The organism is Agrococcus jejuensis (genome assembly GCF_007679035.1).
Taxonomy (GTDB): domain Bacteria; phylum Actinomycetota; class Actinomycetes; order Actinomycetales; family Microbacteriaceae; genus Agrococcus; species Agrococcus jejuensis_A.
Map to the genome: position 1 here is coordinate 228020 of NZ_VEFR01000001.1, position 56954 is coordinate 284973.

The 56954-nt window shown below is 72.8% G+C and carries 52 protein-coding genes, 1 tRNA gene and 1 other RNA gene (2 of these 54 running past the window's edge); 32 read left to right on the forward strand and 22 right to left on the reverse strand.

The window, feature by feature from the left end; all coding sequences use genetic code 11:
• The 7 genes from FS793_RS01025 to FS793_RS01055 form a co-directional block, all read left to right on the forward strand.
• On the forward strand, positions 1–403 hold the final stretch of the coding sequence (locus tag FS793_RS01025) for a M24 family metallopeptidase (RefSeq protein ID WP_144717689.1). 764 nt of this gene lie to the left of the window's left edge; the window shows 403 of its 1167 coding nt (coding positions 765–1167); the start codon falls outside the window, past its left edge; its stop codon occupies positions 401–403.
• On the forward strand, positions 400–1584 hold the full coding sequence (locus tag FS793_RS01030; protein ID WP_144717691.1) for a M20 family metallopeptidase: 1185 nt from the start codon (positions 400–402) through the stop codon (positions 1582–1584). The genes FS793_RS01025 and FS793_RS01030 overlap by 4 nt, the downstream gene beginning before the upstream one ends.
• Before the next feature lie 84 nt (positions 1585–1668).
• Positions 1669–2922 carry an NAD(P)/FAD-dependent oxidoreductase gene (locus FS793_RS01035; protein WP_144717692.1) on the forward strand — a complete coding sequence of 418 codons (1254 nt, stop codon included), beginning with the start codon at positions 1669–1671 and terminating at the stop codon, positions 2920–2922.
• An 85-nt stretch (positions 2923–3007) separates the two neighbouring features.
• Positions 3008–4441, forward strand: a complete 1434-nt coding sequence (locus FS793_RS01040; protein ID WP_440130433.1) for an MFS transporter — start codon at positions 3008–3010, stop codon at positions 4439–4441.
• Positions 4442–4569: 128 nt separating this feature from the next.
• Positions 4570–5721 (forward strand): SLC13 family permease, encoded by a 1152-nt coding sequence (locus tag FS793_RS01045; protein ID WP_260980062.1) that lies wholly within the window; start codon positions 4570–4572, stop codon positions 5719–5721.
• 51 nt (positions 5722–5772) lie between these two features.
• Positions 5773–6561: a DUF1684 domain-containing protein gene (locus FS793_RS01050; protein WP_144717696.1), complete on the forward strand. Its 789-nt coding sequence runs from the start codon at positions 5773–5775 to the stop codon at positions 6559–6561.
• A 259-nt stretch (positions 6562–6820) separates the two neighbouring features.
• Complete coding sequence (locus tag FS793_RS01055; RefSeq protein WP_144717698.1) at positions 6821–7294, forward strand: DUF3145 domain-containing protein; 474 nt, start codon at positions 6821–6823, stop codon at positions 7292–7294.
• A 126-nt stretch (positions 7295–7420) separates the two neighbouring features.
• Here FS793_RS01055 and FS793_RS01060 read toward each other — a convergent pair whose 3' ends face one another.
• The 6 genes from FS793_RS01060 to aceE form a co-directional block, all read right to left on the reverse strand.
• Positions 7421–8656, reverse strand: coding sequence for a beta-ketoacyl-[acyl-carrier-protein] synthase family protein (locus FS793_RS01060; RefSeq protein WP_144717700.1), 1236 nt, complete (start codon positions 8654–8656; stop codon positions 7421–7423).
• An 80-nt stretch (positions 8657–8736) separates the two neighbouring features.
• The gene (locus tag FS793_RS01065; RefSeq protein WP_092501620.1) at positions 8737–8985 is read right to left on the reverse strand and encodes an acyl carrier protein; all 249 of its coding nucleotides are present in this window, start codon (positions 8983–8985) and stop codon (positions 8737–8739) included.
• A 35-nt stretch (positions 8986–9020) separates the two neighbouring features.
• Complete coding sequence (locus FS793_RS01070; RefSeq protein ID WP_144717702.1) at positions 9021–10016, reverse strand: beta-ketoacyl-ACP synthase III; 996 nt, start codon at positions 10014–10016, stop codon at positions 9021–9023.
• Positions 10013–10933 carry an ACP S-malonyltransferase gene (locus FS793_RS01075; protein WP_144717704.1) on the reverse strand — a complete coding sequence of 307 codons (921 nt, stop codon included), beginning with the start codon at positions 10931–10933 and terminating at the stop codon, positions 10013–10015. Before FS793_RS01075 ends, FS793_RS01070 begins: the two co-directional genes overlap by 4 nt.
• Before the next feature lie 79 nt (positions 10934–11012).
• Entirely contained in the window at positions 11013–12173 is a 1161-nt protein-coding gene (locus tag FS793_RS01080) for a PucR family transcriptional regulator (protein WP_222123682.1), read from the reverse strand.
• 3 nt (positions 12174–12176) lie between these two features.
• Positions 12177–14897 (reverse strand): pyruvate dehydrogenase (acetyl-transferring), homodimeric type, encoded by a 2721-nt coding sequence (gene aceE / locus FS793_RS01085; RefSeq protein ID WP_144717706.1) that lies wholly within the window; start codon positions 14895–14897, stop codon positions 12177–12179.
• 362 nt (positions 14898–15259) lie between these two features.
• On the opposite strand from aceE, the gene FS793_RS01090 reads away from it, so the two are divergent.
• The 4 genes from FS793_RS01090 (at position 15260) to FS793_RS01105 (ending at position 18036) form a co-directional block, all read left to right on the forward strand.
• Positions 15260–15718: a peroxiredoxin gene (locus FS793_RS01090; RefSeq protein ID WP_144717708.1), complete on the forward strand. Its 459-nt coding sequence runs from the start codon at positions 15260–15262 to the stop codon at positions 15716–15718.
• The gene (locus FS793_RS01095; protein WP_186329265.1) at positions 15711–16925 is read left to right on the forward strand and encodes an MFS transporter; all 1215 of its coding nucleotides are present in this window, start codon (positions 15711–15713) and stop codon (positions 16923–16925) included. The genes FS793_RS01090 and FS793_RS01095 overlap by 8 nt, the downstream gene beginning before the upstream one ends.
• Positions 16916–16989 (forward strand) — tRNA-Val (locus tag FS793_RS01100). Before FS793_RS01095 ends, FS793_RS01100 begins: the two co-directional genes overlap by 10 nt.
• A gap of 129 nt (positions 16990–17118) precedes the next feature.
• A complete protein-coding gene (locus FS793_RS01105) occupies positions 17119–18036 on the forward strand; it encodes a homocysteine S-methyltransferase family protein (RefSeq protein ID WP_144717712.1) in 918 nt (305 codons plus the stop codon).
• A 3-nt stretch (positions 18037–18039) separates the two neighbouring features.
• On the opposite strand, the gene FS793_RS01110 is transcribed toward FS793_RS01105, so the two are convergent.
• Both FS793_RS01110 and FS793_RS01115 read right to left on the reverse strand, forming a co-directional pair.
• Entirely contained in the window at positions 18040–19386 is a 1347-nt protein-coding gene (locus FS793_RS01110) for an MFS transporter (protein ID WP_260979965.1), read from the reverse strand.
• A 77-nt stretch (positions 19387–19463) separates the two neighbouring features.
• Positions 19464–20129 (reverse strand): SDR family oxidoreductase, encoded by a 666-nt coding sequence (locus FS793_RS01115; RefSeq protein ID WP_144717713.1) that lies wholly within the window; start codon positions 20127–20129, stop codon positions 19464–19466.
• Positions 20130–20214: 85 nt separating this feature from the next.
• Here FS793_RS01115 and FS793_RS01120 point away from each other — a divergent pair, with 85 nt between their 5' ends.
• Positions 20215–20418: a hypothetical protein gene (locus FS793_RS01120; RefSeq protein ID WP_144717715.1), complete on the forward strand. Its 204-nt coding sequence runs from the start codon at positions 20215–20217 to the stop codon at positions 20416–20418.
• A gap of 3 nt (positions 20419–20421) precedes the next feature.
• On the opposite strand, the gene FS793_RS01125 is transcribed toward FS793_RS01120, so the two are convergent.
• Together FS793_RS01125 and FS793_RS01130 are read right to left on the reverse strand one after the other, a co-directional pair.
• The gene (locus tag FS793_RS01125; protein WP_186329266.1) at positions 20422–21300 is read right to left on the reverse strand and encodes an ion transporter; all 879 of its coding nucleotides are present in this window, start codon (positions 21298–21300) and stop codon (positions 20422–20424) included.
• Between the two features lie 69 nt (positions 21301–21369).
• Positions 21370–23139 carry a hypothetical protein gene (locus FS793_RS01130; protein WP_144717719.1) on the reverse strand — a complete coding sequence of 590 codons (1770 nt, stop codon included), beginning with the start codon at positions 23137–23139 and terminating at the stop codon, positions 21370–21372.
• Positions 23140–23240: 101 nt separating this feature from the next.
• On the opposite strand from FS793_RS01130, the gene FS793_RS01135 reads away from it, so the two are divergent.
• From FS793_RS01135 to rnpB, 13 genes are all read left to right on the forward strand, one after another.
• Positions 23241–24299, forward strand: coding sequence for a response regulator (locus FS793_RS01135; RefSeq protein WP_144717721.1), 1059 nt, complete (start codon positions 23241–23243; stop codon positions 24297–24299).
• The gene (locus tag FS793_RS01140; RefSeq protein ID WP_144717723.1) at positions 24296–25264 is read left to right on the forward strand and encodes an ATP-grasp domain-containing protein; all 969 of its coding nucleotides are present in this window, start codon (positions 24296–24298) and stop codon (positions 25262–25264) included. Before FS793_RS01135 ends, FS793_RS01140 begins: the two co-directional genes overlap by 4 nt.
• Positions 25257–25979 carry a PHP domain-containing protein gene (locus FS793_RS01145; protein WP_144717725.1) on the forward strand — a complete coding sequence of 241 codons (723 nt, stop codon included), beginning with the start codon at positions 25257–25259 and terminating at the stop codon, positions 25977–25979. The genes FS793_RS01140 and FS793_RS01145 overlap by 8 nt, the downstream gene beginning before the upstream one ends.
• A complete protein-coding gene (locus tag FS793_RS01150; RefSeq protein WP_144717727.1) occupies positions 25976–27460 on the forward strand; it encodes a glycosyltransferase in 1485 nt (494 codons plus the stop codon). The genes FS793_RS01145 and FS793_RS01150 overlap by 4 nt, the downstream gene beginning before the upstream one ends.
• A complete protein-coding gene (locus tag FS793_RS16515; protein WP_260979966.1) occupies positions 27457–27591 on the forward strand; it encodes a hypothetical protein in 135 nt (44 codons plus the stop codon). Before FS793_RS01150 ends, FS793_RS16515 begins: the two co-directional genes overlap by 4 nt.
• Positions 27588–27944 carry a response regulator gene (locus tag FS793_RS01155; protein ID WP_186329267.1) on the forward strand — a complete coding sequence of 119 codons (357 nt, stop codon included), beginning with the start codon at positions 27588–27590 and terminating at the stop codon, positions 27942–27944. The genes FS793_RS16515 and FS793_RS01155 overlap by 4 nt, the downstream gene beginning before the upstream one ends.
• On the forward strand, positions 27941–28309 hold the full coding sequence (locus tag FS793_RS01160; RefSeq protein WP_144717731.1) for a response regulator: 369 nt from the start codon (positions 27941–27943) through the stop codon (positions 28307–28309). The genes FS793_RS01155 and FS793_RS01160 overlap by 4 nt, the downstream gene beginning before the upstream one ends.
• Complete coding sequence (locus FS793_RS01165; protein WP_144717743.1) at positions 28306–29940, forward strand: sensor histidine kinase; 1635 nt, start codon at positions 28306–28308, stop codon at positions 29938–29940. The genes FS793_RS01160 and FS793_RS01165 overlap by 4 nt, the downstream gene beginning before the upstream one ends.
• A gap of 67 nt (positions 29941–30007) precedes the next feature.
• Positions 30008–31024, forward strand: a complete 1017-nt coding sequence (locus FS793_RS16050; RefSeq protein WP_186329268.1) for a hypothetical protein — start codon at positions 30008–30010, stop codon at positions 31022–31024.
• Positions 31025–31114: 90 nt separating this feature from the next.
• Positions 31115–31933, forward strand: a complete 819-nt coding sequence (locus FS793_RS01175) for a Nif3-like dinuclear metal center hexameric protein (protein ID WP_144717745.1) — start codon at positions 31115–31117, stop codon at positions 31931–31933.
• A 58-nt stretch (positions 31934–31991) separates the two neighbouring features.
• On the forward strand, positions 31992–32732 hold the full coding sequence (locus FS793_RS01180; protein WP_144717747.1) for a zinc ribbon domain-containing protein: 741 nt from the start codon (positions 31992–31994) through the stop codon (positions 32730–32732).
• Positions 32729–33157, forward strand: a complete 429-nt coding sequence (locus tag FS793_RS01185; protein WP_144717749.1) for a reverse transcriptase-like protein — start codon at positions 32729–32731, stop codon at positions 33155–33157. Before FS793_RS01180 ends, FS793_RS01185 begins: the two co-directional genes overlap by 4 nt.
• Positions 33158–33201: 44 nt before the next feature.
• An RNA gene (rnpB, locus tag FS793_RS01190) (RNase P RNA component class A) lies at positions 33202–33543 on the forward strand.
• Between the two features lie 56 nt (positions 33544–33599).
• Here rnpB and FS793_RS01195 read toward each other — a convergent pair.
• The 3 genes from FS793_RS01195 to FS793_RS01205 are packed head-to-tail and all read right to left on the reverse strand — an operon-like array spanning position 33600 to position 37336.
• Entirely contained in the window at positions 33600–35594 is a 1995-nt protein-coding gene (locus tag FS793_RS01195) for a PTS fructose transporter subunit IIABC (protein ID WP_144717750.1), read from the reverse strand.
• 9 nt (positions 35595–35603) lie between these two features.
• Complete coding sequence (locus tag FS793_RS01200; RefSeq protein WP_144717753.1) at positions 35604–36554, reverse strand: 1-phosphofructokinase family hexose kinase; 951 nt, start codon at positions 36552–36554, stop codon at positions 35604–35606.
• Positions 36551–37336 (reverse strand): DeoR/GlpR family DNA-binding transcription regulator, encoded by a 786-nt coding sequence (locus tag FS793_RS01205; RefSeq protein ID WP_144717755.1) that lies wholly within the window; start codon positions 37334–37336, stop codon positions 36551–36553. Before FS793_RS01205 ends, FS793_RS01200 begins: the two co-directional genes overlap by 4 nt.
• Positions 37337–37529: 193 nt before the next feature.
• Between FS793_RS01205 and FS793_RS01210 the strand changes: the two genes are divergently transcribed.
• Complete coding sequence (locus FS793_RS01210) at positions 37530–38915, forward strand: NAD(P)/FAD-dependent oxidoreductase (protein ID WP_144717757.1); 1386 nt, start codon at positions 37530–37532, stop codon at positions 38913–38915.
• 21 nt (positions 38916–38936) lie between these two features.
• Here FS793_RS01210 and ppgK read toward each other — a convergent pair whose 3' ends face one another.
• Together ppgK and map are read right to left on the reverse strand one after the other, a co-directional pair.
• On the reverse strand, positions 38937–39731 hold the full coding sequence (gene ppgK / locus FS793_RS01215) for a polyphosphate--glucose phosphotransferase (RefSeq protein ID WP_144717759.1): 795 nt from the start codon (positions 39729–39731) through the stop codon (positions 38937–38939).
• A 13-nt stretch (positions 39732–39744) separates the two neighbouring features.
• A complete protein-coding gene (gene map / locus FS793_RS01220; RefSeq protein ID WP_144717761.1) occupies positions 39745–40620 on the reverse strand; it encodes a type I methionyl aminopeptidase in 876 nt (291 codons plus the stop codon).
• A 28-nt stretch (positions 40621–40648) separates the two neighbouring features.
• On the opposite strand from map, the gene FS793_RS01225 reads away from it, so the two are divergent.
• The gene (locus FS793_RS01225) at positions 40649–40822 is read left to right on the forward strand and encodes an SPOR domain-containing protein (RefSeq protein WP_144717763.1); all 174 of its coding nucleotides are present in this window, start codon (positions 40649–40651) and stop codon (positions 40820–40822) included.
• 461 nt (positions 40823–41283) lie between these two features.
• Positions 41284–42612: an HNH endonuclease signature motif containing protein gene (locus FS793_RS01230; RefSeq protein WP_186329270.1), complete on the forward strand. Its 1329-nt coding sequence runs from the start codon at positions 41284–41286 to the stop codon at positions 42610–42612.
• Between the two features lie 17 nt (positions 42613–42629).
• On the opposite strand, the gene FS793_RS01235 is transcribed toward FS793_RS01230, so the two are convergent.
• Together FS793_RS01235 and panB are read right to left on the reverse strand one after the other, a co-directional pair.
• On the reverse strand, positions 42630–43136 hold the full coding sequence (locus FS793_RS01235; RefSeq protein WP_144717767.1) for a DUF1697 domain-containing protein: 507 nt from the start codon (positions 43134–43136) through the stop codon (positions 42630–42632).
• 4 nt (positions 43137–43140) lie between these two features.
• Complete coding sequence (panB, locus tag FS793_RS01240; protein WP_144717769.1) at positions 43141–43998, reverse strand: 3-methyl-2-oxobutanoate hydroxymethyltransferase; 858 nt, start codon at positions 43996–43998, stop codon at positions 43141–43143.
• Positions 43999–44065: 67 nt separating this feature from the next.
• Between panB and FS793_RS01245 the strand changes: the two genes are divergently transcribed.
• From FS793_RS01245 to FS793_RS01255, 3 genes are read left to right on the forward strand one after another with little or no spacing between them, the layout of a single operon-like run.
• Positions 44066–46156 (forward strand): NAD(+) synthase, encoded by a 2091-nt coding sequence (locus FS793_RS01245; protein ID WP_144717771.1) that lies wholly within the window; start codon positions 44066–44068, stop codon positions 46154–46156.
• A 28-nt stretch (positions 46157–46184) separates the two neighbouring features.
• Complete coding sequence (locus tag FS793_RS01250) at positions 46185–47510, forward strand: glutamine synthetase family protein (protein ID WP_144717773.1); 1326 nt, start codon at positions 46185–46187, stop codon at positions 47508–47510.
• Between the two features lie 29 nt (positions 47511–47539).
• Positions 47540–50431 (forward strand): bifunctional [glutamine synthetase] adenylyltransferase/[glutamine synthetase]-adenylyl-L-tyrosine phosphorylase, encoded by a 2892-nt coding sequence (locus FS793_RS01255; protein WP_144717775.1) that lies wholly within the window; start codon positions 47540–47542, stop codon positions 50429–50431.
• On the opposite strand, the gene FS793_RS01260 is transcribed toward FS793_RS01255, so the two are convergent.
• The 4 genes from FS793_RS01260 to FS793_RS01275 form a co-directional block, all read right to left on the reverse strand.
• On the reverse strand, positions 50428–51627 hold the full coding sequence (locus FS793_RS01260) for an RNA polymerase sigma factor (protein ID WP_144717777.1): 1200 nt from the start codon (positions 51625–51627) through the stop codon (positions 50428–50430). The genes FS793_RS01255 and FS793_RS01260 overlap by 4 nt on opposite strands.
• A complete protein-coding gene (locus tag FS793_RS01265) occupies positions 51624–51998 on the reverse strand; it encodes a YciI family protein (protein ID WP_144717779.1) in 375 nt (124 codons plus the stop codon). Before FS793_RS01265 ends, FS793_RS01260 begins: the two co-directional genes overlap by 4 nt.
• A gap of 200 nt (positions 51999–52198) precedes the next feature.
• Positions 52199–53623, reverse strand: a complete 1425-nt coding sequence (gene glnA, locus FS793_RS01270; protein ID WP_144717781.1) for a type I glutamate--ammonia ligase — start codon at positions 53621–53623, stop codon at positions 52199–52201.
• A 357-nt stretch (positions 53624–53980) separates the two neighbouring features.
• Positions 53981–54676, reverse strand: coding sequence for a DUF4191 domain-containing protein (locus FS793_RS01275; protein ID WP_144717783.1), 696 nt, complete (start codon positions 54674–54676; stop codon positions 53981–53983).
• Between the two features lie 135 nt (positions 54677–54811).
• Between FS793_RS01275 and FS793_RS01280 the strand changes: the two genes are divergently transcribed.
• Positions 54812–56014, forward strand: coding sequence for a hypothetical protein (locus tag FS793_RS01280; RefSeq protein WP_144717785.1), 1203 nt, complete (start codon positions 54812–54814; stop codon positions 56012–56014).
• Here FS793_RS01280 and sucB read toward each other — a convergent pair whose 3' ends face one another.
• Positions 56015–56954 carry the 3' portion of a 2-oxoglutarate dehydrogenase, E2 component, dihydrolipoamide succinyltransferase gene (gene sucB / locus FS793_RS01285; protein WP_144717787.1) on the reverse strand. 869 nt of this gene lie beyond the right edge of the window, so 940 of the gene's 1809 nt are visible here — the last part of the coding sequence; the start codon falls outside the window, past its right edge — the gene reads right to left on this strand; the stop codon is at positions 56015–56017.

The window sequence follows — 56954 nt, forward strand, 5'->3', positions numbered from 1 at the left end:
GCCGCTCGCCCGCACGGTGTCGCTCGGCCCGCCGTCGCCCGAGCTGCGCTCGCTGGCCTCGGTGACGGCCGACGGCCTCGACCTCGTGGTCGACGCCATGCGCCCCGGGCGCACGGTCGCCGAGGTGCACGGTGCATGGCAGGCGCATCTCGCCCGCGCCGGCTACGAGAAGGCGTCGCGGCTCGGCTACTCGATCGGCATCGGCTACCCGCCCGACTGGGGCGAGCACACGGTCTCGGTGCGCGGCGACGATGCCACGGTGCTCGAGCCCGGCATGACGCTGCACGTCATCGCCGGCATGTGGATGACGGGCTTCGGCTGCGAGCTGTCGGAGTCGGTCGCCGTGACGGATGCCGGCGTCGAGCTGCTCACGCACGTGCCGCGCGAGCTGGTGGTGCGATGAGCACGGACGGCGACGTCGAGCGCGCGATCGCGCTCGTCGACGAGGCGACGATCGTCGCCGACGCGTCGAGCCTCATCCTCGCCGCCTCCGAGAACCCCGGCGGCACCGAGGCCCGCGCCGCACGCGCGCTCGTCGCGATCGCGTCGAGGCTCGGCGGGCGCGTGATGGTGGAGGACGCCGCGCCCGATCGGCCGAACGTCGCGGTGCGATTCGGACCCGACGACGACGGCGCCGGCGGCGCCGGCCTGCTGTTCCTCGGGCACAGCGACGTCGTGCCCGCCGGACCCGGCTGGACGCACGATCCGTTCTCGCCGACGGTCGTCGACGGCGCCCTCGTCGGTCGTGGCTCCACCGACATGAAGGGCGGGCTCGCCGCGGTGCTGCAGGCGCTCGCCGCCGTGCACCACGTCCGCCCCGACCTGCCCCTCGAGCTGCTCGTCACGGCCGACGAGGAGGACCTCGCCATCGGCATGGCCGCGCACCTGCGACACGCGCCGCGGCCGTACCGGGCCTGCATCGTCGCCGAGCCGACCGACCTCGCGACCGTGGTCGCGTGCCGCGGCGCGTCGAACCACGAGATCGTCGTGTCGGGACGCGCGGCGCACGCGGGGCGGCCGGAGGACGGTGCGTCGGCGATCACGGGTGCAGCGGTCGTCGTCGAGGCGATCCTCGCCGACCACGCCAGGCTCCGTGCGGAGGACTCGGGGCTGCTGGGCTCGGCGTCGTGGAGCGTCGGCCGCATCGACGGCGGCCACGCGACGTCGATCGTGCCCGATCGCTGCACGCTGCTCGTCGATCGGCGGCTCATGCCCGGCGAGGACGCGGCAGCGGTGCTGCGGGCGCTCCTCGACGTCGCGCGTCCAGGGGTGGAGGCGGTCGGCTGCACCGTCGAGGGGCGCACGCTCATGGCGATGCCGGGGTTCACGACGGATGCGGCGCATCCGCTCGTCGACGCCGCGGTCGCGGCGCTCGCCGACGAGGGCCACGCGAGCCGGGTCGAGGCATGGACCGCGGCGTGCGAGGGCGGGTTCGTGGCCGAGCACCACGGCTGCCCGACGATCATCCTCGGTCCGGGCGACATCACGGGCCAGGCGCATCAGCCCGACGAGCACGTGCGCATCGCCGACCTCGGCACCGCATCCCGCGCCTACGTGCGGCTGGCGCTCGCGCTCGCCGGCTGACGCGGCGGGCGGCGCGGACCCGTCTCCCAGCCGGTCGAGGATCGCGCGAGCGCAGCGTCCCGCCCGATCCCGTAGCGTCGACCCATGGACCGCCATGACGTCATCGTGCTCGGCGCCGGTCTCGCGGGACTTCGTGCGGCGACGCGGCTCGCGACGTCGGGCCTCGACGTCGTCGTGCTCGAGGCGTCGGATGCGGTCGGCGGGCGCCAGCGCACCGACGCGGTCGACGGCTTCCTGCTCGACCGCGGCTTCCAGGTGCTGAACCCCGCGTACCCGGCCGTCCGGCGCTGGGTCGACGTCGACGCCCTCGGCCTGCGGTCCTTCCCGATCGGCGTGCGCGTGCGCCGCGCCGACGGGCTCGCCGAGCTCGCGCATCCCGCGCGGCATCCCTCGCGCCTTCGGGCGACGCTCGCGAGCGGTCTCCTCGACCCGCGCGAGCTCGCCGCCCTCGCCGCGTGGGCCGGGCCCGCCATCGCGGCGCCGCGCCATGCGATCCGCGCCGCTCGCACGGGCGACGACGCACGGCTCGCCGAGGAGTGGGATCGCCTCGGCGTCGACGGACCGCTGCGGCACGAGGTGCTCGAGCCCTTCCTCGCGGGCGTGCTCGCCGAGGGAACGGGCGCGACGTCGGATGCGTTCGTGCGCCTGCTCGTGCGCATGTTCGCGCTCGGACACCCCGGGCTGCCCGCCGGCGGCATCCAGGCCCTGCCCGAGCAGCTCGCCGCGACGGCGCGCGACGCGGGCGCAGAGATCCGCCTCGACCGCACTGCCGCGGGGATCGCGCTCGACGGCGACGCCGCACGCGTCGACGTCGTCGACGGCGATGCCGTGCACGCCGACGCCGTGATCGTGGCGGTCGGCGCCGAGCACGTCGCGGCCCTCGCCGACGTGCGCCCGCCCGCGACGCGCGGCCTGCAGACGTGGTGGCTCGACGCGGCCGCATCGCCGACGCGCTCGCGCATGCTGCACCTCGACGGCACCCGCTCGGGGCCCGTGCTGCACACGTCCGTCGTCTCGGGCACCGCGCCGACCCTCGCGCCGCGCGGCCGGTTCCTCATCGAGGCGACGTGCCTGCTCGGCGACGCGACCGAGGCCGACGTGCAGGCGCAGCTGCGCCACGTGTGGGGCGTCGAGGTGTCTGCGTGGCGGCTGCTGCGGCGCGACGACGTGCGCCACGCGCTGCCGGCGCAGGCGCCGCCGCTGCGCACGACGACGCGCGCACGCGTCGGGGAGCGCACGTACGTGGCGGGCGACCATCGCGACACGGCCTCGATCCAGGGCGCCCTCGCGTCGGGCGACCGCGTCGCGCGCACGGTGCTCGCCGACCTCGACGCCTGACCCCGCGCGCCCGGCCCCGCACGCGCGACGCCGCGCGCGGCGCATCCGTCCCCCGCATGTCGCAGGCGCCGCCTATGCTTCCGGCATGAGCGAGCCCAGCCCCGGCGACGCCGCCCCGCAGCCGACCGCCGGCAACCCCGACGTCCCCGCCGCCGGCATGCGCCGCTTCGGCCACGTGCTCGTCAACACGCTCGTCGCCAACGTCACGACGAGCTTCCTCTGGTTCGCGCTCACGTTCTGGGTCTACCTCGAGACGCGCTCGGTGCTCGCGACCGGCATCATCGGCGGCGCGTACATGCTGCTCGTCGCGGTCTTCGCGATGCTGTTCGGCACGATCGTCGACCGCCACCGCAAGCACGCGGTCATGGTGCTCTCGAGCGTCGTGACGCTCGCCTCGTTCTCGATCGCGGGCGTGCTGTACCTGCTCTTCCCCGAGTCGTCGCTGCTCGACCTCGGCGGCCCGTGGTTCTGGCTCTTCTCGGGCATCATCCTGTTCGGCGCCGTCGTCGAGAACATGCGCAACATCGCGCTGTCGACCACGGTGACGCTGCTCGTGCCCGAGCACCGTCGCGCGAACGCCAACGGCCTCGTCGGCACGGTGCAGGGGGTGGCGTTCATGATCACGAGCGTCTTCTCTGGCCTCGCGATCGGCTTCCTCGGCATGGGCGTCACGCTCGGCATCGCGGTCGTCGCGACGGGCGTCGCGCTCGCGCATCTGCTGTTCGTGCGCATCCCCGAGGCGCAGCCGGAGGCCGATGGCGAGGGCCGTCCGGCCGTCGACCTGCGCGGTGCCATCACGGCGGTGCGCGCCGCGCCGGGACTGTTCGCGCTCATCCTGTTCTCGACGTTCAACAACCTCTTCGGCGGCGTCTACATGGCGCTCATGGACCCGTACGGCCTCGAGCTCTTCCCCGTCGAGCTGTGGGGCGTCGTGCTGGGCGTCGCGTCGACGGGCTTCATCGTCGGCGGCGCGATCATCGCCAAGACGGGCCTCGGGCGCAATCCCATCCGCACGATGCTGCTCATCGTCGTCGGCATGGGCCTGCTCGGCGCGCTCTTCACGATCCGCGAGTGGTGGCTGCTCTTCGCGATCGGCATCTGGGCCTGGATGGCGATGGTCCCGGCCGTCGAGGCCGCCGAGCAGACCGTCATCCAGAAGGTCGTGCCGTTCCAGCGCCAGGGCCGCGTGTTCGGGTTCGCGCAGGCCTTCGAGGCCGCGGCGGCACCGGTCACGTCGTTCCTCATCGCGCCCATCGCGGAGTTCGCGATCATCCCCTACGTGGCGAGCGACGACGGGCGATCGACGTTCGGCTGGCTGCTCGGCGACGGCGACGCGCGCGGCATCGCGCTCGTCTTCCTCGTCGCAGGACTCCTCACGATGCTCCTGGGTGCCGGCGCGTTCCTCACACGCTCGTACCGCACGCTCTCGGCGCAGTACGAGGGGCAGACGGAGTCGGTGGCGGTCGCCGAGGGAGCGGGCACCGAGCCCGCCGCCGAGCAGGTCGACCCCCGGCGCTGACCGTCGCTCGCGCCGGCACGCGTGCTGCGCATGCCGGCGGGCGTACGATGCGTCTCGTGCATGACGACGTCGAGCACGTCGGCTCGGCACGACGGCCCCTGCGGCAGCGTCTGCACGACCTGCCGTGGATCGGCCTCGCCGGGGCGATCCTCGTGCTCGCCGGCGTGGTGCTGCTCGCGACCGGCGTGCTGCCGATGGAGGCGGCCTTCGCGATCGGGGAGCGCACGTGGCCCGTGCTGCTCTTCGTCGTCGCGGCGACGATCGTCGCCGAGCTCGCGGCGGTCGCGGGCGTCTTCCACGCGATCGCCGAGCGGCTCGGGCTCATCGGCCTCGGGCGGGCGTGGGTGCTGTGGCTGCTCGTGGTCGCCCTCGCGGCCGTCGCGACCATCATGCTGTCCCTCGACACGACGGCCGTGCTGCTGACGCCGGTCGTCGTGCTGCTCGCGAGGCATCTGCGGCTCGACCCGCTGCCGTTCGCGCTCACGACGGTGTGGCTCGCGAACACCGGCTCGCTGCTGCTGCCCGTGTCCAACCTCACGAACCTGCTCGCCGAGCACGAGCTCGGGCTCGGTCCGGCGCAGTTCGCCATGCTCATGGCACCGGCGGCGGTCGTCGGCATCGTCGTACCCGCCGCCGCCGTCGCACTCACGCATCGCCGCAGCCTCGCCGCGCGATTCGAGCGGCAGACCGTGGAGTCGGAGCCCGACCGCGTGCTCACGATCGGCGCGAGCGTCGTCGTGGCGCTGCTCGTGCCCGCGCTCGTCAGCGGCATCGAGGTGTGGATCCCGGCCTCCATCGCGGCGCTGCTGCTGCTCGTGCTCGTCGCGGTGCGTCGACGCACGGCGCTGCGCTGGTCGCTCGTGCCGTGGCAGATCGTGGCTCTGGCCGTCGGCCTCTTCCTCGTCGTCGAGACGCTGCATGCGCGCGGACTCGCCGACGTGCTCGCGCCCATCGTCGGCACGAGCGACGGCCTGGGCGACCTGCTGCGCCTCGCCGGCTCCGGCGCGCTGCTCGCGAACGGCGTCGACAACCTGCCCGCCTACCTCGCGCTCGAGCCCCTCGCGACCGGTCCGCTGCGCATGGCCGCCTTGCTCGTCGGCGTCAACGCCGGGGCGCTCGTGACGCCGTGGGCGTCGCTCGCGATCCTGCTGTGGCACGACCGTCTCGTCGCGATGGGCGTGCGCCTGTCGTGGGGCCGCTACATGCTGCTGAGCGTCGTCGTGGCGCCCGTGACGGTCGTGCTCGCGGTGGTCGCGCTCTGGGTGGCGAACGGCGCCTGACCCGCGCTGGACGTGCGTCGTCGACGTCGTCGATGTGCATAGGCTGGTCGCATGAGCTCCGAGCAGGACCACGCCGCCTTCCGCCGCCGGCGCGAGCAGAGCGTGCAGGCGGCGCAGGGCGCGCTCGCCCTCGTCACGACCGCGTGGATCACCGAGCCCACGACGATCGAGGGAGTGCCCGGCACGTGGGCGCCGACGCCCGCGGGCGACGGCGTCGCCCTCACCGCGACCGAGGCCGACGACGTGACGGTCGACGGCCGCGTCGTCGACGGCACCGTGGTCGTGCACCCGCACGACGGCATGACGCCGAGCCGCGTGCGCTTCGACGACACCCGCACGGGCTACGTCCTCACCCGCTCCGACGGGGTGGGCGTGCGCATCTGGGATGCCGAGTCCGACGCCATCGCGCGCTTCGAGGGCTTCGCCGCCTACGACTACGACCCCGCATGGGTGGTCGAGGGCGCGTTCGAGGCCGAGGGCGTCGAGACCCGGGTCGGCCGCAGCCAGGGCGGCGAGCGCGTCGAGCGCATGGCAGGCACGGTGCGCGCGACGATCGAGGGTCACGAGGTGGCGCTGCTGGCGCTGCCCGACGGCGACGCGCTGCAGATCGTGTTCGCGGACGCGACGACGGGCGACGAGACGTACGGCGTCGGCCGGTTCCTGTTCGTGCGTCCGCGCCGCGACGGGTCGGTCGAGCTCGACTTCAACCGCGCGGTCGTGCCGCCGTGCTCGATGAGCGACCAGTTCAACTGCCCGCTGCCGCCGGCGCAGAACCGCCTGCCGTTCGCGGTGCGCGCGGGGGAGCAGCGTCCGCTGCTCGCCGAGTCGCCCGTCGACTGACGTCCGCGGCTTCCGCATTCCGGTTGCGTTCTGCAGGTGATTCGGCGAGCCGAGGGGAATGCTCCCTTGGCTCGCCGAATCGCCTGCGATGCGCAGCTGGACGAGCGTCCACGCCGCCATCGCCGGCGCACAGCCGCATGACAGGGTTGTGATTCGCAGGGTTCGAGGCGCATACTGATGCCGTCGACGCGTTCGGTCGGAGGGGAAGCCGCATCGAACGGAGGTCGACATGAGTGCGCTTGCAGAAGCCGTCCGCGGCATGGTGTTCATCCATGCTGCGCCCAAGGCGCTGTGCCCCCACATCGAGTGGGCGATCGGGCGCGCCCTCGGCGACCCCGCCGCCATCCGCTGGGAGGATCAGCCGGTGCTGCCAGGCGCCCGTCGCGCCGAGGTGCCGTGGGAGGGCCGCGAGGGCTCGGGCGCCGCCATCGCCAGCGCGCTGCGCGGCTGGCCCGACGTGCGCTTCGAGGTCACGGAGGAGGGCGGCGTCGAGGGATCGCGGTGGATGCACACGCCGAGCCTCGGCATGACGCGCACGACCGTCGACGCGCTCGGCACCGTGCTCGTCTCCGAGCACCGCGTGCGCGCGGCGATGGAGCTCGCGGGCCGCGACCTCGCTGCGCTGCACCGCGAGCTGCGCGGCGCGCTCGGCACCGACTGGGACGACGAGCTCGAGGTCTTCCGGCACGCGAGCGACGCGAGCCCCGTCATCTGGCTGCACAAGGCCGGCTGACCCACTCCCGGCGACGGCTCCGCGCATGACCGCTCCGTGAGGTGCGAGCGCAGCGAGCCTCGAAGGGAGCCCCACGGACACCGAGGGCCCCGCCGAACACGGCGGGGCCCTCGTGCACGTCTCGGGTCAGATCGAGCGGAACGCCGCCACGGCGTTGTGCCCGCCGAAGCCGAACGAGTTCGAGATCGCCAGGTGCGCGCCAGAGCCGAGCTCGACGGGCGTCGACGAGATCGACAGCGGCGCCTCCGGGTCCTGCTCCTCGACGTTGATCGTCGGGGGAGCGAGCCGGTGGTGCAGCGCCAGCACCGTGAAGGCGGCCTCGAGCGCGCCCGTGCCGCCGAGCAGGTGGCCGTGGGCGCCCTTGGTGGCGGAGACGGGGATCTCGAGGGACCGCTCGCCGAACACGCGGCGCAGCGCCTTCACCTCGGCGACGTCGCCGACGGGCGTCGACGTGGCGTGGGCGTTGATGTGCGTGACGTCGTCGACCGACGCGCCCGCCTGCTCGAGCGCGGCGAGCACGGCGCGGCTGGCACCGAGGCCCTCGGGCTCGGGGGCGGTGATGTGGTACGAGTCGGCCGTGACGCCGCCGCCGGCGAGCTCCGCGTAGATGCGGGCGCCGCGCGCGAGGGCGTGCTCCTCGGTCTCGAGCACGAGGGCGGCGCCGCCCTCGCCCATGACGAAGCCGTCGCGGTTGACGTCGTACGGACGCGACGCGTGCGCCGGGTCGTCGTTGCGACGCGAGAGCGCCTGCATCGACGCGAACGACGCGATCGTGATGGGGTGGATGGCCGACTCCGAGCCGCCGGCGATGACGACGTCCGCGACGCCCGCCTGCAGGTGCTCGTAGGCCATGGCGATCGACTCGGTCGACGACGCGCAGGCGGAGGCGACGGTACGGGCGTAGGCGCGGGCCTCGAAGTGCATCGAGACGGCAGCCGACGGCGCGTTGGGCATGAGCATGGGCACGGTCATGGGGAGGACCCGACGCGGGCCCTTCTCGCGCAGCGTGTCCCACGCGTCGAGCAGCGTCCAGACGCCGCCGATGCCGGTCGCCCAGTCGACGCCGAGGCGCTCGGGTGCGACGTCGGGCGAGCCCGCGTCCTCCCAGGCCTCCTTGGCCGCGACGAGCGCGAGCTGGCTCGAGGGGTCGAGGCGCTTGGCGACGGGGCGCTCGAGCACGGTGTCGGGGCGCACGGCCGCCTCGGCGGCGAACGTGACGGGCAGCTCGAGCTCGGCGACCCAGGGGTGCTCGAGCGAGCGTGCGCCGGATGCGCCGGCGAGCAGCGCATCCCAGGTCTCGTGGATGGTCCCGGCGAGCGGCGTCGTCGCGCCGATGCCGGTGACGACGATCTTCTTCGTCATGCAGGGGCTCTCTCGTGTCTTGGGGCGCGTCATCGCGCCTGCATGGCTGTGGGGCGACCTCGCGGCCGCCCCACGCGTGCTCAGGACTGCGCGTTCGTGATGAACGTGACAGCGTCGCCGACGGTCTTGAGGTTCTTCACCTCGTCGTCGGGGATCTTCACGTCGAACTTCTCCTCGGCGTTGACGACGATCGTCATCATCGAGATGGAGTCGATGTCCAGGTCGTCCGTGAACGACTTCTCGAGCTGGACGTTCTCGACCGAGATGCCGGTCTCGTCGTTCACGAGCTCTGCGAGCCCTGCGAGGACCTCATCGTTGGTCAGTGCCATCGTTCTTCTCCTTCAGTGCGGTAGCGGCTACGAGCCTATGGGAGGACGACGACCTGCGCGCCATACACGAGACCGGCACCGAAGCCGATCTGCAGGGCGAGGCCGCCGGAGAGCTCGGGGTGCTCCTCGAGCAGTCGGTGGGTGGCGAGCGGGATCGAGGCCGCCGACGTGTTGCCGGTCGTCTCGATGTCGCGCGCGATCGCGACGGTGTCGGGAAGCTTGAGCTGCTTCGCGAACTCGTCGACGATGCGCATGTTCGCCTGGTGGGGGATGAACGCGGCGAGGTCGTCGGCGGTGACGCCGGCCTCCTCGAGGGCGCGCTTGGCGACCTTCGCCATCTCCCACACGGCCCAGCGGAAGACGGTCTGGCCGTCCTGCCGCAGCGTGGGCCACGGTGCCCCCGACGCGATGTCGGTGTAGGGCGAGGTCATGCGGATGGTGTCCCACTTCGACCCGTCGGAGCCCCAGATCGACTTCGAGATGCCGGGCGTGTCGGACGGGCCCACGATGACGGCGCCAGCGCCGTCGCCGAGCAGGAACGAGATCGAGCGGTCGGTGGGGTCGACGACCTCCGACAGCTTCTCGGCGCCGATGACGAGCACGTACTCGCTCGTGCCGGCGCGCACGAGGGCGTCGGCCTGCGCGATGCCGTACGCGTATCCGGCGCAGGCGGCCGAGATGTCGTACGCGGCGGCGGGGGTCGCGCCGATGCGGTCGGCGATGAGCGAGGCGAGCGACGGGGTCGCGACGTGGTGCGAGATCGTCGACAGCAGCACGGCACCGATCTGCGACGGCTCGATGCCCGACCTCGCGATGGCCTCGTTCGCGGCCGTGAGGCAGAGGTCGAGCAGCGTGACGTCGGCGGAGGCGCGCTTGCGCGAGACGATGCCGGTGCGCTGGCGGATCCACTCGTCGGAGGAGTCGATGGGCCCGACGAGGTCGTCGTTCACGACGTTCAGGTCGCCGCGCGCGGCGCCGACCGAGAGGATGCGCGAACCGGGGCGGGTGGCGGGGATGTGCAGGGTGGTCATGCGGTCTCCAGCAGCTCGATGGCGGCGGCGAGGTCGTCGGGCGTCTTCACGGCGACCGAGGGCACGCCCTTCATGCCGCGCTTGGCGAGGCCCACGAGCGCGCCGGCGGGGGCGAGCTCGATGACGCCCGTGACGCCGGCGGCGAGGAACGCCTCCATGCACAGGTCCCAGCGCACGGGGTTCGCGACCTGGCCGACGATGAGGTCGAGGTAGGCGCGGCCGTCGACGACCTCGGAGCCGTCGGCGTTGGTCCAGAGCCGCAGCGTCGGCACGGAGGCCGCCGTCTCGGCGGCCTTCGCGCGCAGGTGCTCGACGGCGGGCGCCATGTACGTCGTGTGGAACGCGCCGGCGGTCTGCAGCGGGATGACGCGGGCGCCGGCGGGCGGCTCGGCCTTGAGCGCCTCGATGCCCTCGACGGGGCCGGCGACGACGATCTGGCCGCCGCCGTTGTAGTTCGCGGGGGAGAGGCCGGTCTCGGCGAGCCGCGCCTCGAGGGCGTCGGCGTCGCCGCCGAGCACGGCGGCCATGCCGGAGGAGACCTGCGCCGCGGCGTCGGCCATCGCGCGACCGCGCTCGCCGACGAGCGCCATGGCGTCGAGCGGCTCGAGCACGCCCGCGCCGACCGCTGCCGTGATCTCGCCGACGGAGTGGCCGGCGATGCCGCCCACCGCCTCGCGGCGACCGACCTCGCCCAGCAGGGCGTCGAGCGTGAGGATGCCGGCGGCCACGATGAGCGGCTGCGCGACCTGCGTGTCCTTGATCGTCTCGGCATCCGACTCGGTGCCGTGCGTCACGAGATCGACGCCTGCCGCCTCGCCCAGCTGCTCGAGCCGGGTGCGGGCAGCGGGGTCCTCGATCCACGGGGCGAGGAACCCCGGGGTCTGCGAGCCTTGTCCTGGAGCCACGACGACGATCACGGCATCCACCCTTGCACAGGGCGCGACCCGTCGCAGGCATGGCGAGGGCTTCGCATCCTGCCTGCGGCATGCATGCGCGTCATCGGCGCGGCTCGCCGCCCTGGATGGCGCCGAGGATGAGGGCGGCGTGCAGCATGAACGACTCGCGGGCACCGGTGGCATCCCAGCCGATGAGCTCGGAGATGCGCTTGAGGCGGTACCGCACGGTGTTGGGATGCACGAAGAGCTCGCGCGCCGTCGCCTCGAGAGAGCGGCCGTTGTCGAGGTACGCCCAGAGGGTCGTGAGCAGGTCGCTCGAGTGGTCGAGCAGCGGCCGGTAGATGGTGCGCACGAGCTGCTGGCGGGCGATGGGGTCGCCGGCGAGCGCGCGCTCGGGCAGCAGGTCGTCGGCGCGCACGGGCCGCGGCGCGCTGCGCCACGCCTTCGCGACGGCGAAGCCCGCGAGCGCCGTCTTCGCCGATCGCGACGCCTCGACGACGCTCGCCACCGGGTCGCCGAGCACGAGGTGCCCGGGCCCGAACGAGCCCTCGAGCGAGCCGGCGATGTCGAGGAACGAGTACGGCGACTCCTCGTCGGTGATGACGCGGCCGATCACGATGACGAGGCGCGCACCCTGCACGCCCACGAGCACGTCGGCGTCGTGATGGCGTGCGGTGCGGCGGATGACGTCGACGTCGACCTGCGGCGGCGCGACGCCCACGAGCACCGCGCAGTCGCCGTGGCCGGCCCAGCCGAGCGCTGCGGACCGCGACGGCAGCTCCTCGTCGTACTCGCCCGTGAGGATCGAGTCGACGACGAGCGCCTCGAGGCGCGCATCCCACAGCCCGCGCGACTCGGCCGCCCGCGCGTACACGTCGGCGGCGGCGAAGGCGATGTCGCGCGAGTACAGCAGGATCGGCTCGCGCATCGAGGTGTCCTCGCCCGCGATGCGGCGTTCGTACACCTCCACGACGACGCGGATGAGCTGCAGCGTCTGCTGCAGGCTCACCGATCGCAGCAGCTCCCGCGGAGCGGCGCCGAACACGTCGGCGGCGATCCACGGCTGCGCATCCGGGTCCTCGTACCACTCGATGAACGACGTGATGCCGGACTGCGCGACCGACCCCACCGCGGCCCGCCGCGACGGCGGCATCGTGCGGTACCACGGCAGGGTGTCGTCGAGCTCCTTGAGGACCTGCGACGACAGGTCACCCGCGATGCGGCGCAGCCACGCGAGCTGCTGCGCCTTCGTGCGATCCAACGGCTAGGACTCGCCACCCGCCGAGCCGGACGTGCCGGCGTTGACGTCGTGGAGCGAGTACTTGTCGATCGCCTGCTGCACCGTGCCGAGGGGCACCTTGCCCTGGCGCGCGAGCGCCTCGAGCGAGCGCACGACGACCGAGTGGCTGTCGATGTGGAAGTAGCGACGGGCAGCGGCGCGCGTGTCCGAGAAGCCGAAGTCGTCGGCGCCCAGCGTCAGGTAGTCGCCCGGCACCCACTGGCGGATCTGGTCGGACACCGCGTGCATGTGGTCGCTCGTCGCGATGAACGGACCGTCGGCCTCCGACAGCCGCGACGTGACGAAGGGCACGCGCTGCTCGTCCTGCGGGTGCAGGAAGTTGTGCTCGTCGGCGGCGAGCGCGTCGCGACGCAGCTCGGTCCACGAGGTCACCGACCACACGTCGGCACCGATGCCCCAGTCGTCGGCGAGCAGCTGCTGCGCCTCGACGACCCACGGCAGGCCGACGCCCGAGGCGAGCAGCTGCACGCGCAGCTCCTGCTCGCCACCGGTCGAGACCTTGTGGATGCCGCGCACGATGCCCTCGACGTCGACGCCCTCGGGCTCGGCCGGCTGCACGAGCGGCTCGTTGTACACCGTGAGGTAGTACATGACGTTCTCGGGGCTCGACCCGTACATCCGCTCGATGCCCGAGCGCATGATGTGCGCGATCTCGTAGCCGTACGCGGGGTCGTAGGAGACCATCGCGGGGTTCGTGGATGCGAGCAGGTGCGAGTGGCCGTCGGCGTGCTGCAGGCCCTCGCCCGTCAGCGTCGTGCGACCGGCGGTGGCGCCGATGATGAAGCCGCGCGCCATCTGGTCGCCCGCCGCCCACATCGCGTCGCCCGTGCGCTGGAACCCGAACATCGAGTAGAAGACGTAGATCGGGATGAGCGGCTCGCCGTGCGTCGAGTACGACGTACCGGCGGCGGTGAACGCCGCCATGGCGCCGGCCTCGTTGATGCCGACGTGCACGATCTGCCCGTCGGGCGCCTCGCGGTACTTCAGCAGCAGGTCGCGGTCGACCGACGTGTAGTTCTGGCCGTGCGGGTTGTAGATCTTCGCCGACGGGAAGAAGGCGTCGATGCCGAACGTGCGGGCCTCGTCGGGGATGATCGGCACGATGCGGTTGCCGAACCCGTCGACGCGCAGCAGATCCTTGAGCAGGCGCACGAACGCCATGGTCGTGGCGACCTCCTGCTTGCCGGAGCCCTTCTTCGGCAGCGCGTACGCGGCGTCGCCCGGCAGCGGGATCGTCGTCGACGTCGAGCGACGCTCGGGCAGGTACCCGCCGAGCGCCTTGCGACGCTCGTGCATGTACTCGATCTCCTCGGAGTCCGCACCCGGGTGGAAGTACGGCGGCAGGTACGGGTTCTCCTCGAGCTGCGCATCCGTGATCGGCAGCTGCAGCTGGTCGCGGAAGCCCTTGAGGTCCTCGAGCGTCATCTTCTTCATCTGGTGGGTCGCGTTGCGGCCCTCGAAGGTCTTGCCGAGCTGGTAGCCCTTGATCGTCTTCGCGAGGATGACGGTCGGCTGGCCCGTGTGCTCGACGGCAGCCTTGTAGGCCGCGTAGACCTTGCGGTAGTCGTGGCCGCCGCGCTTGAGGTTCCAGATGTCGTCGTCGGACATGCCCTCGACGAGCTCGAGCGCCTTCGGGTCGCGGCCGAAGAAGTGCTCGCGCACGAAGGCGCCGTCCTCGGTCTTGTACGTCTGGAAGTCGCCGTCGGGCGTGACGTTCATGAGGTTGCGCAGCGCGCCGTCGTCGTCGCGGTCGAGCAGGCCGTCCCACTCGCGGCCCCACACGACCTTGATGACGTTCCAGCCGGCACCGCGGAAGAACGACTCGAGCTCCTGGATGACCTTGCCGTTGCCGCGCACCGGGCCGTCGAGGCGCTGCAGGTTGCAGTTCACGACGAAGGTGAGGTTGTCGAGGCCGTCGTTGGCCGCGAGCTGCAGCGCACCGCGCGACTCGACCTCGTCCATCTCGCCGTCGCCGAGGAACGCCCAGACGCGGCTGTCGGAGCGGTCGAGGATGCCGCGGTTCGTGAGGTACTTGTTGGCCTGCGCCTGGTAGATCGCGTTGATGGGGCCGAGGCCCATCGACACGGTCGGGAACTGCCAGAACTCCGGCATGAGGCGCGGGTGCGGGTACGACGAGAGGCCGCCGCCCGCGTGGCTCTTCTCCTGACGGAAGCCGTCGAGCTGATCGGTCGACAGACGACCCTCGAGGTAGGCGCGGGCGTACATGCCGGGGGAGGCGTGGCCCTGGTAGAAGATCTGGTCGCCGCCGGACTCGTGGTCGCGACCGCGGAAGAAGTGGTTGTGGCCGACCTCGTAGAGCGAGGCGCTCGACGCGTACGTCGAGATGTGACCGCCGACCGCGATGCCGGGGCGCTGGGCGCGGTGCACCGTCATGGCCGCGTTCCAGCGGATCCAGCGGCGGTAGCGGCGCTCGACGGCCTCGTCGCCGGGGAACTCCGGCTCGTCCTCGGCGGCGATCGTGTTGATGTAGTCGGTCGTCGGCACCATCGGCACGCCGAGGTGCAGGTCCTTCGACTTCTTGAGGAGGCTCAGCATGATCTCGCGAGCGCGCTCGTGACCGTGGGTCTCGACGAGCTGGGTGAGCGACTCCTGCCACTCCGCGGTCTCCTCGGGATCCCGGTCCATCGCGTTCACCGAGTAGGGATCCTGGTCGTTCACCGGCACTGCTGACTCCTGCGTGGCTCGTGGACTGCGATCGTCTTCGCGGCATCGGGGTCACCGGTGCGGCTGACCTAGCCACTCTAGCCCGGGCGCGGATGCCGCTCGCGGCTGCTGCGCCGGTGGCGGAATCGGTCGGGCGGGGTCTGTGTGGTCGGTGCCCCCTCGTGGCGCGTCGTCCCGCGGATGTCGCCGTTGCGAGGTGCGCTTCTCGTTGCGAGGTGCGCTTCTCCTCGAGCGGTGCGCTTCTCCTGTTGAGGTGGACCTGTAGCCGCACCTCAAGAGGAGAACCGCACCTCGCAACGGATGCCGCGACGGCATCCACGGCCCCGTCCGGTCACGCAGGATCACGGTGCCAGGATGGACGCATGGGTCCCACCATCGGCGACATCGCCCCCGACTTCACGCTCATCGACCACCGGGGCGAGGAGGTCACGCTGTCGGCGCTGCGCGGCAAGCCCGTCGCCCTCGTGTTCTTCCCGCTCGCGTTCACCGGCACGTGCACGGGCGAGCTCTGCGAGCTGCGCGACTCGATGGAGCTGTTCGACGACGCCGGCGTCGAGCTGCTGGCGATCTCGGTCGACTCGAAGGCGACGCTCGCGAGGTTCGCCGAGGTCGAGGGCTACGCGTTCCGCCTGCTCTCGGACTTCTGGCCGCACGGCGAGGTCGCGAGCCGCTACGACTCGTTCCTGCCGCAGCGCGGCATCGCGACGCGTGCGACGTTCCTCATCGACGCCTCCGGGCTCGTCGCGGCGGCCTTCCGCACCGAGCCGGGCGAGGCGCGCCCGCTCGCCGCGTACCGCGAGGCGCTCGCGAAGCTTGGCTGACGTCGCTGCCGGAGCCTCCGGCCGCGACCGTCTCGCCGTCGTCGCCTCGGGCGTCGGCGGGCTCTCGGTGCTCTACGCGACGCAGCCGATCCTCGATGCGCTCGCGCGCGACCTCGGGGCGACGGAGTCGGCCGCGGCGTGGACGATCGCGGGATCGACGCTCGGCGTCGCGCTGTCCGCGCCCATCGCCGGCGCGGTCTCGGATCGGCTCGGCCGCCGCGCGGTGATCGTGTGGGCGCTCGTCGGCGTGCTGGCGACGACGCTGCTGTGCGCCGTCATGCCGACGCTCTGGGGCCTCGTCGCGATGCGCGTGCTGCAGGGGATGCTCGTGCCGTTCGTGTTCTCGACGTCGATCGCGATGATCCCGGAGGCGTGGCCGGGGTCGCTCTCGGTGCGGCTCGGAGCGTTGCAGGTCGCGGGCACGGCCCTGGGCGGATTCCTCGGCCGGTTCGCCTCGGGACTCGCGGCACCGCTGGGCTGGCGCTGGTCGTTCGTCGCGGTGGCGATCGTCGTGGCGGTCGCGCTCGCGGCGGTGGTCGCCTGGCTGCCGCGCGACCGCGGCTTCTCGCCGTCGCCGTCGCTCGGCGCCGGCGTGCGCGGGTTCGGCACGCATCTGCGCGACGGTCGCATCCTCGCCACGTGCCTCGTGGGTGCGGCGCTGCTCGCGCTGCAGGTGGGCTCGTTCACGTACGGGTCGCTCGCGCTCGTCGCGCCGCCGCACGCGCTGGCGGAGTGGCAGGTGTCGCTCGTGTTCGTCGTGTTCCTGCTCGCGATCGTGGTCACGCCGCGCGTCGGCGCGATCGTCGGGCGCATCGGCCTCGTGCCGACCTTTCTCGCGGCGGTCGCGGTCGGCGTCGTCGGGCTCGGCCTCGCGGCATTCGGCGCCGGGGGTGCGACGTGGGCCATCGTCGTCGGCCTCGCGCTGACGTGCGTCGCGGTGTTCGCGGGCCAGTCGTGCGCGACGGGCTTCGTCGCCCGCCACGTCGTCGTCGCCCGCTCGTCGGCGGTCGGGCTCTACCTGACCGCCTACTACCTCGGCGGCGCCGTCGCGGCCGTCGCGCTCGGCCCGGTCTTCGTGGGCTTCGGCTGGCTCGGATGCGTCGTGGCTCTCGCCGCCGTGCTCGCGCTGTCGGCCCCGATCGCGGCGCTCGCGTGGCGGGGCACGCCGGCGTCGTCGGGCTCGCGTATCGTCGAGCCGGGCCCGTAGCTCAGTCGGTCAGAGCACCTCGTTTACACCGAGGGGGTCAGCGGTTCGAGCCCGCTCGGGCCCACGGCGCTCGCCCGCCTCGCCACGTCCGCCTGCGCCTCCGATACGCGCGACGGAGGGGTACGAGCAGGCGACCGCACGTGCGTGGTCGTCGCGACGCGAGGATGCTGGGCCGCGGACGAGGTGGTGCGCGATGACCACGGACGCGATCACGGTGACCGACGCCGGGCTCGAGACGGTGCTGCTCTTCCATGAGCGTCTCGACCTCCCGCACTTCGCCGCCTTCCCGCTGCTCGACGACCCGAGCGGTCGTGCGGCGATGCGGCGCTACTTCGCAGCCTTCGTCGCGATCGCCGACGAGCGCGGGCTGCCGATCGTGCTCGACACCCCGACGTGGCGCGCCAACGCCGACTGGGGTGCGCGGCTCGGCTGTGACGCCGGAGCGCTCGCGAGGGCCAACGCCGCCGCCGTCGCCTTCGTGCGCGAGCTCGTCGACGGGAGGGCCGATGCGCTCGTCGAGGGCGCGATCGGCCCGCGCGGCGATGGCTACGTCGTGGGCGAGCGGATGACGCCCGACGAGGCCGAGGCGTACCACTCCGCGCAGGTGCGCAGCCTGCGCGATGCCGGCGCCGACCAGGTGTCGGCGATGACGCTCACCTCCGCCGACGAGGCGATCGGCGTCGTGCGCGCCGCCGCGGCTGCCGGCATCCCGATCGTGCCGTCGTTCACCGTCGAGACGGATGGGCGGCTGCCCGACGGCAGCGAGCTCGGCGACGCCATCGCGCTCGTCGACGCCGAGACCGATGGCGCGGCGCTCACGTGGATGGTGAACTGCGCGCATCCCGACCACGTCGCGCCGGGCCTCGCTCGCGCGACGCCCGCCGTGCGCGACCGCATCGGCGCCCTGCGGGTCAACGCGTCGCGGCAGTCGCACGCCGAGCTCGACGCCGCCGACGAGCTCGACGCCGGCGACCCGACGCAGCTCGGTGCCGACGTCGCGGCGCTGCGCGCGCTCGTGCCCCACGTGCGCATCCTCGGCGGATGCTGCGGCACCGACGCGCGGCACGTCGCCGCGATCGTCGACGCCTGGGGCAGCGCGCCGACCCCGTAGCGCCTACGCCGTGAGGTCCACGCCCCTCGTCTCGCGCATCCGCAGCACCGCGACCGACGCAGCGACGGCGACGAGCGACACGTAGACGATGAACAGCCACGACGCGCCGATCGACGACAGCCACAGGTTCACGTACAGCGCCGTGCCGCCGAAGATCGCGACCGACAGCGAGTTCGCGATGCCGATGCCGCGAGCGCGGTGCCGCGTGCGGAACTGCTCCGAGAGCAGCGCCGAGTAGATGCCGTTGCCGCACGCCACGAGCACGAGCGCGATCGTCTGGGCGACGAGCAGCGTCCACGCCTCGCTCGAGATGAGCAGCGTGAGCGGCGCCGTGAGCAGCGCGAACCCGCCGGTGAAGATGAGCGCGACCGGTCGGCGGCCGATGCGGTCGGAGAGGATGCCCGCGAACGGCATGACCGCGACGCAGACGAGCTGCGCGACGAGGCTCGACGCGAACGCCGCGGAGGGATCCATGCCGTGCTGCGCCGTGGCGAGCGACGACGCCGACGTGAGCCACGTGTAGAAGGCGATCGAGATCAGCGCGACGAAGAAGAACACCTTGACGCCCGCCCGCACGGCGTCGCCGCGCTCGGCGGCGGATGCGGGCGCCTCGGCCTCCGGGCCCACCTCGCCCTCGGCCCGCGCGGTGCGCAGCACGTCGGACTCGATCATCGCGATGCGCAGCACGAGCGCGACGATCGCGAGCACGGCGCCGACCGCGAAGGGGATGCGCCACGCCCAGTCGGCCACGGCGTCCACGCCGAGCGCCGTGTTCAGCCCGAACCCCATGGCCGACGCGAGGATCGATCCCACGAGCACGCCCATCGCGAGCGTCGAGGACCACAGCCCGCGGCGGCGACGCGGTGCGATCTCGGCGATGTACGCGTAGCCGGCCGTGGACTCCGCTCCGTGCGCGAGGCCCTGCGCGAGCCTGGCGACGAGCAGCAGCACCGAGGCGAGCACGCCCGCCTGCTCGAAGGTGGGCAGCAGGGCGATGCCGAGCGACGCGGCGCTCATCGTGAGCATCGTCGCCACCATGACGGTGCGGCGGCCCCACCGATCCGCGAGCCAGCCGGACAGGATGCCGCCGAGCGGGCGGAACAGGAAGCCGACGCCCAGCACCGCGAACAGCGACAGCAGCGCGCTCGTGGGGTCGGCGGGATCGAAGAGCGCTGCGCTCAGCGCACCCGAGAAGACGACGGCGATGTTCCAGTCGAACCACTCGAGCCCGTTGCCGACCGCCGACGCGAGCATCGAGCGGCGACGCTGCTGGATCGTCGGACCGCCGGGTGGGAGATCCTCGGATGCAGTGGTGGGGGAGTCGGGTGCTGCTGCGGTGGCGCTGGTCACCCGATGATCCTATGGACGTTCTTGCACCGAGTCCTGAAAGTGCGATGCGCCGTGAGCGGACGATGGATCGTCGGCGCTCAGTAGCGCGCCGAGAACCCGCCGTCGGCCTGCAGCAGCTGCCCCGAGACCCACCGGCCGGCCGGCGAGACGAGGAAGGCGACGACGTCGGCGATGTCGCGCGGCGTGCCGAGCCTGCCGAGCGGATGGTGGGCGGCGAGCCCGACACGCAGCTCGTCGTCCATCCAGCCCGTGTCGATCGGCCCGGGATTCACGACGTTCGCCGAGATGCCCATCGGCCCCAGCTCGCGCGCCGCCGAGATGACGATGCGGTCGAGTGCGCCCTTCGACGCGCCGTACGGCAGGTTGCCCGTCGTGTGGTCGCTCGTGAACGCGACGATCGCGCCGCCGTCGGCGGGCACCTGCCGGGCGAACGCCGCGATGAGCAGCAGGCTCGCTCGCGTGTTCACGGCGTGATGCAGGTCGAGGCTCTCCGCCGTGGTGTCGAGGACGCCGGACTCCACGTCGTGCGCGTGGCTGAGCACGAGCGCGCCGATCGGGCCATGCTCGCGGGCCACCTTCGCGACGAGCGACTCCGGACCGTCGACGGTCGAGAGGTCGCACGGCACGTCGCAGCCGTCGAGATCGGAGGTGACGACCGTCCAGCCGTCCTCGACGAGCCTGGGTGCCACGCCCGCGGCGATCGAGCTCGCGCGGGCGGCTCCGGTGACGAGGACGACGGGCATGCCTCGAGGCTAGCCCGGCCCGCCGGGCGGTCGCGGAGCGTCAAGCCCCTGGCGACCTCGCGTCGCATGCGCGATCGTGGGGAACATGGACGAGCCCATCCAGACCCGGGAGCGCGCGCAGTTCGCCTTCATCGGCATCGCGCTCATCCTCGCCGCGCTCATGGTCGTCGCGCTGACGACCAGCACCGGTGACGCGTGGCGCTGGCTGATGCTGGGAGCGCCCGTGGCGATGATCCTCGGTGCCGCAGCCCGCCTGCGACGCATCCGCGCGACGGGTCAGCCCGACTGACGATCAGCTCGAGCCGCGACGCTCCTCGGCGATCGATCGCACCATCGCCTTGAGCTCGAGCACCTCGTCCATGAGCTGCTGCTCCTTGATCGTGAGCTCGGTCTCCTCCTCCTTCTGGCTCTCGAGCGCCTCGCAGGTCACGGCGATGAAGAGGTTGAGGATCACGAAGGTCGAGATGAGGCCGTAGCCCATCATGAACGGCCACGCCCACGGCAGCTCGGCCTGCAGCGGCGGCACGATCTCGCCCCAGCCGTCGCCGTTCAGCAGGCGGAAGAGCGACACCGTGGAGGTGCCGAGGTCACCGAACAGCGCCGGTGCGATCTCGCCGAAGAGCATCGTGCAGGCGACGACGTAGACGTACATGATGATGACGAGCAGGCCGCCGATCGCCGAGATGCCGGGGATGGCCGAGCCCAGCGCGCCGACGACGCGGCGCAGCGACGGCACCTGCGAGAGCAGGCGCAGCACCCGCAGCACGCGGAGGACGCGGAGCACCTGCAGCGCACCGCCCGAAGGCACGTACGAGACGGCGACGACGAGCAGGTCGAAGAGGTTCCAGCCGTTCGTGAAGAACCGCCAGCCGTACGCCGAGATGCGCAGCGCCACCTCGATCGTGAACACGGCGAGGATGAGCGCGTCGAAGACGTGGAGGATGCCGCCGCCGACGTCGTGCATGCCCGGGTAGGTCTCGACGCCGATCAGGATCGCGTTCAGCACGATGAGCGTGATGATGCTGCGCTGGAACCACCGGTGCTCGACGATGCCCTGCAGGCGTGCGCGCCACGCGGGCACGGGCCGCGTCGGGTCGGCACCGTCGGGCCGCGGGAAGGCGGCGTCGCTCGCAGGGTCGGATGCGGTGGTGGCGGGAGCGTCGGTCGTCACCTGCCGATCCTGGCCGATCTTGCTGGACGCCACTGGGATCCGCAGCTGCGCCGCTCGCGCGCAGCGAGGTCAGCGGGGGCTGCCGACGTCGAAGATGCCGCCTCCGAGGGCAGCGAGGGTCGCCCACGCCGTGGAGGCCACGGCGGCGTGCTCGACGAGCCCGTAGGTCGGGTCGGCACGCGACACCGATCGGAACGACCCGTCGGGCAGCTGTCCTGGCGCGGCGAGCGCGATCGTCTCCTCCGCGCGCTCGTCGTGACCGATCGTGCGCAGCGCGTACGCGACCGAGAACGTGCCCTCCCACCAGACGTGCGGCGTCATCCCGGGGTAGCCCGGGCTCGCGTACGCCGTCGCGTATCCGGCGACCTCGCGGCCGTCCGGCATCGTGCACGTGTGCCGGAAGGGTGCGAGCTGGTCCTCCCCGAGCGTCTCGGCGGCCTTCGCGTGCTCGCCGACGTCGGCGAGGAAGACGGCACCCCATGCGTGGACGTCGAGGGGATCGGCGGTGTCGGGCCCGGACTCCTGGAGGCCCTGCAGCAGCCGCGCGTGCCCTGGGCTCCAGAGTCGCTGCAGCATCGCCGTCGCGAGCGCCTCCGCACGCGCCGCCCAGGAGCCGTCGACGACCTCGGCCGCCAGCCGGAAGCAGAAGTACGCGTCGATGTTGTGCTCGGTCGACGCCCACGCGAGGGCGCGCGAGCCGTCGTGGCCGGGCGTCTGGTCGTCGGGCGAGACCGGGTCGAAGCCGCCGAGCACGAGTCCCTGGCGGTCGCCGCTCGATGCGACCCTCGCGAGGAGCCACGCGAGCGCCGAGTGCGCCGCGGGTGCCAGGGCGGACGCGCGCTGGGGGAAGGCTCGCATGTGCGCGAGCACGGCATGGGTCGCGAGCGCGTGCGCACCCGTGCGATAGCGGAGCTCGCCGTGATCGGGGGAGCCCTGCCTGGCGGACAGGCGGAATGCGCCGGCGTGCTGGCCGTCGGTGGTCTGCAGCCGGAGCAGGCCGCGCGCGAGCTCGTGCGCGAGGCTCGAGCGCCTGGCCGACACCGCGGCCATGAGCGCGACGGCCTGGTCGTACGCGAAGGTCTGCTCGGGAAGCCGGGTCGCACGATCCGGGTGCCCGGGCGCGACCGCGAAGGAGCGGATGGCGCCGGTCGCGGCGCTCGTCGCGCCGAGCAGGGTCCCTTCGGCGCCCACGAGTGCCAGCCGCTTCGTGCCCGGCGCCGACGCGTCGAACGCGACCTGCCCGGTGGTGGGAGCCGGGAGCGTGGCGATCGTGTACTCGTCGTCGGTGATGCTGCGGAGCTCGACGGAGAGGGTCGTGAAGACGGGAGGCGATGGCCAGCGCCCGCCGACGTCGGCGCCGTCCGACGCTCGGAGCTGGAAGGCCCATGCGCCGCGCACCGAGGCGTCGACGCCCGAGAGGTCGATGCCGAAGAATCCCGCCTCGTCGGGTGCGACGGACCCGAGCGACGTGAAGCCGTCGGCGACCTTGCCGTAGTGCACCGTGCAGCCCTCGGTCGAGCCGTCGGCGGCGGCGACGACGCGACCGTGCACCATGCCGCGGTGATCGGGCAGCAGATCGCCGGGGGATCCGATCTCGATGGGGGTGCCCGCAGCGATGGGGAAGGTGCCAGGAGGCAGGACGAAGGAGCCTGCGACGGGTCCGACGTACGAGCTCGGATACAGCCGGTCCAGCCGGATCAGGTCGTCGTGCATCGGGCGGTGGAGCGGCTCCAGCTGCTCCCGCAGCCAGGCGGTCGTGGTGTCGACGAGCCTGCTGGTGGGCTCGAGCCGTGCTCGGGCGACGGCCGTCGAGGGTCTCGGGTGGGAGGGCGGCGTCACGGGCCGAGTCTGGCCCACGAAGGTCCTGCTCCGCAGCAGGCGGACGTCCGTTCCCCGCGCCTCCCGGCTCGGGGTACATGCTGTGGATAGCATCGGGCTCGATGGCACCCGAGCCCTACCGCATCCTCGTCATCGAGGACGACCCCGACGTCGCGCTCTACGTGCGCGTCGTGCTCGAACGCGCCGGCGACATGGTCGTGGAGCTGGACCACCGCGGACACGACGTCGTCGAGCACGTGCGCACGGTGCGGCCCCACGTGATCGTCACCGATCTCGAGCTGCCGGGCGTCCACGGACTCGAGGTCGTCCATGCCGTCCGCGAGATCGAGCCCGAGCTCCCGATCGTCGTCATGACGGCCCACGCCTCGGTCGACTACGCCGTGCGAGCCCTCCGCGACGGCGTCTCCGAGTTCCTGCAGAAGCCCCTCGACTCGGCCGTGCTCGTCGACGTCGTCCGGCGGCTCGCCCGCGAGCACGAGGAGCGGCACGTCGGCACGCGCCGCTCGATCCTCGCGGTCGGCGCGCATCCCGACGACGTCGAGATCGGCGTGGGCGGCACGCTCGCGGCGCATGCGGCGGCCGGCGACGCCATCACGGTGCTGACGCTGAGCCGCGGTGCTCGCGGCGGCGTCGCCGACCAGCGGCAGCACGAGGCGCTCGCGAGCGCCGAGCTCATCGGCGCGAGGCTGTTCCTCGAGGACCTCGTCGACACGCACATCCCGTCGGCCGACCCGACCGTCGGCATCATCGAGCGCGTGGTCGCCGCATCGCAGCCCGACGTCGTGTACACGCACTCGGTCCACGACCGGCACCAGGATCACCGCGCCGTGCACGAGGCCTCCCTCGTCGCCACGCGCGGCATCGCCGAGGTCGCCTGCTACCAGAGCCCCTCGTCGACCATCGACTTCCGTCCCTCGCGCTTCGTGACCATCGACGAGCACGTCGAGGCGAAGCTCGAGCTGCTCGAGTGCTTCACGTCGCAGGGGTCGATCCGCGACTACCTCGCCCCCGACTTCGTCGTGGCGACGGCCCGGTACTGGTCGCGCTTCGGCACGGGCAGGGCGTGCGAGCCGCTCGAGATCGTGCGCGACGCCGGAGGCGTGCAGTCGGCGGCCTGGACGTCGAGTCGCGCAGCGCGGACGAGGCAGGAGCCAGCATGACCATCCGAGTGCTCGTCACGGGAGCCGGCGGCCCGGCCGGCGTCGCGGTGATCCGCTCGCTGCTGCGCCGTCCCGACGTCGAGGTCCTCGCCGCGGACATGGACGGCTGGGCCAGCGGGCTCTATCTCGTGTCGGCCGAGCGACGACGCCTCGTACCTGCAGGCGCCTCGGCCGGGTTCGTCGAGGCGCTCGCGGCCATCGCGCGCGACGACCGCCTCGACGCCATCGTGCCCACGGTCGACGTCGAGCTGCTCTCCCTCGCCGGCAGCAGGTCGCGCGTCCCGGCCACGATCGTGGCCGCGAGCGACGAGGCGCTCGCGACGAGCCTCGACAAGTGGATGCTCGTCCAGGCGTGCGAGGGCGCGGCACCTGTGCCGCGCACCCGGCTGCTCGACGCCGACGGCGTCGCCGCCGACTGGGACTTCCCCGTCATCGTGAAGCCCAGACGCGGGGCGGGTTCGCGCGGGGTCGCGCGCATCGACGATCGAGCGGCGCTCGAGGCGCTCGAGCTCGACGACGGCATCGTCGTGCAGCAGTTCCTGCCCGGCGACGAGTACTCGGTCGACGTCCTCATGGGGCAGGAGGGTCGTGCGATCGCCGCCGTGCCGCGACTGCGCGCACGCGTCGACTCAGGCGTCGCCATCGCCGGCCGCACCGTGCACGACGACGAGCTGGAGGCGACGGCGGTGGCATGCGCACGCGCTGCGGGCATCGTCGGCGTCGCGAACGTGCAGCTGCGTCGCGACGGCGAGGGCGTGGCCGCCCTGCTCGAGATCAACCCGCGCTTCTCCGGTGCCATGCCGCTCACGATCGCGTCGGGCGTCGACATGCCCTCGATCGCGCTCGATCTCGCGCTCGGCATCCCGACGCCCGCTGCGGTGCCGTTCCGCGAGATCGCGAACGTCCGCCACCTCGAGGACGTCTTCCTCGATCCCTCGGAGATCCTCGAGGTCGACGGTGCATGAGCTGCTGCGAGGCGACTGGCACGTGCACTCGACGTTCTCCGACGACGCCGTCTCGTCGCTCGAGGAGAACGTCGCGGCTGCCGCAGCCGCCGGGCTGACCGCGCTGCGCTGCGTCGACCACGTCCGCGCGTCGACGACGTGGGTGCCGGAGCTCGTCGCCGCCATCGACGCGCTGCAGGTGCCAGAGGTCCTCGCGGTGCGCAGCGGCATCGAGGCCAAGATCCTCGACGTCGACGGCAGGATCGACATGCCCCCCGGCGTCGTGCTCGGCGCGGGCGGCATCGACGCCGTGCTGCTCGCCGACCATCAGGTGCCGTCGCCGGACGGGCCGTGGTCGCCACGGGCGACGATCGAGGCGCTGCAGGGGGGCCTGCCGCCGCGCACGGTCGTCGACTGGATCCTCGAGGCGACGACCCGCGCCGCGCATCGCGTCGCAGGACACGGCCAGATCGCGCATCCGTTCTCGATCCTCCCGAAGATCGGTCTCGACGAGGACGCGATCGACGACGAGCGGCTCGTCTGGTGGGCCGAGGAGCTCGCAACCGCGGCGGCGCTCGTCGAGGTCAACGAGAAGTGGGCGTGCCCGGGGCCTCGCGCGCTGCGAGCGCTGACGGCCGCAGGCGCGCGCGTCGTCGCGTCCACCGACAGCCACGTCGCCAGCGACGTCGGGCGCTACGATCGCGTCGTCGGGCTGCTGCAGGGGGTGCGTCGATGACCATCGCGGACGTCGCGGGCACCATCCTCGCCGTCGTGCTCGTCGCCCTCGTCGCGGCAGGTGCCGTGCCGGCGCTCGTCGCCCTGTTCCACTTCCTCGCCATCCCGTTCCACGCGTGGCGCAACCACTACGGCAAGGCGCGCCCCATGGCCCCCCGCGTCGCGATCGTGATCCCGGCGTGGAACGAGGGACTCGTCATCGGCACGACGATCGATCGACTGCTCCAGCTCGACTACCCGAAGGATCGGCTGCGCATCTGCGTCGTCGACGACGCATCGACCGACGACACCCCGGACGTCGTGCGCGATCGTGCCGCGCGCCATCCCGGCGTCGTCGTGCACATGCGACGCGAGCAGGGCGGCGAGGGCAAGGCGCACACGCTGAACCACGGCATCCGGATGCTGCTCGAGGACGACTGGATGGAGGCGCTGCTCATCATGGACGCCGACGTCATCTACCGCCGCGACTCCCTGCGCAAGATGACGCGGCACCTCGCCGATCCCGAGGTCGGTGCCGTCACCGGCTACGTGCGCGAGGGCAGCGCGACCAAGAACGCCGTCACGCGCTTCATCGCGTTCGAGTACGTGCTCGCGCAGATCGCGAGCCGTCGCGCGCAGAACGTGGTGGGCGCGGTCGCGTGCCTCGCGGGCGGCGCGCAGCTGCACACGCGCGAGAACCTCGAGGCGCTCGGTGGTGCGATCGACACGACGACCCTCGCCGAGGACACCGTCACGACGTTCGAGACGCAGCTGCGAGGCCGCAAGGTCGTCTTCGACCCGCACGCGGTCGTGCTCGCGGAGGAGCCGCCGAGCCTCGACGCCCTCTGGAGGCAGCGCCTGCGGTGGGGACGCGGCAACGTGCAGCTCACGATCCGCAGCCGACGCATCTGGTTCCGACCGTCGAGGATCCACGGCCTCGGGTCGCTCGCGTTCGGGCTTTCGTGGTTCTCGGTCTTCCTGCTGCCCGCGTTCATGATCGGCGCCTCGATCGGCCTCATCGGGCTCTACCTGCTCGACTCCGATCTCGCCGCGGTCGCGTTCCGCTCGCTGTGGGTCGTCGTCGGCTGCGCCTACGCCTTCAGCATGATCTTCGCCGCCCAGCTCGATGCCGAGATCGGCAGGATCGCCTGGCGCGAGATCCTGCTGTTCCCCGGCATCATCTCGCTCGTCGTCATGGTGGTCGCGTTCTACCCGGGTCTGGACGGCTGGCTGCTCAGCCAGGTCGGGGTCGAGATGACCCCGACGCTGCGCGCGACGCTCGACCTCGCGTCGTACGCATGGATCAGCATGTCGATGCTCGCAGCCTGGGGCGTACGGCAGGTCGACCGCACGCGCGCTCGGTGGCTCACGGTGCCGCTGCTCTACCTGGTCGGGTTCGGCCCGGTGCTGTGCGCCGTCACGTTCGCCGCGTACGTCGCGGAGGCGCGCCGCCTCGACCGCGTCTGGGAGAAGACGGAGAAGACAGGACGCGTGGCCGGATGAGCGATGTGCAGGATCAGCAGGCGGAGATCGACAGCGATCGGCGTGCCGAGCGCCGCCTCGTCTGGCAGGCCCTCGTGGCGATCGTCGTCGTCGCCGTGCTCGTCGTGCTGCGGGAATGGCTCACGCGATGACCGCCCCGCTCAGCGTGCTCGTGATCGACGACTCCGAGGATCAGCGCGAGCTGCTGCGCACGCACCTCGAGCGCGCGGGATGCCGCGTGCACGCGATCGGCGACGCGGAGCTGCTCGAGGTCGCCGTGGCGCAGTGCGCGCCCGACGTCGCGGTCGTCGACCTGCTCATGCCGAACTCCGACGGCTGGTCGGTGCTCGAGTCGCTTCGGCGACGACACCCCCGGATGGTCGTCGTGATCGCGTCGGTGCTCGACGAGGCCGACTACCCGGAGTCCGACGACACGCTGCCGAAGCCGTACAGCGGCGCCGACGTCCGCGCGCTCGTCGCCAGGCTCGAAGGCGGTCGCGCGTGAGCGGCACAGCGATCGTCGCGGACGACGACGACGACGTGCGCATGCTCATCGAGGTCGCGGTGCGGCGCGCCGGCTACACGATCCTCGCGTCGCACAGCGAAGGGTCGGGTGCGCTCGCCGACGCGCTCGCGCTCGACCCCGACCTGCTGGTGCTCGATCACGCGATGCCCGGGATGACCGGCGGCGACGTGGTGCGGGCGCTGCGCACGCAGCGCAGCGACCGCAGGCCGTACGCCGTCCTGATGTCGGCGAGCGTCGACCTCCTCGAGTCGACCGCCCTGCTCGGCGGCGCCGACGCGCACATGCCGAAGCCGTTCTCGGTGCAGGGGCTGGCCGCGATGCTCGCCGATCGGCCGAGCGCATGAGGACGCGGCTGTCGCTCGCCTTCCTCGACACCGCGCGGCCCGCCGTGCGCCAGCTCGCATCCGTCGTCGGCCTGGTGCTCGCGCTCGTCGTCCTCGTCGCGATCCCGGAGCTCCTCGTCGAGCCGACGCTCCTCATGGTCGCGGCCGCAGCCATCCTGCTGGCGATGGCTGCGGCGGTCGTCGTGCCCTGGGAGCGCGTGTCCGACCGGTGGGTGCTCGTGCTCCCCGTCGTGTCGCTGCTGGCCTTCGGCCTCCTGCGGACGGCGACCGGCGGCACGCAGTCGGTCTTCGCGTCGCTGCTGCTCCTGCCGGTGATCTGGATCGCCGCCGAGCGCGGTCGGATCGTGATCCTCATCGCCGCCGTCGGCACCGGCATCGCGATGGCGATGCCCTACATCCTCCAGACCCAGCCGTGGCTTGCCACCCAGGGCCTGCGCGTGCTCGTCACCCCCATCGTGTTCGCCACCGTCGCGGGCGTCGTCAACGAGCTCGCGGCGCACGGTCGCAGGCAGGTCGCCGTGATGGCTGCGCTCGCCGAGGAGCGCGCCGCGACCAACGAGGAGCTGCGCCGCGTGGAGGCGTTCAATCGCAGCGTCTGGGATGCGATCCGGCATCAGGCCGTCGTGATCACCGACATGGAGGGAAGGATCGTCGAGTGGGGGCCGGGGGCCGAGCGGCTGCTGGAGATGCCGCGCGTCGAGGCGGTCGGGCGCATGGCCACGGACTTCCTGCAGCCCGCCGACTCGGAGCGCGCTCGCGGGCTCGAGTTCGAGACGCTCCTGGGGCTCGCCGAGCAGGACGAGATCGCCGACGGCTTCGAGGTCCGAACGGGCTCGGGCGCGACCGTGCCCGTCGACATCACCTACGACGCGAGGCGCGACGCGCATGGCGATGCGGTCGGCTACATCCTCATCGCGCACGACATGCGGCAGGCGCGCGAGGCGGTGCGGCTGAAGGACGAGTTCGTCGGCTCGATCTCGCACGAGCTGCGCACGCCGCTGAGCTCGGTGCTCGGGTACCTCGAGCTCGCGCGCGACGACGAAGCGGGTCTCAGCGAGGAGCAGTCGAAGTACCTCGCCGTGGCGGAGCGCAACGCTCGTCGGCTCCTGGCGCTCGTCGGCGACCTGCTCTTCGTGGCGCAGGTCGACGCCGGGCGCTTCCCGCTGGAGCTCTCGCGCGTCGACGTGCGCACGATCGTGGCCGCCGCGGCCGAGACCGCGATGCCGCATGCCGCCAGCGGAGGCGTCTCGATCTCGGTCGACCTGCCCGACCGACCGCACGAGGTCCGCGGCGACCCGACGAGGATCGGGCAGGCGATCGACAACCTCGTGTCGAACGCCATCAAGTTCACGCCTCGGGGCGGGGCGGTCGCGCTCCGGCTCGCGCGCGTCGGCGACGAGCTCTGCGTCTCCGTGTCGGACACGGGCCTCGGCATCCCGAAGGACGAGATGGAGCGGCTCTTCACGCGCTTCTTCCGCTCGACGACGTCGACGCGTCAGGCGGTCCAGGGCGTGGGGCTGGGGCTCAACATCACGCGAGCGATCGTCGAGGCGCATGCGGGACGCATCGACGCGTCGAGCGTCGAGGGCGAGGGCACGACCTTCGAGATCTGGCTGCCGGCGCTGGACTGAGGGCGCACCGGGGTACACGCCCGCGTCGCTGCTTCGCGGCGGCGAGGGCCCGGGGTACAGTCCACTCATGACGAATCCTCCGTTTTCGGTGGTGGTCGTGAGCGCAGATGCGTCGGCGGCCCTCCGGATCGCGATGGCGCTCCAGCCGATCGCCGGCATCCACGTCGTCTCCGTCGACGAGCGCGAGGATCTCGTGGCCACCGTGCGTGCGCACGACCCGCTCGTCGTCGTGGGCGACGCGTCGCTCGTCGCCGACGAGGGGCGGCACGTCGCCGACGTCCGAGCAGCTCGCGCCGGCATCGGGTTCGTCGTCGTCACCGAACGGCCGTCGCTCTCGGACGCGGTGCTCGCCCTGCGCGCGCGCGTCGACGAGTTCTTCCCGGGGGAGGTCGCCGACGACCGGCTGCGCGAGGCCGTCGAGTCCGTCGCGGCGACGGCGCGTCTGCGCCTCCCCGCGGTGGTGCCCGGTCGCGTGCTCGTCGTCGGTGCGTCGCTCGACGCCGTGCTGCCCGGCGCGGGCGGCACCATCCTCATGCATGTCGAGGCGGGCGACCAGGTGGTCGTCGCGACGCTCGACGAGGTCGCCGACGGACCGCGTCCCGCTGCCCTCGACGCGGTGACGAACCACCTCGGCGCATCGATCGTGCCGCTGGCCGGTCGCGACGCCACCGACGACGAGCTGCGCGCGGCGCTCGCGTCGCTCGTCGACGCGCAGCAGCCCACCCTCGTCTCCACGCATGCGGCGAGCGATGCGTCCGCGGCGCATCGGCGCCTCCAGCGCATCGTGATGGAGGCGACGCCCGACGTCGCGAGGGTCTCGTGCTTCCAGTCCAGCGAGTCGTCGATCGACTTCGCGCCCACGCTGTTCGTCGACGTCGACCGCGTGCTCGAGCAGAAGCTCGCCGCCATGGCCGCGTGGAGCGACGACGCGGCGGCGGCCGAGCTCGTGCGCGCGAGCGCCGCCTACTGGTCGCGGTTCGGCTCCGGGCGCGCGTGCGAGCCCTTCGAGCTGCTGCGCGACGCCGTGACGACCGGCACCGAGCGCACGGTCGAGGTCGTGAGGGCTCCCGTCGCATCGGCGTGATCGCCGTCGGTGCGACGCGGGCGGCGCCGCGCGTGCCCGCACCCTGGGGGCCGCGAGGAGCGTCGATCGCGCCCGCCTAGACTGGAGCGCATGACCACCGTCGCCGACGTGCAGCTCGCCGTCGAGCGCCTCTGGCCCCGCGAGCGGGCGGAGGACTGGGATGCGGTCGGCCTGATCGCCGGCGACCCCGCCGACGAGGTGCGCCGCATCCTGCTCGCCGTCGACGCCGTGCTCGACACCGCCGCCGAGGCTGTGGCGACGGGCGCCGACCTGCTGCTCGTGCATCACCCGCTGCTGCTGCGCGGCGTGACCTCCGTCGCGGCCGACACCGGCAAGGGGCGCATCGTCACCGACCTCGTGCGCGCTCGGTGCGCCCTGCTGGCCGCGCACACGAACGCCGACGTCGTCGAGCGAGGCACCTCGGGCGAGCTCGGCCGCATCCTCGGCCTGACCGCCCAGCAGCCGATCGTCGCGAGCGCGTCGGGCGACGGCACGGGCCTCGGCCGCGTCGGGCTGCTGCCCGAGCCGATCACCCTCGGCCGCCTCGCCGAGGTGCTGGCGAGGGCGCTGCCGTCGACCGCGAGCGGCATCCGCGTCGCCGGGTCGTTCGACCGTCCCGTGCAGCGCGTCGCGCTGTGCGGCGGCGCGGGCGACTCGCTGCTGGGCGAGCCGGCCGTGGTCGCCGCCGACGTGTACGTCACGAGCGACCTGCGCCACCACCCGGCCTCGGATGCCCGCGAGCGGCACGCGCTCGGTCGCGGCCCCGCGCTCGTCGACGTGTCGCACTGGGCGAGCGAGTGGCTGTGGCTCGACGCCGCGGCAGAGCAGCTGCGCGCCGAGCTGCCGGGCATCGAGGTCGCCGTGAGCGACCTGCGCACCGACCCGTGGGACTTCCAGGTGCCGCAGTGATGCGCACCATCATCACGACCGCACGCACCGCGACGACTCGTCGCGCGAAGGAGGACGCATGGCCCTGACCGCGAGCCCAGAGGACCAGCGCCGGCTGCTGACGCTGCAGGACGTCGACACGCGCATCCGTCAGTTCGAGCACAAGGAGCGCACGCTGCTCGACGACCCCGAGATCGCCGCTGCCGACGACGCGCTCGTGAGCCTCGATCGCACGGTGCTCGAGCGCCTCGGTGCCGTCGACGACCTGCAGGCCGAGGTGCGCCGCATCGAGGCCGACGTCCAGGTCGTCGAGGCCCGTGCGACGCGCAACCGCGAGCGGCTGCAGCAGACGTCGGATGCGAAGACCGCCTCGGCCATGGAGCACGAGATCCAGACGCTCGATCGGCGTCGCAGCGACCTCGAGGACATCGAGCTCGAGGTCATGGAGCGCCTCGAGGGCGCGGAGGCCGAGCTGCAGGCGGCCCGGGATGCGGCGCAGACGGAGCGCGACCGCCGCGGCCGCCTCGCGACCGCGCGCGACCAGGGGCTCTCGGGCGTGCGCGTCGAGCTCGATGCCGCCCGCAGCGATCGTGCGAGCGTCGAGGTCGGCATCCCCACCGACCTCCTCGCCCTCTACGAGCGCCAGCGCGCCCGCTACGGCCTGGGTGCGAGCCACCTCACGCGCGGCATCTCGACGGCGAGCGGCGTGCAGCTGACCTCGGCCGAGCTCGCCGACGTGCGCAGGGCCGCGCCCGACGCCGTGGTGCTGTGCCCGTCGTCGTCGGCGATCCTCGTGCGCACCGAGGAGTCCGGCCTGTGACGCGGACGCTGATCGTCGAGGCCGACGGCGGCTCGCGCGGCAACCCCGGCCGTGCGGGCTCGGGGGCGGTCGTCATCGACCCCGCGACCGGCGAGCTGCTCGCCGAGGTCGGCACGTTCGTGGGCATCGCCACGAACAACCTCGCCGAGTACCGCGGCATGATCGAGGGCTGCCGCACCGCGCTGAGCATCGATCCGGATGCGGCGCTCGACGTGCGCATGGACTCGAAGCTCGTCGTCGAGCAGATGTCGGGCCGCTGGAAGATCAAGCACCCGTCGATGGCCGACCTCGCGCAGGAGGCCCGCCAGCTGCTGTCGGGCGTCTCGGTGCGCTTCACGTGGGTGCCGCGCGCGCAGAACGCTCGCGCCGACAAGGTCGCGAACGAGGCGATGGACGTGGGCGCCTCGTTCGAGCGCCGGCACTGACGCGTCCCGCGCGGCACCGCCTCCCGCTACCATCGTCTGCGGGACTGGTCGGCTAGACGGCCGCGTCGCCTTCGGGCGCCGAGGAACGTCCGGGCTCCGCAGAGCAAGGTGGTGGATAACGTCCACCCGGGGTGACCCGCGAGCAAGCGCAACAGAGAGCAGGTCCGCCGACCTCGGTCGGTCAGGAGTGAAACGGTGGTGCAAGAGACCACCAGCGTCGTGTGCGAGCACGGCGGCTAGGCAAGCCTCACCTGGAGCAAGACCAGACAGAAGGCCATGGGGCTGCTCGTCCCGCCTTCGGGTAGGTCGCTGGAGGCGTGCGGCAACGTACGTCGTAGAGAGATGGCCGTCCACGACAGAACCCGGCGTATCGGCTGGCCAGTCCCCTCGAACGCCACGACGGCCCCCATCCATCGGATGGGGGCCGTCGCCGCGTGCGGGGTCAGACCGTGGCGAGCTCGCGCTCGACGACGGGCAGCGGCGCGCGGCGCACGAAGCGCTTGAGCACGATGACCAGCGCGGCCGACACGAGCACGCCCACGGCGATCGCGACGAGGAACATCGGCCACGTGCCGTTCATCGCGAACATCACGAAGACGCCGCCGTGCGGTGCCTGGCTCAGCACGCCGGAGCCCATCGCGATCGCGCCCGTGGTGGCGGCGCCGACGATGGATGCGCCGATGACGCGCAGCGGGTCGGCCGCCGCGAAGGGGATCGCACCCTCCGAGATGAACGACGCGCCCAGCAGCCAGGCGGCCTTGCCGTTCTCGCGCTCCGCCGCCGAGAAGAGACGACGGTCGAGCACCGTCGCGAGCGCCATGGCGAGCGGCGGCACCATGCCCGCAGCCATGACGGCGGCCATGATCATCCACGGACCGGGGTTGTCGGGCGTGCCGTTGGCCAGGTTGGCGACGGCGAACGAGTACGCGACCTTGTTGATCGGGCCACCGAGGTCGATCGCCATCATGGTGCCGAGGATGATGCCGAGCAGCACGACGCCGGTGCCGGAGAGCGAGTTGAGGAAGTCGCCGAGGCCGGTCGAGAGGGCGGCGATGGGGCCGCCGAGCACGAGCACCATGAGGCCGGAGGCGATGATCGACGCGAGCAGGGGGATGAGCACGACGGGCATGAGGCCCGCGAGCCAGCGCGGCACGTTCCACGTGCCCATCCAGCGGGCGACGACGCCGGCGAGCAGGCCGCCGACGATGCCGCCGAGGAAGCCGGCACCCATGAAGCCTGCGATGGCGCCGGCGACGAAGCCGGGCGCGATGCCGGGTCGGTCGGCGAGGCCGTAGGCGATGTAGCCGGCGAGCGCGGGCACGAGGAAGCCCATCGACGCACCGCCGATGACGAACGCGACGCAGCCGAGGTAGTACAGGAGGCCCTCGGCGGGGAGGTTCCACAGCTGGTAGGTCAGCGCCGTGTTCTGCGCCACGTTCTGGCCCACGACGTCGCTGCCGAACGCGATCTCGTAGCCGCCCATCGCGAACCCGAGCGCGAGCAGCAGACCGCCGCCGGCGACGAACGGGATCATGTAGCTGACGCCGGTGAGCAGCACGCGCTTGAGCAGCGCGCCGAACGACTCGTTCGCAGCGGGGCTCGCGGATGCGGCGGCTGCCGCACCGCCTGCGACGCGCGGGGCCGAGGGGTCGTCCGCAGCGGCGAGCGCACGGGTCACGAGCGCGTCGGCCTCGTCGATGCCCTTCTTCACGGGCACCTGCACGACGGGCTTGCCTGCGAAGCGTCCCTTGTCGCGCACGTCGACGTCGACGGCGAAGATCACGGCGTCGGCAGCGGCGATGATCGCCGGGTCGAGGGGCTTCGTGCCCGCCGAGCCCTGCGTCTCGACCGTCACGCGCACGCCGGCGCGCTCGCCGGCGGCCTTGAGCGCGTCGGCCGCCATGTAGGTGTGGGCGATGCCGGTGGGGCATGCGGTGACGGCGACGAGCGAGCGCGCGTCGGCGGCGACCGTGGGTGCCACCTCGTCGCGGTCTGCGACGGCGGCGTCGACCAGCGCGACGACCTCGTCGGCCGTCGACGCGCTGCGCAGCGCTGCCGTGAACTCGTCGTCGACGAGCGAGCCAGCGAGGCGCGACAGCACCTGCAGGTGCGTGTCGGCCGCGCCCTCGGGCGCGAGGATCATGAAGAGGATGTCGGCGGGGCCGTCGGGAGCGCCGAAGTCGACCTGCGGTGCGAGTCGCGCGAAGAAGAGGCCCGGCTCGGTGACCGCGGCCGTCTTGGCGTGAGGGATGGCGATGCCGCCGCCCATGCCGGTGGGCGTGAGCGCCTCGCGGGCGAGCACGTCGGTCGCGAGGGCATCGGCGTCGGAGGCGCGTCCTGCCTGGGCCACGAGGCCCGCGATCGTGCGGATGACATCGTCCTTCGTGGCGCCGAGAGGTCGGTCCAACGAGACGAGCTGCGGGGTGATGACGGGCATCGGGAGCTCCTAGCGGGCGGTGGCCTGGTGGCCGGTGGGGTGGACGGCGACGCGGGTGGCGTCGGCCTGGTCGAGGGTCGGGATGCCGGTGCCAGGCAGGGCGGCGGCCGCCGAGCCGTGGGCGACGGCCTGCGCGAGGCGCGCGGCGTGATCGAGGCCGCGATGCTCGGCGTGGAGGTAGCCGGCGAGCGTCGCGTCGCCGGCGCCGACGGTCGAGCGCACGACCGTGGGCGGGGGAGCGGCGCGCCAGCCGCCGTCGGCCGTGACGAGCGCTGCGCCGTCGGCCCCGAGCGTCAGCAGCACCGTGGGCACGCGCGCGGTGAGGTCGTGGGCTGCGGCGACCGCGGCCTCGGGGTCGTCGAGCGCGTGCGGGTCGAGGCCCAGCAGCTCGGCGAGCTCGGTCTCGTTCGGCTTCACGAGGTCGACGCCCGCATCGATGGCGGCGGCGAGCGCGGGGCCGGAGGTGTCGACGGCGATGCGCGCGCCGTCCGCCTGACGCACGGCATGCACGATGGCGGTGACGACGCCGACGTCGGTCGCCGGCGGCAGGCTGCCGGCGATGACGACCCATGCGGCCTTCGTCGCGAGCTCGTCGACGACGTCGAGCAGCGCGTCGAGCACGCGAGCGTCGACGGCGCCGCCGGACTCGTTGACCTTCGTCGTCGTGCCGTCGGGATCGACGATCGCGAGGTTCTGGCGCACGGGGGCCCGCACGGCGACGGCGCGCGTGGGCACGTCGATCGCCTCGAGCGATGCGACGAGCCGGTCGTGCGCATCCGCGACGACGATCGCCGTGGATGCCGTGCCTGCGGCGAGCAGCGTGCGGGTGACGTTGACGCCCTTGCCCGCGGGCTCCTCGGTGGCACGACCGTGCGCACGGGCGACGCCGCCGACCTCGAGCGCGGCGCCGAGCTCGACGGTGCGGTCGATCGACGGGTGGAGCGTGATGGTGAGGATCATGCGACGTGCACCTCCGTGCCGGCGGCCTCGAGGGCTGCGGCGGTCTCGGCGTCGGGCTCGGCGTCGGTGACGACGACGTCGACGGCGTCGAGCTCGGCGAAGCGGCAGAGCGTCGAGGCGCCGACCTTCGAGCCGTCGGCGAGGCACGCGACGCGGCGACCCGATGCGACGATCGCGGCCTTGACCGCCGCCTCCTCGGGGTCGGGGGTCGTGAGGCCGGATGCGTCGAGGCCGTTGGTGCCGAGCACGACGACGTCGGGGGTCATGGACTGGATCGCGAGCAGGGTCTGCGCGCCGACGGAGGCGCCGGTGAGCTGGCGCAGCCGGCCGCCGATGACGTGCACCTCGATCGCGGGGTGGCGGGACAGGATGGCGGCGACGGCGGGTGCGTGCGTCGCGACGACGAGGCGGGCGCCGAAGTGCTGCGGCCACTGCTGCACGATCGCCTCGGCGAACGCGGCGGTCGTGGTGCCGGCGTCGACGAGCAGGCTCGTGGCGCCGAGGGCGACGAGGCGGCGGGCGGCGAGGTCGGCGATGCGGTGCTTGCCGGCGGCGTTGCGGCCGACGCGCTCGTCGACGGCCGACTCGACGAGGCTCACGCGCTCGGCGCTCACGGCGCCGCCGTGCACGCGGCGGGCGATGCCGGCCACCTCGAGCGAGTCGAGGTCGCGACGCACGGTCTCCTGCGTGATGCCGAGGTCGGTGGCGAGCTCGGTCACGAGCACGCGTCCGTCTGCGCGGATCCGCGCGGCGATCGCGTCGCGGCGCTGCACTGCCAGCATCGAGCCTCCTTGGTCGTGGGCACGACGCTAGCAGATGAACGAAGCGAAGCAAAGAAAAACACAGATACGGGTGGCTGGCCTCGAGACGACCGCTCCTCGAGATGCGAGCGACGCGAGTCTCGAGAGACGCGCGACGGATGGACTCCAGCGGGCAAGATGGCGTGCAGCGACCGCCCGTGACGAAGGAGCATCCGTGACGACCTACCGCAACGGCGAGATCTCCCACTGGGCGCGCACGACGCCGAGGCCGGCGCTGCGCACGGTCGCGACGCTGCCCCACGAGGTGGACCTCGTGGTCGTGGGCGGCGGCCTCACCGGGCTGTGGCTCGCCTACTACGCGCTCGTCGCGGATCCGACGCTGCGCGTGCTCGTGGTCGAGGCCGAGCGGGTCGGGTACGGCGGATCGGGACGCAACGGTGGCTGGCTCTCGCCGCTGCTGCCCGGCAACCGCGCCGTCTACGCGCGCACGAGCGGCATCGATGCCGTGCGTGCCTTCCAGCGCGAGATGCTCCGCACGATCGACGAGACGCTCGAGGTCGTGGGTCGCGAGCGCATCGATGCCGGCGCCGTGCGCGGCGGCCAGCTGCGCGTCGCGACGACGCCCGCCGGCGTCGCTCGTCTCGAGGCGGAGCGTGCGGGGCACCTGCGATTCGGCTACGAGCCCGACGAGGCCGTGATGCTCGACGCCGCGGCGACACGGGCGCGCATCGCGGTCGACGGTGCGCTGGGCGGCATGCTGACGCCGTCGACCGCGCGGGTGCAGCCGGCAGCGCTCGTCACGGGCCTCGCCGCCGCCGTCGAGGCCCGCGGCGGCACGATCGTTGAGGGCGTGCGCGCCGAGTCGCTCGAGCCGGGCGTCGTGCGCACGAGCCACGGTCCGGTGCGCACCCGGCACGCCATCGCATGCACCGAGGCGTACTCGGGTCCGCTCGTCGGCGAACGCGCGCTCATCCCCGTCAACTCGTCGATCATCGTGACGACGCCGTTGAGCGACGACGACTGGTCACGCATCGGCTGGGAGGCTCGCGAGTGCCTCGGTGACGCCGCGCACACGTTCGTCTACGCGCAGCGCACCGACGATGGCCGCATCGCCATCGGCGGCCGCGGCTCGCCGTACGCCTTCGGCTCGGGACTGCCGGGCGACGGAGCGATGCCGGTCGCGGTCATCCGCCAGCTCCACGGTCGGCTGCGGTCGATGTTCCCCGGCATCCGCATGCCCGTCGCCCACGCGTGGCGCGGCGTCATCGGCGTGACGCGCGACTGGTGTGCGCGCGTGCATGTCGACGATGCGACTGGCATCGGCCACGCGTACGGATACGCGGGGCACGGCGTCACGGCCACGAACCTCGCGGCGCGCACGCTGCTCGATCGCATCCGCGGGCGGCAGACGGCACTCACGGCGCTGCCGTGGAACGACCACGACAGCGGCACGTGGGAGCCCGAGCCGATCCGGTTCGTCGGCGTGCACGCGATGTACCGCCTGTTCGGCGTCGCGGACGCGTGGGAGGAGCGCACGGGCGCCGTCGACACCGCGCTCGTCGCGAAGGTCGGCGCGCGGCTCGCCGGCCTCCACGAGTAGACGCGGCGACCGCGCCGAGCGTCAGGGCTTCGGCGGCGTCAGCGGGTCGATGCCGACGGCGAGCGCCGCGGCGCCCATGATGCCGGCGTTGTTGCGCAGGGTCGCGGGCACGATGGGCGTGCGCAGGTCGAGCAGCGGCAGGAACTTGTCCGACGACTTCGAGACGCCGCCGCCGACGACGAAGAGGTCGGGCGAGAAGATGAACTCGAGGTGCGCGTAGTAGCGCTGCAGCCGCTCGGCCCACTGCTCGTACGACAGCTCCTCGGTCTCGCGCACCTTGTTCGACGCGCGCGACTCGGCGTCGTGGCCGTCGAGCTCGAGGTGGCCGAGCTCGGCGTTCGGCACGAGCACGCCCTTGTAGATGAGCGCCCCACCGATGCCGGTGCCGAGGGTCGTGAGGATGACGAGGCCGTCGACGTCCTTCGCCGCCCCCCAGTGGTCCTCGGCGATGCCCGCCGCATCCGCGTCGTTCACGAAGTGGATGGGGCGCCCCAGGTGCTGCTCGAAGAACGCCTCGGCCTCGAAGCCGATCCACTGGTCGGAGACGTTGGCGGCGCTGAGCGTGCGGCCGTGCTTGACGATCGCGGGGAAGGTCACGCCGATCGGCGTCTTCTTCTTGGCGTCGAGCTGGTCGACGAGCTCGACGACCACCTCGGCGATCGCCTCGGGCTCGCCGCCCGTCGGCGTCGGCAGCTTGATGCGGTCGCTGAGCAGCCCGCCCGAGCGCACGTCGACGAGCGCGGCCTTGATGCCGGTGCCGCCGATGTCGACGCCGATGGCCTGCTTCGGCGTCGTGTCCTTCTTGTCCTTGCTCATGGGTCCTGCGTTCCTACGTCGTCGTGGTCGGGAGGGTGAGGATGTCGGCGCCGTCGGCGGTGACGGCGATCGTGTGCTCGAACTGCGCCGTGACGCTGCGGTCGCGCGTCACGGCCGTCCAGCCGTCCGCCCACATGTCGTGGTCGGCGGTGCCGAGCGTCAGCATCGGCTCGATCGTGAACACCATGCCGGGCACGATCTCGGTCGTGTGCTCGTCGGCGTCGTGGTGGGGGATGACGAGGCCCGAGTGGAACGACGTGCCGACGCCGTGGCCGGTGAAGTCGCGCACGACGCCGTAGCCGAAGCGCGCGGCGTACGACTCGATGGATCGGCCGATGACGTTGACGCGGCGGCCCGGCCTCACGACGGCGATGGCGCGTCGCAGCGCCTCCTGCGTGCGGTCGACGAGGTCGTCGACCTCGGGCGCGACGGCGCCGACGCGGAACGTGCGGTTCGTGTCGCCGTGCACGCCGTCGACGTAGGCCGTGATGTCGACGTTGACGATCTCGCCCTCGGCGAGCACGGTGTCGTCGGGGATCCCGTGGCAGATGACCTCGTTGACGCTCGTGCACGACGAGCGCGGGTAGCCGCGGTAGCCGAGCGTCGACGGATACGCCTGCCGCTCGACGAGGTGGGCGTGGCCGATGCGGTCGAGCTCGTCGGTCGTGATCCCCGGCCGCACGGCTGCGCCGACGGCCTCGAGCGCGTCCGCAGCGATGCGTCCCGCAGCGCGGATGCGCTCGATGGCGTCGGCGTCGTAGACGTCGCCGCCGACGTGCTGCGACGGGCCCGTGCGCCCCACGTACTCGGGCCGAGCGATGCTCGCGGGCACCCTCGGAGGGGCCCCGACGACGCCGGGCACCAGGTGACCGTTCGCGTCCTTGGGCATAGGCTCCAGCATAGGGAAGGGGACGATGATGACCGACTATTGGTACAACCTCGAGACCGGCGCCGTCGAGGAGGGCATGGTCTCTCCTGGCTACGACCGCGCGGGTCCCTTCACGTCGGCCGAGGAGGCCGCGAGGGCGCCCGAGATCATCAAGCAGCGCTCGAAGCAGTGGGCTGCGGAGGACGCCGCCGAGGACCGCTGACGCGGGTGGCGACCTGCCACCTGCTCGCCGGCCTGAACGGCGCCGGCACGTCGACGCTCGCACGCTCGCTCGCGACCGACGGCACGGTGCGGCTGCACCCGGGCTGAGTCCGGCTGGCTCCGTCGGGGTGCTCCCAACCCGCTGGTCGAGGAGGCCCCGAGCGCAGCGAGGAGCCGTCACGAGACCTCGCGACGTAGCCGCTCGGCGCGACCATGCACGTGGCTGGGCAGGAGCGGCGGCCGCGTGGTCTCGTGACGCGTGCTCGCTGCGCTCGCGCGCTCCTCGACCAGCTGGTGGGGACCGCGCTGACATCTCTCCGCCCCTGTCGGACCCCCAACTGCTCGTCGCCCAACCGCTCCTTGAGGTGCGAGCGGAGCGAGCCTCGAAAGGGGCACCGGACCCTCCCAACCCGACCCGCGACCGCCGATTTCGATGTCAGTGGTGGCTGGCAGAGTCAGGACATGGCGCAAGGGCTCGAGAGCATCAGGCAGGGTCCCGACGCTGCCGCGCTCGAGGCCATCCAGGCCAACGCGCTGTCCCAGCTCGCCGCGATCCGCGCCGGTAGGCAAGCCCTCGAGGCGCACGAGACGCGCGTCCTCGCCGCCCTCGGCCACCTCGCCCTCCATCGCGCAGGCCGGTCGAGCAGCGAGCGCTCGACGATGGAGATGCGCGCCGTCGCCGCCGAGATCGGCGCCCAGTCCCGTGTCTCCGACCGCACGGTCGAACGCCAGATCGGCGACGCCATGACGCTCGTCGACACCTGGCCCGTGCTGCTCGACGCGTTCGCCCAGGGGCGGATCGGCCGGGGCCATGTGCGCGCGATCGCCGAGGCCGGCGGCGTGCTCGCGAGCACGGACGTCACCCCCGAGCAGCGGGCTGCGTTCGAGCAGCAGATGGTCGCGCTCGCCGTGACCACCACGCCCGCGCGCGTCGCCAAGGTCGCTCGTCGTGAGGCGGACACGCACCTGAGCGAGCCGCTCGTCGTCCGCCACCGGGCCGCGCGTGAGCGACGCCGAGTGACGGTCGAGGACGTCGACGACGGCATGTCATGGATCGGCGCGCTCGTGCCGTCGGTCCTTGCCCACGGGATCGACGCACGCCTGCGTGCGGGCGCTCGCGCGAAGTCGAAGGACGACCCGCGCTCGATCCAGCAGTGGCAGGCCGACGCGTTCTGCGAGCTGCTGCTCGCCGGCGTCGGCGCTCCGACGATCGAGCGCACGACGGGCGGCGCGGAGATCGAGCACGCGGGCCTGCTCTCCACGATCACGCCGATCGTCCAGGTGACCGTGCCCATCACTGCGCTCACCGGCACCTCCGACGCGCCAGGCTCGCTCGACGGCGCCCAGCCCGTCGACGCCGAGACGGCCCGCATCCTCGCGGGCGTCGCAGCGACCTGGCAGCGCCTGCTCACCGACCCGATCCGCGGCACCGTCGTCGAGGTCGACACCTACTCGCCCAACGAGGCACAGCGCCGACTGCTGCGAGCTCGCGACCAGCACTGCCGATTCCCCGGCTGCAGCGCCAAGGCGAGGGACGACGACGTCGACCACACGATCGCCTGGGAGGACAGCGGCACGACCTCGGTCGGGAACCTCGCCCACCTCTGCCGACGCCACCACACCCTCAAGCACGCCACCGCCTGGACCGTGAGCCAACCGACACCCGGCGTCCTGCACTGGCGCTCGCCCCTCGGCCACGACTACGTCGATCGACCACCACCCACGGGCCCGACGTTCGTCGAGATGCATCCCGACCCCGGGGGCCTTCGCGCACCCGACCTGCCGTTCTGAGGCGGTCAGCGCGCGCGTCAGCCTGCCGCGAGCACCCGTCGCAGGGTGCGCACGTTGCGCGTCGTCGTCGAATCCTTGCCGATGCGCGTGAGCGCGACGCCGACGGGGGAGTCGAGCGTGTGGCCCTTGGGGTTCGACCAGTGCAGCACGCCGCCGGCGAGCAGCAGCGCCTCGGCGGTCTCGGTCTCGGCGATCCGCTCGAGCACGCCGTCGTCGAGCGCGAACACGACGTAGGGCGTGTGCTCGTCGTCCTCGGCGAACGGGTACGCGTCGACGACGGCCTGCAGCGCGTCGATCGTCTGCCCGTGCACGCGGATGCGGCGGCCGTAGCGCTCCTCGAGCGCCGCCTCGGCGCTGCGTGCGGCGGCGTCGGCATCGGTGGCGTCGACGATGGCGTTGCCGCTCGCGAGCACCGTGCGCACCTCGCCGAGGCCCGCATCCGCGAGCAGCGCGCGCAGGTCGACGGAGCGCACGGTGACGCCGCCGACGTTGACGCCGCGCAGCAGCAGGACGACCCTGGCCACGCGCCTACTCGTACTCGTGCTCGGCTGCGGGGTACGCGCCTGAGTCGACGTCGGCCTTGAACGCCTGCGCCGCCTCGGTGAGCGTCTGCGCGAGCTGCGCGTACTGCTTCACGAACCGCGGCGTGCGGCCGGTGGTGAGACCGGCCCAGTCGGTCCACACGAGCAGCTGACCGTCGCAGTGCGGGCCGGCACCGACCGACAGTGTGGGGATCGACAGCGCTGCCGTGACCTTCGCCGCCGCGTCCGACGGCACCATCTCGAGCACGACGGCGAACGCACCGGCCGCCTCCACCGCGAGCGCGTCGCGCAGCAGCTCGTCGGCGCCGTCGTCGCCACGGCCCTGGATGACGTGGCCGCCGAGCCCGTGCTCCGACTGCGGCGTGAAGCCCACGTGTCCCATGACGGGGATGCCGGCCTCGACGATGCGGCGGATCTTGTCGGCCGAGCGCTCGCCGCCCTCGAGCTTCACGGCGTGGGCGCCCGTCTCCTTCATGAAGCGGATCGCCGTGTGCAGCGCCTCCGACGCATCCACCTCGTACGAGCCGAACGGCATGTCGGCGACGACGAGCGCACGCTGGCACGACCGGGCGACGGCACGCGTGAGGGGGATGAGCTCGTCGACCGTGACCGGCAGGGTCGTGTCGTAGCCGAGCACGGTGTTGCCGGCGGAGTCGCCCACGAGCAGGAAGTCGATGCCCGCGCGGTCGAAGATCTGCGCCGTGAGCGTGTCGTAGCTCGTGAGCCCCGTGATCTTCACGCCGTCGGCCTTCGCCTGGCGGAAGTGGCGGGTGCGAACCCGCTTGCGACCGGTCGTGGGCGCGGACTTCGGGGCGCCCCCGTAGGGGCTCGACTCCTCTGGCATGCCGACGAGCCTACGCCGCGGTCGTGCCCGCTCGGGCGAGACCGGGTTCGTCTGCTTGGATCGACCCATGGATGCGTTCCGCAGCGCCTACGCCCACGGATTCGCGCGCGTCGCCGCGTGCACGCTGCCGGTCGCGCTCGCGCAGCCCGCGGTGAACGCCGAGCGCATCGCCGAGCGCGTGCGCGCGCTCGACGCCGAGGGCGTCGCCGTCGCCGTCTTCCCCGAGCTGTCGCTGTCGGGGTACGCGCTCGACGACCTGCACCTGCAGGACGTGCTGCTGGACGCCGTCGACCGCGCCGTCGTCGACCTCGCCGAGGCGACGGCCGACCTCGCGCCGATCGTGGCCGTCGGCGCGCCGCTGCGCATCGGCTCGCGCGTGTTCAACTGCGCCGTGCTGCTGCACCGCGGCGTCGTGCTGGGCGTCGTGCCCAAGATGTCGCTGCCGAACTACCGCGAGTTCTACGAGCTGCGCTGGTTCGCAGAGGGCTCGCGCGCCCCCGCGGTCATCCAGCGTCCGCACTGGCCGGGCGCCGACGACGACGGCGAGCTGCCCTGCGGTCCCGACCTCGTCGTCGTGGCCGACGACGTGCCGGGCCTCGCGGTGCACGCGGAGATCTGCGAGGACATGTGGGTGCCGGTGCCGCCGTCGTCGCTCGCGGCGCTCGCCGGCGCGACCGTGCTGCTGAACCTCTCCGCCTCGCCCATCACGGTCGGCCGCGCCGAGGATCGCCACCTGCTCGCCCGCTCCGCCTCCGCACGCGCCAATGCCGTCTACGCCTACGCGGCGGCGAGCGAGGGGGAGTCGTCGACCGACCTCTCGTGGGACGGCATGACCATGGTCTACGAGATGGGCGACCTGCTGGGGGAGTCCGAGCGGTTCCCGTCGGGCCCGGCGCAGACCATCGTCGACGTCGACCTCGACCGCCTGCGCCAGGAGCGGATGCGGCAGGGCTCGTTCGACCAGAACGGCGCGATGATCGGCGTGCCCGGCGTGCGGGAGATCCACGTCGAGCTCGAGCCGACGACCGACGACATCGGGCTGCGCCGCACGGTCGACCGCTTCCCGTTCGTGCCCGACGACCCCGCGCGCCTCGCGCTCGACTGCTACGAGGCCTACAACATCCAGGTCTCGGGCCTCGAGCAGCGGCTGCGCGCGCTCACGACCGACACGTACGCGCCGACGATCGTCATCGGCGTCTCGGGCGGCCTCGACTCGACGCACGCGCTCATCGTCGCCGCGAAGGCCCTCGAGCGCCTCGGTCGGCCCGTCACCGACATCCTCGCGTTCACGATGCCGGGCTTCGCGACGAGCGACGACACGAAGGGCAACGCGATCGCCCTCATGGAGGCGCTGGGCGTGACGTGGGAGGAGCTCGACATCCGTCCCGTCGCCACGAGCCTGCTGCAGGCCATCGGCCACCCCGCGGGCGACGGCGAGCCCGTGTACGACGTGACCTTCGAGAACGTGCAGGCGGGGCTGCGCACCGACCTGCTCTTCCGGATCGCCAACCAGCGCGGCGGCATCGTGCTGGGCACCGGCGACCTGTCGGAGCTCGCGCTCGGCTGGTGCACGTACGGCGTCGGCGATCACATGTCGCACTACGGCGTCAACGGCGGCATCCCCAAGACGCTCATCCAGCACCTCATCCGCTGGGTCGTCGACACCGATCAGTTCGGCGGCGAGGTCGGCCGCGTGCTCACGGCCATCGTCGGCCAGGAGATCAGCCCCGAGCTCGTGCCGCAGACCGCCGAGGGCGCGCTGCAGTCGACCGAGGATGCCATCGGGCCGTACCCGTTGCAGGACTTCACGCTCTTCCATGTGCTGCGCCGCGGCTATCGCCCGTCGAAGATCGCGTTCCTCGCGATGCACGCGTGGGGGGATGCCTCGGCGGGCGCCTGGCCCGTCGGCTACCCCGACGAGAAGCGCGTCGCCTACGACCTCGCTACGATCCGTCGCTGGCTCGAGGTGTTCGTGCGCCGCTTCTTCCAGCACCAGTTCAAGCGCTCGGCGCTGCCCAACGGCCCCAAGGTCGTCGCGGGCGGCTCGCTGAGCCCGCGCGGCGACTGGCGCATGCCGTCCGACGCGAGCGCGGCGGCGTGGCTCGCCGAGCTCGACGCGGCGCTGCCGTCGGCGGCCGACGGCCCCGCGCCCCGATAGCCTGGAGACCTGCGAGGGAAGGGACCCGATGGACAAGCAGCGTGACTTCGTGCTCCGCACGGTCGAGGAGCGCGGCGTCAAGTTCGTGCGCCTGTGGTTCACCGACGTGCTCGGCACGCTGAAGTCGGTCGCGATCGCCCCCGCGGAGGTCGAGAGCGCCTTCGCAGAGGGCCTCGGCATCGACGGCTCGTCGATCGAGGGCCTCACGAGCGCGTCGGAGGCCGACGTCATCGCGAAGCCCGACCCGGCCACCTTCCAGGTGCTGCCGTACCGCGGCGAGATCGACCCGACCGCGCGCATGTTCTGCGACATCCACACGCCCGACGGCGAGGCCGCCGCCGCCGACCCGCGCAACGTGCTCAAGCGCTCGCTCGCGAAGGCCGCCGAGCGCGGGTTCTCGTTCTACACGCACCCCGAGTGCGAGTTCTACCTGCTGCGCGACGCCGATCCGTCGAACCCCGTGCCCGTCGACCAGGCCGGCTACTTCGACAACGTGCCCGGCGGCACCGCCAACGACTTCCGTCGCGCGAGCGTGCGCATGCTCGAGGACCTCGGCATCTCGGTGGAGTTCAGCCACCACGAGGCCGGCCCCGGCCAGAACGAGATCGACCTGCGCTACGCGGATGCGCTGACGACGGCCGACAACATCCAGACGTTCCGCACGGTCGTGAAGGAGGTCGCGATCGCCCAGGGCGTGCACGCCACCTTCATGCCGAAGCCGCTGCAGTCGAAGCCCGGCTCGGGCATGCACACGCACATGTCGCTCTTCGAGGGCGAGCAGAACGCCTTCCACGACCCCGCTGGCCAGTACCGCCTGTCGAAGACGGGCAAGCAGTTCGTCGCCGGCCTGCTGAGGCACGCGCCCGAGTTCACGGCCGTCACGAACCAGTTCGTGAACTCGTACAAGCGCCTGTGGGCGGGCGACGAGGCACCGAGCCACATCTCGTGGGGGCACAACAACCGCTCCGCGCTCGTGCGGGTGCCGCTGTCGAACAAGCCGTCGTCGGCGCGCGTCGAGTACCGCGGCATCGACTCGGCCGCGAACCCGTACCTCGCGTTCTCCGTCATGCTCGCCGCGGGCCTCAAGGGCATCGAGGAGGGCTACGAGCTGCCGGAGGAGGCGACGACCGAGGTCTGGAGCCTCACCGACAAGGAGCGTCGTGCCCTCGGCTACGAGCCGCTGCCGTCGAGCCTCGACCGTGCGCTGGGCCTCATGGAGGACTCCGAGCTCGTCGCCGAGACGCTCGGCGAGCAGGTGTTCGAGTTCTTCCTGCAGTCGAAGCGCGAGGACTGGCGTCGCTACCGCGCGCAGGTGACCCAGTACGAGCTCGAGGCCAACCTCACGCTGCTGTGATGCGCGGGCCCGTCGAAGGACGCTGACGCATGCGCGCCGAGACGACGACGTCGCGACTCGCGCGGCTGGGCTTCCGCTCGCCGAGCGAGGCGGCGCCGCTGCTCGACGAGGTCGCCGAGGTGCTCGGGCCGCGCGTCGACGACCTGCGCCTCGCTGCCGATCCCGACCGCGCGCTGCAGTCGTTCGCACGCCTGCACCGCTCGGGGGTGCCGCTCGCCGCCACGCTCGCGGACGCGGATGCCGGCGCATCCCTCATGCGGGTGCTCGGCGCATCCTCGGGGCTCGCGACATGCATCGAGCGCGCGCCCGAGCTGCTCGAGGCGCTCATCCCCGTCGCGCTGCCGACGACGGAGACGCTGCGCGCGAGCCTGCTCGCCGCCGTCGCCGACGCCGAGGCGTCCCGCGCCGACGCCATCGTCGCGCTGCGACGCCGCTACCGCTGGCATCTCGTCGAGATCGTCGCATTCGACCTCGCGCAGGCCGATCCCGTCGCGCACGTGCAGGCCGTGAGCGCCGCGCTCGCCGACGTCGCGGCAGCGGCGCTCGAGGCGAGCCTCGTCGTCGCGCGGCGCACCGTCGCGGCTCGCTTCGGCGAGGCCGACGTCGCGGCGACGCACCTCGCGGTCATCGGCATGGGCAAGACGGGCGCGCGCGAGCTCAACGTGCTCAGCGACGTCGACGTCATCTGGGTGCACTCGAGCGACGAGGGCCTCTCCGAGGAGCGCGCCGCGATGGTCGCGCAGGCGCTCGCCCGCGAGACGACCGCCGGGTGCATGGAGTCGTCGCGCGAGCCGATGCTGTGGGAGGTCGACGCCAACCTGCGCCCCGAGGGCAAGGACGGCGTGCTCACGCGCACGCTCGAGAGCCACGTCGCCTACTACGAGCGCTGGGCGAAGTCGTGGGAGTTCCAGGCGCTGCTCAAGGCGCGCGCCGTCGCGGGCGACGCCGACCTCGGCACCGCGTACGAGGATGCCGTGCGCTCGAGGGTGTGGCAGTCGTCGTCGCGCGAGGGCTTCGTGGAGTCGGTGCAGCGCATGCGCGAGCGCGTCACCGACCACATCCCGGCCGACGAGGTCGACTGGCAGCTCAAGCTCGGCCCGGGCGGGCTGCGCGACATCGAGTTCACGGTGCAGCTGCTGCAGCTCGTGCACGGCGCGACCGACGAGCACGTGCGCCAGCGCGGCACGCTCGAGGCGATCGCGGCGCTGCACGACGCCGGCATGATCGGCCGCGTCGAGTCGGGCGAGTTCGCCGACGACTACCGACTGCTGCGGGTGCTCGAGCACCGCGCACAGCTCGCGCGCCTGTCGCGCACGCACCTCATGCCGTCGGACGAGGATGCGCAGCGCTCGATCGCGCGCGCGGCGGGATTCCCGAGCGCCGCGGCGATGCTCGAGCGGTGGAACGCCACGAAGCGCGAGGTGCGCAGGCTCCACGAGCGCCTGTTCTACCGGCCGCTGCTCGCCGCCGTGGCGTCGCTGCCCGACGGCTCGACGCAGCTGACGTCGGAGGCCGCCCGCGCGCGTCTCGAGGCGAGCGGCTGGCGCGACCCCAAGGGTGCGCTCGATCAGATCGCCGCCCTCACGAACGGCGTCACGCGTCGCTCGCAGATCCAGCGCGTGCTGCTGCCGGTGCTGCTGCAATGGCTGTCGGAGGGGCCCGACCCCGACATGGGCCTCCTCGCCTTCCGCAGGCTGTCGGAGGCCCTCGGCGACTCCCCGTGGTATCTGCGCATGCTGCGCGACTCCGAGCTCGCGGCCCAGCGGCTCATGACGGTGCTCTCGTCGTCGCGGCTCATCGCGACGCTGCTCGAGCGCATCCCCGAGGCCGCCCACTGGCTCGCCGACGAGTCGCGGCTGCAGGCCCTCGACCACGAGTCGCTCGCCGACGAGGCGCGCGCGATCGTCGAGCGGCATCGCGTCGATCGCGACACGGCGCAGACCGCGCTGCGCACGCTGCGGCGCCGCGAGCTGCTGCGCGCAGCCCTCGCATCGGCGCTCGGCGTCGACGACGTGCTCGCGACGGGCGAGCGGCTCACGGGCATCGGGGCCGTCGCGATCGATGCCGCGCTCGACCTCGCGGGCGGCGACGCGGCGATCGGCGTCGTGAGCATGGGGCGCACGGGCGGCCGCGAGATCGGCTTCGGCTCCGACGTCGACGTGCTGTGGGTGTGCCGCGACGAGGCCGACCTCGACGCCGCGATGCGCACGGTGCGGGCGGCGAGCGACATCGTGCAGGACCCGTTCGTGAAGTTCGAGCTGGATGCGGGCCTGCGCCCCGAGGGGCGCCAGGGACCGCTCGTGCGCACGCTCGCGTCGTACGCGAGCTACTACGAGCGCTGGGGCGAGGTGTGGGAGCGGCAGGCGCTGCTGCGCGCGGCCCCGTTCGCCGGTGACGCCGACCTCGCCGGCGAGCTGCTCGCGATCACGACGGCAGAACGCGACCGCAAGGGCTTCTCGCAGGCGGATGCGCGCGAGGTCCGCCGCATCAAGGCGCGCGTCGAGGCCGAGCGGCTGCCGCAGAACGCCGACCGCACGCGCCATCTCAAGCTGGGCCGCGGCTCGCTGAGCGACGTCGAGTGGCTCGTGCAGCTGCTGCAGCTGCAGCAGCCGAAGGACGACGATCGCGCGCGGCACGCGACGACGCTCATGGCGCTGTCGGGCCTCGTCGAGGCCGAGGCGATCACGGCGCGCGACGCCGCGATCCTGCGCCGTGCGTGGCTGCTCGCGTCGCGGCTGCGCAACGCGCTCGCGCTCGCGCAGGCGCGCACGATCGACCTGCTGCCGACCGACCGTGGGCAGCTCGAGGTCGTCGCGAGGCTCATGGGACGCCCCGCGGGCAGCGCGGCCGCGCTCGAGGAGGAGTACCTGCGCGCGACGCGGCTCGCGCGCAAGGTCTTCGACGACCGCTTCTGGGGCTAGGCGGAGCCCCCAGGCGGCTGGACGAGCCCGGCCGCGAGCGTCAGCAGGTGCTCGCGCACGTCGTCGGCGTCGGCGAGCGTCGCAGCCCGCAGCCAGGCGTCGCGCGCCTCGTCGCTGCGACCGGCGCCCGCGAGCAGCCGACCGCGCACCGCCCACCACGCCTGCAGCGGCTGCTCGTCGCCGAGCGCGTCGAGCCCCGCCGTGCCGCCGCGACGGCAACCGACGACCGCGGCGCGGGCGATGCGCGCGCCCGCCGTGGGAGCGACGACGAGCAGCGCGTCGTAGAGCGTCTCGAGCGCCGCCCAATCGGTCGCGCCCGTCTCGCGGCGCGCGCAGTGCACCGCCTGGATCGCTGCCTCGAGCTCGAAGCGCCCGGGTGCGCCGTCGCCCTGCGCCCGCGCGAGCAGCGCGCGTCCCTCGGCGAGCAGCGCCGCATCCCACGCCCGCGGGTCCTGCACGTCGAGCGGCACGAACGCGGGGGAGCGACGCGCGAGCGACAGCGTGACGAGCGCGGCGAGCGCCCACGCCTCGCGCTCCGTGCCGAGCAGCGTCGCGAGCGTCGCTGCGACGTGCCGTGCCTCGCCCGCCATCGAGTCGACGCGCGCGCCCGGATCGCGCCATGTGAGCGCCGCGCAGCCGTAGATCGCCTCGAGCACGGCGTCGAGCCGCTCGGGCATGGCGCGTCGGTCGGGGATGCGGAAGGGGATGCCCGCATCCCGCAGCCGCCGCTTCGCGCGCACGAGCCGCTGCGCCATCGTCGCCGGCGGCACGGCGAAGGCCGCGGCCACCTGCGCTGCCTCGAAGCCCAGCACCGTCTGCAGCATGAGCGGGGCGCGGACGCTCGCGTCGATCGCGGGATGCGCGCACGCGAAGAGCAGCTCGAGGCGCTGGTCGCCGATCGCATCGGGGTCGATCGCGGCCAGCGGGTCGATGCGCGGCTCGACGTCGAGCGCCACGTCGCGGCGCGCCGCCGAGCCCAGCACGTCGCGCTGCCGGTTCCTCGCCACCGTCATGATCCACGCCTCCGGGCGATCGGGCACGCCGTCGGCCGGCCACCGCCGCAGCGCCTCCTCGAGCGCGCCCTGCAGGGCGTCCTCGGCGAGGGCGACGTCGCGCGTCGACGCCGCCAGCAGGCTCACGAGCCTGCCGTACGACGTGCGCGCGACGTGCGCGGCGGCGCCGGCCGCATCGGTCATGCGTTCGGCACCCACCGGCCATCGACGACGTGCGTGGCACCCGGCCGCACCTCGACGGCGCCCCACGTCGCGTTGGGCGCCTGCGATGCCCATCCGATCGCGGCGTCGAGGTCGGCGACGTCGACGACGACCGTGCCGCCGAGCTGATCCTTCGAGTCGGCGAACGGGCCGTCCTGCACGCGCAGCGCGCCATCGACGACGCGCACGGTCGTCGTCGCGTGGCTCTGCTGGAGCACCTCGGCGCTCACGAGCACGCCGGCGGCGTGCAGCGTCGCCGCGTACGACGCGAACGCCTCCTGGCCGGCGCGCAGCGTCTCGTCGTCGAGCTCGCCGGCCATCTCAGGGTAGTGGAGCAGCAGCGTGTATCGCATGGGTTCGTCCCTCTCGTCACGGGATGCGTCGTTCGCATCCTCCACCCTCATGTCGATCGGGCGACGTCCCGATCGACAGGTGCGACGAGATCTCTCGCAGACGCCACGATGCCCGGGCGCACGAGGCGCCCGGGCACGGGGAAGGGGCCGGGTCCCCCCAAGGAACCCGGCCCCCGTCTGTTGGGGATCGACGACGTCGATCAGACCCCGAAGTACAGCTCGTACTCGAAGGGGTGGGGACGCAGCGCGGCGGGAAGGATCTCGTTCTCGCGCTTGTACTCGATCCAGGTCTGGATGAGGTCCTCGGTGAACACGTTGCCCTCCAGCAGGAACTGGTGGTCGGCCTCGAGCGCGGCGAGCGCCTCCTCGAGCGTGCCGGGCACCTGCGGGATGTTCTTGGCCTCCTCGGGCGGCAGCTCGTAGAGGTCCTTGTCGACGGGCTCGTGCGGCTCGATGCGGTTCTTGATGCCGTCGAGGCCAGCCATGAGCTGCGCCGCGAACGCGAGGTACGGGTTGCCAGAGGCGTCGGGGGCGCGGAACTCGATGCGCTTCGCCTTGGGGTTCGTGCCCGTGATCGGGATGCGGATCGCAGCCGAGCGGTTGCCTGCCGAGTAGACGAGGTTCACGGGAGCCTCGAAGCCCTTGACGAGGCGACGGTACGAGTTCAGCGTGGGGTTCGTGAACGCGAGCAGCGCCGGCGCGTGCGCCAGGATGCCGCCGATGTACCAGCGCGCGGTGTCGGAGAGGCCGCCGTAGCCGTTGCCGTCGTAGAACAGCGGCTCGCCGCCCTTCCACAGCGACTGGTGCGTGTGCATGCCCGAGCCGTTGTCGCCGAACAGCGGCTTCGGCATGAACGTCGCCGTCTTGCCCCACTCCTCGGCCGTGTTCTTGATGATGTACTTGAACTTCAGGATGTCGTCGGCCGACTTCACGAGCGTGTCGAACTTGTAGTTGATCTCGGCCTGGCCGCCCGTGCCCACCTCGTGGTGCGCGCGCTCGAGCTCGAGGCCCGCGTCGATGAGCTTCAGCGACATGTCGTCACGCAGGTCGGCCTGCTTGTCGACGGGCGAGACGGGGAAGTAGCCGCCCTTGTAGGGCGTCTTGTTGGCGAGGTTGCCGCCCTCCTCGACGCGACCCGAGTTCCAGGCGCCCTCCTCGGAGTCGACGGCGTAGAACGACTGGTTCTGCTTGACGTCGTAGCGCACGTCGTCGAAGACGTAGAACTCGGCCTCGGGCGCGAAGAACGCGGTGTCGGCGATGCCCGTCGAGGTGAGGTACTGCTCGGCCTTGTGCGCCACCTGGCGCGGGTCGCGGTGGTAGATCTCGCCCGTGCGCGGGTTGTAGATGTCGAAGATCATGATGAGCGTCTTCGACTCGCGGAAGGGGTCGACGTACGCCGTCGTCACGTCGGGGATCAGCTGGAGGTCGGACTCCGCGATGCCCTGGAAGCCGCGGATCGACGAGCCGTCGAACAGCTGGCCGACGGTGAAGAAGTCCTCGTCGACCGTGGCTGCGGGGATGTTGAAGTGCTGCTGCACACCCGGGAGATCCGTGAAACGGATGTCGAGGAACTTGACGTCCTCCTCCTTGATGAACGCGAGAACCTCGGACGAATCCTTGAACATGTCGCTCCTTGTGTTCCTTGGGGGTGGGCGCGCGTCGCGCACGCCGTGCTCATGACGCTATGGGGATGCGATTGCCCCGACATGACGCGATTGTTTCCGGCGTGTTACGCGGCGCGCCGAGGGTGGCGATGCACGCGCGGCATGGCGATGCGCGCATGGGACGGACGACGCCGCGCCGCCGATCGACCCGGGTCGATGGGCGGCGCGGCGTGCGGCGTCATGCGCTCCACCCTTCCGCACGCGGGCGGTGAGGGTCGAGCGGTTGCGCTGGATGCGAACGGCTTTGTCAGCGCCGGCGGCCGGCGCGCATGCGACGCGGATCGATGCGGCGTGGGTCGACGGGTCGGACGCTGCCGGTCAGCGGGGGCGGCCGGCGCGCATGCGACGCGGGTCGATGCCCTTCGGGATCGGCATCTGCATGCCGCCGAGGCTCGAGAGGCGGTTGCCGACGGCCACGACCTCGGCGCGGGTGAGCGTGCGCTTGAGGCCGCGCATGCGGCGCGTGAGGCGGCGCAGCGGGACCTCGGAGTCGGGGCCGATGCGCAGCACGTGCACGGGCACGTTGGGCACGATGCGCTTGATCTTGCGCTGCTCATCCTGCACGAGGCGCTCGGTGCGCGCCGTCGGACCCTCGGCGATGAGCACGATGCCGGGACGCCCGACCGCGCGGTACACGGCGTCCTGCGTCTTCGTGTTCACGGCGACGGGCATCTCGCTCGACTGCCACGAGCCGCGGAGGCCGTTCGACAGCACGGCGCCCACGGCGCCCGGCTTGCCCTCGATCTGCGAGAAGGCGAGCTTCTCGGCGCGCCACGTGAGCGTGAGCATGAGCAGCATGAGGCCGATGAGCACGCCCGACACGATCCAGAGGATCGTGAAGAGCACGTCGCCGGGCGCGACGACGAGCGCGAGCACGATGGCCAGCACGATCGGCAGGACCGCCGCGCCGATCATGAGCGGCAGGGCGAGCCTGTCCTGCTTGCGCGTCATCTGGAAGATGCGCCACATCGTCCGGATGCGACCCGGCTCCCTCGCGTCGATCGGCTGCGCCATGCCTCCAGGGTATCGCTCGCGCGAGGGTGCGGTGGACGCGATCGGCGGGCCGAGGCGGTCTCCACAGGGAGAGGCCGTCCACAGGCGTCGACGACGCCACGCAGCCGCGGGCGCGGAGGCGGCACGGTGGGCGCCATGGAGCGGATCGCGGGGCATCGGATCGTGCGCGTCGTGCGCGACGCGGGGGAGCGGCGCGTGCTCGCCGGCTACCGCGAGGCCGCGGTCGAGCTGCACGTCGGCACGGGTCCGTCGGCCGCGGAGGTCGCGGCCGAGGCGGAGGTGCTGCTGCGCGTGCGGCATCCGCATGTGCTGCCCGTGCTCGACGTCGCGACCCACGATGGCGCCGTCGTGCTCGTGCGCCCGCGATCGGCGACCACGGCGGCGGAGTGGCTGCTGGCTCGGGGCGCGCCGCGGGCCGGCGAGGTCGTGACGCTCGTCGCTCCCGTGCTCGATGCCGTCGCGAGGCTGCACGCCGCCGGCGCCACCGCGGGACGTCTCGACCTCCACGCGATCGTGCTCGACGACGACGGCGCGCCGGCGATCGTCGGCGCCGGCGCCGCGCAGGAGACGGCGCGGCCCACCGCGGCGTGGCGCGACGCCTCGGCGGGCGTGGCCGCCGACTGCGAGGCGCTCGCCGCGCTCGTCGACGATCTGCTCGCGACGTGCGACGAGCACGCGCCCGGTGCGGTGCGCGAGGGGCTCGCGGCGCGCGACGTCGCATCGGCGGCGACCGCGCTGCTGGCCGCCTGGCCCGCGCTGCCGATCGAGCGCGTGCGGTCCGAGCCCGCTGCGCCGCGACGCGAGCGGGAGCGGCGCCGTCGTCGAGTCGACGTCGACGCACCGCTGCCCGTGCGGTGGCTGCAGGCGGCGCTCGAGCGCGTGGCGCCCGTCGTCGCGTCGGTGCGTCGACCCGTCTGGATCGCCGCCGGAGCGGGCGCGGCGGCGCTCGCCGCGGCGCTCGTGCTGGGCGTCACGGGAGCGTCGGTGGCCGACGAGGCGCCACCGCCGGCAGGCGAGGCGGCGGCGATGGACGCCGCGCCGGTCGCGACCACGCGGCCCGTGCCGGAGTCGACCCCGGTCGATGCCGCCGCGGCGCTGCTCGCCGCGCGCGAGGCGTGCCTCGACGCCGCCGACGACGCGTGCCTCGCCGACATCCTCGACCCGACGGGCGGAGCGGCGGCCGCGACGTGGCGGCTGCCGGCCGACGCGGCGATGACCGAGGTGGCCGTGCTGGGCGACGCCGTGCTCGTCGACGTCGCCAGCAGCAGCGAGCCGGCGTCGGTCCTCGTGGTGAGGACCGACGCCGGCTGGATGCTGCGGGACGCCTGGGCGGCGTGACTAGATGCCCAGCTGCCCCTCGAAGTCGCCCGCCTCGAGCCGCTGCTTCACCTGCGTGAGGTAGCGGGCCGCGTCGGCGCCGTCGATGATGCGGTGGTCGTACGACAGGGCGAGGTAGACCATCGAGCGCACGGCGATCGAGTCCTGGCCGTCGACCGAGACGACGACGGGCCGCTTGACGACCGTGCCGACGCCGAGGATCGCACGCTGGGGCTGGAACACCACGGGGGTGTCGAACAGCGCGCCGCGCGAGCCGGTGTTCGTGAGCGTGAACGTGCCGCCCGCGAGCTCGTCGGGACCCAGCTTGTTGTCGCGCGTGCGCGACGCCAGGTCGGCGATCTGCTCGGCGAAGCCGCGCAGGTCGAGCTTCCCGGCGTCCTTGATGACCGGGGTCAGCAGGCCGCGCTCGGTGTCGACCGCCATCGAGAGGTTCTCGACGTCGGGGTAGGTGATCTCCTCGCCGTCGTCGCTCGCGTTGATGATCGGGTGCGCGCGGAGCGCCTCGACCGCTGCGAGCGAGAAGAACGGCAGGAACGAGAGCTTCTGCCCCGTCGTCTCCTGGAAGCGGCCCTTCACGCGGTCGCGCAGCTGCGCGACCTTCGTGACGTCGACCTCGACGACGGTCGTGAGCTGCGCCGTCGTCTGCATCGACTCGACCGCGCGCTTCGCGACCACCTTGCGGAGGCGCGACATCTTCGCGGTCGTGCCGCGCAGCGGCGAGTCCTCGATCGGGGCCGGAGCGGCGGCGGCGGCGGGTGCCGACGTCGCAGCGGGCGCGGCCGTGGCAGCCGCGAGCACGTCCTCCTTGCGGATGCGACCGCCGACGCCCGTGCCCTGCACGGAGCCGAGGTCGACGCCCTTCTCGTGCGCGAGCTTGCGCACGATGGGCGTGACGTAGGCGGATGCGCCCGAGATGGCCGGCGCGGCGGGAGCGGCAGCC

Coding starts and splice junctions, on each gene's coding strand:
- FS793_RS01030 (WP_144717691.1), top strand. CDS start 400: ATGAGCACGGACGGCGACGTCGAGCGCGCGATCGCGCTCGTCGACGAG.
- FS793_RS01035 (WP_144717692.1), top strand. CDS start 1,669: ATGGACCGCCATGACGTCATCGTGCTCGGCGCCGGTCTCGCGGGACTT.
- FS793_RS01040 (WP_440130433.1), top strand. CDS start 3,008: ATGAGCGAGCCCAGCCCCGGCGACGCCGCCCCGCAGCCGACCGCCGGC.
- FS793_RS01050 (WP_144717696.1), top strand. CDS start 5,773: ATGAGCTCCGAGCAGGACCACGCCGCCTTCCGCCGCCGGCGCGAGCAG.
- FS793_RS01055 (WP_144717698.1), top strand. CDS start 6,821: ATGGTGTTCATCCATGCTGCGCCCAAGGCGCTGTGCCCCCACATCGAG.
- FS793_RS01060 (WP_144717700.1), bottom strand. CDS start 8,656: ATGACGAAGAAGATCGTCGTCACCGGCATCGGCGCGACGACGCCGCTC.
- FS793_RS01065 (WP_092501620.1), bottom strand. CDS start 8,985: ATGGCACTGACCAACGATGAGGTCCTCGCAGGGCTCGCAGAGCTCGTG.
- FS793_RS01070 (WP_144717702.1), bottom strand. CDS start 10,016: ATGACCACCCTGCACATCCCCGCCACCCGCCCCGGTTCGCGCATCCTC.
- FS793_RS01090 (WP_144717708.1), top strand. CDS start 15,260: ATGGGTCCCACCATCGGCGACATCGCCCCCGACTTCACGCTCATCGAC.
- FS793_RS01105 (WP_144717712.1), top strand. CDS start 17,119: ATGACCACGGACGCGATCACGGTGACCGACGCCGGGCTCGAGACGGTG.
- FS793_RS01115 (WP_144717713.1), bottom strand. CDS start 20,129: ATGCCCGTCGTCCTCGTCACCGGAGCCGCCCGCGCGAGCTCGATCGCC.
- FS793_RS01120 (WP_144717715.1), top strand. CDS start 20,215: ATGGACGAGCCCATCCAGACCCGGGAGCGCGCGCAGTTCGCCTTCATC.
- FS793_RS01135 (WP_144717721.1), top strand. CDS start 23,241: ATGGCACCCGAGCCCTACCGCATCCTCGTCATCGAGGACGACCCCGAC.
- FS793_RS01140 (WP_144717723.1), top strand. CDS start 24,296: ATGACCATCCGAGTGCTCGTCACGGGAGCCGGCGGCCCGGCCGGCGTC.
- FS793_RS01150 (WP_144717727.1), top strand. CDS start 25,976: ATGACCATCGCGGACGTCGCGGGCACCATCCTCGCCGTCGTGCTCGTC.
- FS793_RS16515 (WP_260979966.1), top strand. CDS start 27,457: ATGAGCGATGTGCAGGATCAGCAGGCGGAGATCGACAGCGATCGGCGT.
- FS793_RS01155 (WP_186329267.1), top strand. CDS start 27,588: ATGACCGCCCCGCTCAGCGTGCTCGTGATCGACGACTCCGAGGATCAG.
- FS793_RS01165 (WP_144717743.1), top strand. CDS start 28,306: ATGAGGACGCGGCTGTCGCTCGCCTTCCTCGACACCGCGCGGCCCGCC.
- FS793_RS16050 (WP_186329268.1), top strand. CDS start 30,008: ATGACGAATCCTCCGTTTTCGGTGGTGGTCGTGAGCGCAGATGCGTCG.
- FS793_RS01175 (WP_144717745.1), top strand. CDS start 31,115: ATGACCACCGTCGCCGACGTGCAGCTCGCCGTCGAGCGCCTCTGGCCC.
- FS793_RS01180 (WP_144717747.1), top strand. CDS start 31,992: ATGGCCCTGACCGCGAGCCCAGAGGACCAGCGCCGGCTGCTGACGCTG.
- FS793_RS01195 (WP_144717750.1), bottom strand. CDS start 35,594: ATGCCCGTCATCACCCCGCAGCTCGTCTCGTTGGACCGACCTCTCGGC.
- FS793_RS01200 (WP_144717753.1), bottom strand. CDS start 36,554: ATGATCCTCACCATCACGCTCCACCCGTCGATCGACCGCACCGTCGAG.
- FS793_RS01205 (WP_144717755.1), bottom strand. CDS start 37,336: ATGCTGGCAGTGCAGCGCCGCGACGCGATCGCCGCGCGGATCCGCGCA.
- ppgK (WP_144717759.1), bottom strand. CDS start 39,731: ATGAGCAAGGACAAGAAGGACACGACGCCGAAGCAGGCCATCGGCGTC.
- map (WP_144717761.1), bottom strand. CDS start 40,620: ATGCCCAAGGACGCGAACGGTCACCTGGTGCCCGGCGTCGTCGGGGCC.
- FS793_RS01225 (WP_144717763.1), top strand. CDS start 40,649: ATGACCGACTATTGGTACAACCTCGAGACCGGCGCCGTCGAGGAGGGC.
- FS793_RS01230 (WP_186329270.1), top strand. CDS start 41,284: ATGGCGCAAGGGCTCGAGAGCATCAGGCAGGGTCCCGACGCTGCCGCG.
- panB (WP_144717769.1), bottom strand. CDS start 43,998: ATGCCAGAGGAGTCGAGCCCCTACGGGGGCGCCCCGAAGTCCGCGCCC.
- FS793_RS01245 (WP_144717771.1), top strand. CDS start 44,066: ATGGATGCGTTCCGCAGCGCCTACGCCCACGGATTCGCGCGCGTCGCC.
- FS793_RS01250 (WP_144717773.1), top strand. CDS start 46,185: ATGGACAAGCAGCGTGACTTCGTGCTCCGCACGGTCGAGGAGCGCGGC.
- FS793_RS01255 (WP_144717775.1), top strand. CDS start 47,540: ATGCGCGCCGAGACGACGACGTCGCGACTCGCGCGGCTGGGCTTCCGC.
- FS793_RS01260 (WP_144717777.1), bottom strand. CDS start 51,627: ATGACCGATGCGGCCGGCGCCGCCGCGCACGTCGCGCGCACGTCGTAC.
- FS793_RS01265 (WP_144717779.1), bottom strand. CDS start 51,998: ATGCGATACACGCTGCTGCTCCACTACCCTGAGATGGCCGGCGAGCTC.
- glnA (WP_144717781.1), bottom strand. CDS start 53,623: ATGTTCAAGGATTCGTCCGAGGTTCTCGCGTTCATCAAGGAGGAGGAC.
- FS793_RS01275 (WP_144717783.1), bottom strand. CDS start 54,676: ATGGCGCAGCCGATCGACGCGAGGGAGCCGGGTCGCATCCGGACGATG.
- FS793_RS01280 (WP_144717785.1), top strand. CDS start 54,812: ATGGAGCGGATCGCGGGGCATCGGATCGTGCGCGTCGTGCGCGACGCG.